The organism is Stenotrophomonas sp. 57 (genome assembly GCF_030291075.1).
In the GTDB taxonomy this organism is placed as follows: Bacteria; Pseudomonadota; Gammaproteobacteria; order Xanthomonadales; family Xanthomonadaceae; genus Stenotrophomonas.
This window is the reverse complement of record NZ_CP127407.1, coordinates 4,013,990-4,071,049: the sequence shown is the minus strand read 5'-3', so window position 1 is coordinate 4,071,049 and position 57,060 is coordinate 4,013,990. Positions and strand designations below refer to the sequence as shown.

Genomic DNA, 57,060 nt, shown 5'->3' with positions numbered 1-57,060 from the left:
CCGACACCGCGCCGATCAGGAACAGCACCGCCGGCGTTTCCTTGCCCGGCATCGGTGCCACCACTTCCTTGCGATCGCTGGCGCCACCACGGCGGCGGCGGATCAGATCGGCAATGAGGAACAGTGCAGCGGCCACGAAGCTGCTGTGCGGCAGGTAGTACAGGCCGGCCGAGAGCACCTGCGGGTTGCCGACCGAGAAGGCGATGAACAGCGTGGCCGCCGAGACGATCACCAGATACGAGATCAGCACGCGCAGGCGGGTCGCAGCCAGGGTACCGAGGCCGCCGAGCACCAGCGTTGCCACGCCGGCCCACAGCAGCCAGTCTCGGCCGTAGCCGGCCATGGCGCCCGCATCATCGCCGAACCACAGCATCTGGATGCGCAGCACCGAGTACAGGCCGACCTTGGTCATGATCGCGAACAGCGCGGCCACGGCGGCCGGTGCGCGCGAATAGGCTTCCGGCAGCCACAGGTACAGCGGCATCAGCGCGGCCTTGGCGCAGAACACCAGCAGCAACAGGCCCATCGTCGCCTTCACCAGGGTCAGTTGCGCCGGCGGCACTTCGGCGATGCGCTGCGACAGTTCGGCCATGTTCAACGAGCCCAGCGAGGCGTACAGCAGCCCCAGTGCAATCAGGAACAGCGTCGAGGCGGTGACGTTGAACACCACGTAGTGCAGGCCGATGCGCATGCGCAGGCCGCGGCCACCGCTGAGCAGCAGGCCGTAGGAGGCGATCAGCATCACCTCGAAGAACACGAACAGGTTGAAGATATCGCCGGTGAGGAACGCGCCATTGAGGCCCACCAGCTGGAACTGGAACAGCGCATGGAAGTGCGGCGCACGACGGTCCCAGCCCGAGCAGGCATGCAGCAGGCAGGGAATGGCCAGAAGCAGGGTGGTCAGCAGCATCCACGCCGACAGCCGGTCGGCCACCAGCGCGATGCCCAGCCGCGACGGCCAGTCACCCAGCAGGTAGACGTTGATGTCACCGCTGGCCGTGCTGGCAAACAGCAGGCCCACCGCCAACGCCAGCGCCGACAGCGCAGTCCAGGCCACCGCGCGCTGCACCCTGGGGCCGTAGCGACGATGTTCGACGAACAGCGACAGCGCAGCACCCAGCAGCGGAATCAGGATCGGCAGGATCACCAGATGGTTCATGCGCGGTCCTCGCCCTGGCGCGGCGGCACGCTCTCATCCTGCAGGTCGTCGTCGGGCTCGTGGGCGTCCACGTGGTCGCTGTGGTTGTCGCTGCGGCTGCGCATGGCCAGCACGATGCTGACCGCGGTCATCGCAAACGCGATCACGATCGCGGTCAGCACCAGCGCCTGCGGCAGCGGATCGGTGTAGTTGCCGAGGTGGCTGTCCACGCCTTCCTGCAGCACTGGCGCCTTGCCCAGCACCACGCGGCCACCGGCGAAGATCAGCAGGTTGGTGGCGTAGGACAGGAAGGTCATGCCGAGGATCACATCGAAGCTGCGCGCACGCAGCAGCAGGTAGATGCCGATGGCGGTCAGCACGCCGATCGCGGTAGCCAGGGCCAGTTCCATCAGTGCATCTCCCCGGTGCGGGCCGAACGGCGTTGCAGGTCGATCTCACCCTTGCGGGCGGTGCGGGTGCGCGAGGGCTTGATCGTGCCCATCATCGACAGCATCAGCATGGCGCCGCCGAACACCACCAGGTAGACGCCGATGTCGAAACCGATCGCACTGGCCAGCGGCACGTCGCCGATCAGCGGCAGGTGCAGGTCGAGGTGGCCGCTGGTCAGGAACGGCACGCCGAACAGCATCGAGGCGCAGCCGCTGAGCAGGGCGATCAGCAGGCCCATGCCGATGCAGCGGATGTAGTCGAAGCCGAAGCGCGACTCCACCGAGGCAGTGCCCTGGATCACGTACTGGATCAGCAACGGTACCGCCAGCACCAGGCCGGCGATGAAGCCGCCGCCCGGTGCGTTGTGGCCGCGCAGGAACAGGAAGATCGACACCGTCAGGGTCAGCGGGAACATGATCTGCGCCAGGTCGGCCGGTACCGGCAGCTTGATCGGCGGGCCGGGCATGATCTGTTCCGGTGCCATCCGCGTGCGGCGCAGCAGGGCGTGCACCACCAGCGCGGCGATGCCGAACACGGTGATCTCGCCAAACGTATCGAAACCGCGGAAGTCGACCAGGATCACGTTGACCACGTTCTGGCCGTACGCCTCGGGCAGGGCACGGGCGAGCAGCTCGCCGGCCATGGTGTTCGGCGGCAGGGTCATCGCCGAATAGGCCAGCGCGCCAAGCCCGGCACCGGCAACGATCGCGATCACCGCGTCGCGCCGCTTGCGCCAGCGCGGCCGCTCCGGCCCGGACTGCGCGGGCAGGTAGTTCATGCCCAGCAGCATCAGCACCAGGGTGACCATCTCCACCAGCAGCTGGGTCAGCGCCAGGTCCGGCGCGGACAGGAACACGAAGGTCAGCGCCACCATCAGGCCGACGCCGCCGACCAGCAGCACCGCCAGCAGGCGCTGCTTGTAGACGCGCAGGGTGGCCACCGCACAGGCCATCATCACCAGCCACAGCGCCCAGCCCAGCAGTGGGATCGGCTGCGGCCGGGTCCAGTTCGGTGAGGCCGGATGGGCGATGTAGGGCGCGGCGGCCACGGTGATGGCCACCAGCACCAGGCCCAGCAGCATGCGCTGCAGGCTGCCATTGGCGATGCCGTTGGTCAGGCGCATGGCCAGCGCAGAGATCGCGTCCAGCTGCGCGTGGAACACGTTGCGGCCAGTGCTGACGTTGGTCACCGCGTGCAGGTTGATCAGCTTGCGCAGGCCGAAGTACAGCGCCACGCCGCCGACCACGCCTATGGCACTCATCGCCAGCGGCAGGTTGAAGCCGTGCCATACGGCCAGGCTGTACTCGGGCATGGCGCTGCCGAGGATCGACGCCGCAGCGGCATGCAGCACCGGCGCCACGGTCAGTGCCGGTGCCACGCCCACCGCAATACAGATCACCACCAGCAGTTCCACCGGCACCTTCATCCAGCGCGGCGGCTCGTGCGGCACGCGGTCCAGATCATGTGGGCCAGGGCCGAAGAAAGTGTCGTGCACGAAGCGCAGGCTGTACGCCACCCCGAATACGCCAGCCAGCAACGCAGCGATCGACACTGCCGTGCGCATGATTCCCGGGCCCCCGGCCGTGATCGCTTCGGCGAACAGCATTTCCTTGGACAGGAAGCCGTTGAGCAGGGGAATGCCGGCCATCGCCAGCGAGGCGATGATCGCCAGCGCGCTGGTGAACGGCATCAGCTTGCGCAGGCCGCCCAGCTTGCGCATGTCGCGGGTGCCGGTCTCGTGGTCGATGATGCCGGCGGCCATGAACAGCGAGGCCTTGAAGGTGGCGTGGTTGAGGATGTGGAACACGCCGGCCACCACCGCCATCGGCGTGGACAGGCCGAACAGCAGGGTGATCAGGCCCAGGTGAGAGATCGTCGAATAGGCCAGCAGGCCTTTCAGGTCGTGCTGGAAGATCGCGTTCCAGGCACCGATCAGCAGGGTCAGCGCGCCGATGCCGCTGACCGTGTAGAAGAACAGGTCGCTGCCGGCCAGCGCCGGGTGCAGGCGCGCCAGCAGGAACACGCCGGCCTTCACCATGGTGGCCGAGTGCAGGTAGGCCGAAACCGGGGTGGGCGCGGCCATCGCGTGCGGCAGCCAGAAGTGGAACGGGAACTGCGCGCTCTTGGTGAAGATGCCGGCCAGCACCAGGAACAGCGCATACGGATAAAGCGCGCTGGCGCGTATCTGCTCGCCGGCGGCAAGCACCACGTCCAGGTCGAAGCTGCCGACGATGCGGCCGATCAGCAGCACGCCACCGAGCAGGGCCAGGCCACCGCCACCGGTGATCACCAGCGCCATGCGCGCGCCTTCGCGGGCGTCCTGGCGGTGCGACCAGAAGCCGATCAGCAGGAACGAGCTGATGCTGGTCATTTCCCAGAAGATCATCAGCAACAGCAGGTTGCCCGACAGCACCATGCCCAGCATGGCGCCCATGAACAGCAGCAGGTAGCAGTAGAAGCGGTGGGCGTTGTCCTGCTGGCTCAGGTAGTAGCGCGCATACAGCACCACCAGGGCGCCGATGCCCAGCACCAGCCCGGCGAACATCCAGGCCAGCCCGTCCAGGCGCAGGGTGAAGTCCAGCCCGATCTGCGGCAGCCACGGCACCAGGGTGCGGACCACCTGGCCATCGAGTACAGCAGGCGTCAGCCAGCCGAGGATGGCAAGCCCGCCCAACGGCGCCAACGCCGCCAGCCAGGCAGCAGTCGAGCGCGAACTACGGGGGAAGGCCGCAACAACCGCTGCCATCAGGAACGGCAGGGCCAGCAGCAGGGGCAGGCTGGGGAGCATGCAGGGAATCCATGATTCACGAGCAGGTCAGGGAGGATAACAGGCTGCGAAATGTCGCCGAAACCCATCGAACAGCGATCAATTGCATGTAACGTTCGCTGATTCATTTTTTCTGCGGCGCAACATCGCGTTCCTGCATCGCCTCGCCGGCTGCCCTCGGGAGACACCCTACGCCCACGCAGGGAGACCTCAGGCCCTGTCGCACATGGGCTGCCGTCGACGGGCGGGCGGTGGGGAGCGGATCACCGGGGCAGGCTGGCAGGGCCGCCGTGGAGTGCGGGTGACGGAATTCGCCCGTTCAGGAAACGACGGCCGCTGCCGGCTGCCGGCACGTCAGTAGCGCCAGTCGAGCTTGCGGTAGAGCTTGGCCATCACCCAGGCCGGGCCGATCAGCAGGTAGGTCAGGTCGGTCAGGAAGCTGGGCTTGCGGCCCTCGAACGTGTGGCCGATGAACTGCGCCACCCAGGCCACCACGAACACGCCTACCGCCAGCCAGCGCAGGGCCTGCAGGCCGATTTCTGCTTCCAGCAGGCGGCACAGGCAGCCGAACACGAAGAACTGGATGAGCATGCCGATGCCCAGCGGGCGCGACAGCTTGTTGTAGAAGCACCAGGCGCTGAACATCGCGAACGCCGACCAGATGCCGTACTGGAACCAGGTGATCAACGGCGGCAGGCACCACAGCAGGGCCACCACCGACCACAGGATGGCCGGTACTGCCACCACGTGGATGCGCTGGTTGATCACGTTCTGGTGGTCGTCGGAATAGCTGGCGAAATAGCGGTCGATCGGCCGCGCAAGCTCGGTGGAGGTCTGCATGCGGCCAGCATACTCCGCCGGGGCAGCGCGGTGATGGGCGGCGAATGGGGAGCGACGGGGTGGGGCGCACCGGGCGGGACCGATGGGGCGGGGGCGACCGGGTAGAGTCGACTGTCAGTCGACTACCGCGCGCAGCGCGGGAATTTTCGCCGTCGGAACGAAGAGCAGTCGACCGTATCCCGGCCGAATTCATCCCAATCAACCGCATCCCGGCCCGATTCCATCCCAGCAGACGCACCGCCGTCGGCGGTCGCGCCTTCAATACGCCCCCAGCCGTTCCGGCCGGGGGCGCAGGGGCATCAGTCGACGCTGATCCCGGCGAGGCGCTGCAGTGCCTCGGCATACTTGGCGCGGGTGCGCTCGATGATCTCCGCCGGGATGTTCGGGCCCGGGGCGGTCTTGCCCCAGTCCAGCGTCTCCAGGTAGTCGCGCACGAACTGCTTGTCGTAGCTCGGCGGGCTGGTGCCCACTTCGTACTCGTCGGCCGGCCAGTAACGCGAGGAATCCGGCGTCAGCATCTCGTCCATGATGTACAGGCGGCCATCGGCATCGGTACCGAACTCGAACTTGGTATCGGCCAGGATGATGCCGCGCTCGCGGGCGTAATGGGCGGCGAACTTGTAGATGCGCAGGGTGGCGTCGCGCACGCGCTCGGCCAGGTCGGCACCGACCTGCTTCACCATCGCATCGAAATCGATGTTCTCGTCATGGTCGCCGACGGCGGCCTTGGTCGAGGGGGTGAAGATCGGCTCGGGCAGCTGCTCGGCCTGGCGCAGGCCGTCTGGCAGGTCGATGCCGCTGACCTTGCCGGTGCGCTGGTAGTCCTTCCAGCCGCTGCCGATCAGGTAGCCGCGGGCGATCGCTTCCACCGGAACCGGCTTCAGCTTGCGGGTGACCACCGCACGCTTGGCGTACAGGGCCGGGTCCACGCCTTCGGGCAGCACGCTGGCCACGTCGATACCGGTCAGGTGGTTGGGCATCAGGTGCGCGGTCTTGGCGAACCAGAAGTTGGACACCTGGCAGAGCATCTCGCCCTTGCCCGGAATCGGGTCGGGCAGCACCACGTCGAACGCCGACAGGCGATCGGTGGCCACCATCAGCAGGTAATCGCCCGGCGGGGTCCCTGCAGGCAGCCGCTCGCGCGGGATATCGAACACATCACGCACCTTGCCGCGATGGCGCAAGGGCAGGCCGGGGAGATCGGATTGCAACAGCGTGGTTGGCACGGGCACTCCTGGGGCGTTGTCGATACGGCTGCCCAACGGACCCGGCGGGCCCGCTGACCAGCGGGCGGCCTAGTGTAAAGCCGTCCGGGCCCGCTGTGACGTAAAATGAGCGTCCATTTCGTCGGTCGCCCCCGGAGCGCCATGCGCTGGTACGGAAAACTGCTCGGATTCATCGCCGGCGCCCTGCTGTTCCGGCCCAATCCCCTGTTCGGCGCGGTGGTCGGCCTGTTGATCGGCCACGCCTTCGACTCGGACTGGTTCCGCCTGAACAAGGAGAACCCTTACCGGGAGCTGGGGCTGACTTCCGAGGCCACCGATGCCGAGGTCGAGCGCGCCTACCGCAAGCTGATCTCCCAGTACCACCCTGACAAGCTGGGCGGTGCGGCCCCCGAGCTGCAGCAGCAGGCCGAGCAGAAGTCGCGGCGGATCAACGCCGCCTACGATCGCATCAAGACCCTGCGCAAGCGCTGACCCGACAGTCCCGCCTGCGGGCGGGAGAATCCTTTCCCCGTTCCGAAGGCCCCGGCCATGTCCAACTGCCTCATCGCCCCGTCCATTCTCTCCGCCAACTTCGCCCGTCTCGGCGAGGAAGTCGACAACGTCCTCGCCGCCGGCGCCGACTGGGTCCACTTCGATGTGATGGACAACCACTACGTGCCGAACCTGACCATCGGCCCGATGGTCTGCCAGGCCCTGCGCAAGCACGGCGTGACCGCGCCGATCGACGTGCACCTGATGGTCGAGCCGGTGGACCGCATCATCCCGGACTTCGCCGAGGCCGGTGCCACCTACATCAGCTTCCACCCGGAGGCCAGCCGCCACGTGCACCGCACCATCCAGCTGATCCGCTCGCTGGGCTGCAAGCCGGGCATCGTGCTGAACCCGGCCACCCCGGTGGACATCCTCGACTGGGTGCTGGATGACCTGGACCTGGTGCTGCTGATGTCGGTCAATCCGGGTTTCGGCGGCCAGGCCTTCATTCCGTCGGCGCTGGACAAGCTGCGCGTGGTCCGCCAGAAGATCGATGCCAGTGGCAAGGACATCCGCCTGGAGATCGACGGCGGCGTGAAGGCCGACAACATCGGCGAGATCGCCGCCGCCGGCGCTGACACCTTCGTGGCCGGCTCCGCCATCTTCAACGCCAAGACCAGCTACCCGGACGTGATCGCGCAGATGCGCGCGAACGTTGCTGCGGCAAGGGGCTGAGCCATGGGCACGGTGGCCGTGTTGAACATCCGCCCGGCCACCGTCGCAGACGCTGGCCTGATCCTGCATTTCATCCGCGAGCTGGCCATCTACGAGAAGGCCGAGCATTCGGTGCAGACCGATGAGATCGGCATCGCCGAGAGCCTGTTCGGCGCCGATGCGACAGCTCGCGCGTTGATCTGCGAAGCCGACGGTGAGGCCATCGGCTATGCGGTGTATTTCTACAACTACTCCACCTGGCTGGGCCGCAAGGGCATCTACCTGGAAGACCTGTACGTCAGCCAGGAAAAGCGCGGCGTCGGCGCAGGCAAGGCGCTGCTGAAATACATCGCCCGGCAGGCCGTGGCCGAAGGCTGCGGCCGCTTCGAATGGTCGGTGCTGGACTGGAATATCCCGGCCATCGAGTTCTACACCGCCGCCGGCGCCAAGCCGCAGGACGAGTGGACCGTGTACCGGCTGCAGGGCCAGGCGCTGCACGATTTCGCCAACGGGTGAGGTCTGCGGTGGGTGCGAACCGCAACCCGGTGGGTGCGAACCTTGGTTCGCACGATCCCTGTGCACAAAAAAAGCCACGCCAAACCCCGGCGTGGCCCTGCTGTATTCGTGGGAGGCTGATCCTGCCTCCATCCATCGTCCCTGCTATGGCCTTCCATTCTCCGGTTGCTGAATGACATCTGCGTGACATTCACCGCAGACAAACAGCGCATTGCTAGCCTGTGCGCCCCCGTCCTGGAAGCACCACATGGCCGCACCGCGCTGGCGCCTGATCCTCAATGGCAAATCCGCTGGCAACGATGAGTTGCGCGACGCCGTCGGCCACTGGCGCGGGCAGGGTGTGCAGCTGGAAGTGCGGGTGACCTGGGAGGACGGTGATGCCGAGCGCTACGTGGCGGAGGCGATTGATCACGGCGTGGATGTGATCGTTGCTGCCGGTGGCGATGGCACGCTCAGTGCGGTGGCCGAGACGCTGGCGCATCGCGAGGAGGCGGCGGACATGCTGCCCTCGCTGGCGCTGATCCCGATGGGCACCGCCAACGATTTCGCCACCGCTGCAGGCATCCCGACCGAACCGAAGGAGGCCTTCGCGTTGATCGGGCAGGCCGCGCCACACGCCATTGATCTGTTGCGCGTGGACGCCGATGGCACGCCGTGGTGGTGCGCCAATCTCGCCAGCGGTGGCTTCGGCACGCAGGTTACCGTGGAGACCGATGCTGGGCTTAAGAAGATGCTGGGCGGCCTTGCCTACGTGATCACCGGCATCGCCAAACTGGGGCGGATCGAGTCGATCAACGCGCGCCTGTCGGGGCCGGATTTCGCGTGGGAAGGCGACTTCATCGCCCTCGGCATCGGCAACGGTCGCCAGGCGGGTGGCGGCCAGCAGTTGTGCCCGCAGGCGCTGATCGACGATGGCCTGCTGGATGTAACGGTGCTGCCGGAGCTGGAAGGCGAGGTCACCGCCACCCTTGGCCAGATGTTCAAGGCCGGTACCCAGGCGGCGCTGGAACAGCTGGCCACGCGCGCGCGGCTGCCGTGGCTGCAGATCGAATCGCAGCGCTCGTTGACCCTCAATCTGGATGGTGAGCCGGTGCAGGCCCAGCGGTTCCGCATAGACTGCGTGGCGGGACGGGTGCGCATGCACCTGCCGGCCGGTTGCCCGTTGCTGGCCGGGCAGGGGGGTAGAGTCGACGGTTAGTCGACTGCTTTTCGTTCCGACGGCGTAAAACCCCGCGCTACACGCGCAAGTCGACTGACAGTCGACTCGACCGGTTATCGCGCCGGTCCCCGCCATCAGCCCTGTGCTTTCCCGTGGTTCAGTTTCCCAGGGTTCCCCTCCCGCCGATCCTGCGATACAGTCAAGGGGTGTCCAGCCTGACGACCCCGCATACCCTTTCTTCCGCACGCCGTTGGTGGCGATGGTGGCCCGTTGCCGTCGTCCGCCCCCATAACGCTGTGTCCCGGAAGGAAAGTCGTCTTGAACTCGCATGCTCAGTTTCAGCTGCAGGCCGCTGAAGGCCACACCCATATTCCCGTCGTCCGCGAAGTGCTGTCCGACCTGGACACGCCGCTTTCGGTCTATCTGAAGCTCGCCGACGGCCCCAATACCTACCTGTTTGAATCCGTCGAAGGCGGCGAGCGCTTTGGTCGCTACTCGATCATCGGCCTGCCGGCGCGCCGCGTGTACGCCTTCCACGGCCATACGCTGACCGTGCGCGAGGACGGCCAGGTGGTGGACACCCGCGAGGTGGCCGACCCGTTCGCCGAGGTCGAGGCGCTGCGCAGCGCCCACTCGGTGCCGAAGCTGGACGGCCTGCCGGGCTTCACCGGTGGCCTGGTTGGTTGGTTCGGTTTCGAGTGCATCGGCTACATCGAACCGCGCCTGGCGCCGCCGGCCGGCCGTGATGAGCTGGGCACCCCGGACATCCTGCTGCTGGACTCCAACGAGCTGGCGGTGTTCGACAACCTCAAGGGCCGCCTGTACCTGATCGTGCATGCCGACCCGCGCGTCGAGGGCGCGTTCGAGCAGGCGCAGGCGCGCCTGGATGCACTGACCGCCAAGCTGCGTGCACCGGGGGCCGGTTATCCCGCCCCGCTCAACAGCGATGTGCTGGACGAGTCCGATTTCGTCTCCGGTTTCACCCGCGAAGGCTTCGTCGATGCGGTCCAGCGCAGCAAGGAATACATCCGGGCCGGCGACATCTTCCAGGTGGTGCTGAGCCAGCGCCTGAGCGTGCCGTTCAAGGCGCGCCCGGTGGATGTGTACCGGGCGCTGCGTGCATTGAATCCGTCGCCGTACATGTATTTCCTCGATGTCGGCGACCTGCAGGTGGTCGGTTCGTCGCCGGAAATCCTGGTGCGCCTGCAGGATGGTGAAGTGACCGTGCGCCCGATTGCCGGCACCCGTCCGCGCGGTGCCACCGTCGAGCAGGACCTGGCCCTGGAAGCCGAACTGCTGGCCGATCCGAAGGAACGCGCCGAGCACCTGATGCTGATCGACCTCGGCCGCAACGATGCCGGCCGCGTGTCCAGGGCTGGCACTGTGGAAGTGGGCGAGCAGTTCGTGATCGAGCGCTACAGCCACGTCATGCACATCGTCAGCGAAGTGACCGGGCAGCTGCAGCCGGGCCTGAGCTACGCCGACGTGCTGCGTGCCACCTTCCCGGCTGGCACGGTCAGCGGCGCGCCGAAGATCCGCGCGCTGGAAGTGATCCGCGAACTGGAACCGATCAAGCGCAATGTGTACGCCGGCAGCATCGGCTACATCGGCTGGCATGGCGATGCCGATACCGCGATCGCGATCCGCACTGCGGTCATCAAGGATGGCCGCCTGTACGTGCAGGCCGGCGCCGGCATCGTCTACGACTCGGACCCTGACAAGGAATGGGACGAGACGATGAACAAGGGCCGCGCGCTGTTCCGCGCCGTCGCCCAGGCTGCCAAGGGCCTGTGAGCCTTTCCGTGCCGTGGCCTGCGCCGCGGCACCTCCTGCTGTTCCCATTCAAGACAAGGAGTACCGCATGAAGCTGCTGAGCGCATTGCTGTGGTCGTTACTGCTGGCCACGATGGCCCCGTCTGCGTGGGCACAGGCCAATACCATTCCTTCGCAGCCGCACCTGCTGGTGAAGGGCAGTGCCACCCGCACCGTCATGCCGGACCGCTTCACCGTGAAGGTGGCGCTGGCGTCGGTCGACATGCAGACCAGCGTTGCCCGCCAGCGCGTGCAGGGAAATACCGAGCGGGTACTGCAGCTCTTCGAGAAGCATGGCGCCCTGAAGGACAGCGTGCGTGCGGACAACCTGAGCATCACGCCGTCGACGCGTTACCGCGATGATGAAGAGGTGTTCAACGGAATCGAGGCGAGCCGCAGCCTGACGGCATCGTTTGCCAGTGCCGAAGCACTGAAGGACTTCCTGGGTGATCTGAAGGCCAGCCGCGAAGTGCAGGTGAGCACGGCCGTGCCCACCTATGCCAACGCGGCCCGTCTGCGCGCCGAACTGAAGGCCGAGGCCGCTGCCGAGACCCGCGCATCGGCGAAGGGGCTGGCCGGCGCTTATGGCGCGAAGATCACCGGCCTCTACAGCATCTCCGATGTGGCCCCCAGTTTCGCCTACGGCGTGCAGGCAGGCAGTTGGCCGACTGCAGGCCAGGCCGCAGGCGCAGACGGCTATGCAGACGGCGAGAGTACCGCACTGGATCGGATACAGGTCACTGGCAGCCGCGCGGCGCCGGCGCCGGCGGCTGGCGAACTGCTGGTGGCCGCGCCCATCACCTACACCGAAAACGTATACGCCATTTTCCTGATAAGCGACGGAACCTGACCATGTTGTGGATGATCGACAACTACGACAGCTTCACCTACAACCTCGTGCAGTACCTGCAGACGCTGGGCGCCGAGGTGAAGGTGGTGCGCAACGATGCGATGAGCGTGGACGAGATCGCTGCGCAGAAGCCCGAGCGCATCGTCATCTCGCCCGGCCCGTGCACGCCCAACGAGGCGGGCGTGTCGCTGGAGCTGATCGAGCGCCTGGGCCCGACCACGCCGATCCTCGGCGTGTGCCTGGGCCACCAGGGCATCGGCCAGGTCTACGGCGGCACGGTCATCCGTGCCGGCAACATCATGCACGGCAAGACCTCGCCCATCCGCCACGAAGGCAAGGGCGTGTTTGCCGGCCTGCCGGACCGCTACCAGGCCACCCGCTACCACTCGCTGGTGGTGGACAAGAACAGCCTGCCCGATGTGCTGGAAGTGACCGCCTGGACCGAGAACGACGACGGCTCGATCGAAGAGATCATGGGCCTGCGCCATCGCCAGTTCCCGGTGGAAGGCGTGCAGTTCCACCCCGAATCCATCCTCACCGAACACGGCCACGCCCTGCTGCGCAATTTCCTGCAGCGCCCGGCGGCCTGATCCAAGGAGCATTCCCATGAGCTTCTCCCCCCAGGAAGCCCTGCACCGCACCATCGAACACCGCGAAATCTTCTTCGACGAAATGGTCGACCTGATGCGGCAGATCATGCGCGGCGATGTCTCGCCGATGATGACCGCCGCAATCCTCACCGGGCTGCGCGTGAAGAAGGAGACCGTGGACGAAATCGCCGCGGCGGCCACCGTGATGCGTGAATTCGCCCGGCCAGTGCCGGTGGCCGATACCTCCAACCTGGTGGATATCGTCGGCACCGGTGGCGATGGCTCGCACACCTTCAACATCTCCACCTGTTCGATGTTCGTGGCCGCTGCTGCAGGCGCGCGCGTGGCCAAGCATGGCAACCGCAGCGTGTCGTCCAAGTCCGGCAGCGCCGATGCACTGGAAGCGCTGGGCGCAGTGATCGAACTGCAGCCGGACCAGGTGGCCGCTGCGATCGACCGGACCGGCATCGGCTTCATGTTCGCGCCGATCCATCATCCGTCGATGAAGGTCGTCGCGCCGGTGCGCCGCGAAATGGGCGTGCGCACCATCTTCAACATCCTCGGCCCGCTGACCAATCCAGCAAGCGCGCCCTCGGTGCTGATGGGCGTGTTCCATCCCGACCTGGTGGGTATCCAGGCACGCGTGCTGCGTGAGCTGGGCACCGAGCGTGCGATGGTGGTCTGGGGCCGCGACAACATGGATGAGATCTCGCTGGGCGCCGGCACCCTGGTCGGCGAACTGCGCGACGGCAAGGTGCGCGAGTACGAGATCCACCCGGAAGACTTCGGCATCGCCATGTCGGCCAGCCGCAACCTGCGCGTGGACGGCCCGGAGCAGTCCATCCAGATGCTGCGCGCCGTGCTGGACAACGAGCCCGGCCCGGCGCTGGACATCGTCGCGCTGAATGCTGGCGCCGCGCTGTACGTGGCCGGCGTGGCCAGCGATATCGGTGACGGCCTGGCCCGAGCCCGTGCCGCCATCGCCAACGGCAGCGCCCGCCAGCGCCTGCAGCAGTATGTCGAGACCACCCGCGCGCTGGCTGCCTGAGCGCGCGGTTCAGCCTGACCTCCTTGATGGCCGATAATGGCCGTCCTCACCGCCCCCGCACCGAACCGAAGACGATGAGCGACATCCTGCAGACGATCCTGGCCCGCAAGGCCGAAGAAGTGGCCAAGCGCCGCGCCCAGCGCCCGCTCGAGGCGCTGCAGGCCGCCCTGGCCAGCGCCCCACCGCTACGTGGCTTCGTGCGCGCGCTGCAGGCGGCGGTGGCCAACGGCGACCCGGCGGTGATTGCCGAAGTGAAGAAGGCCAGCCCCTCCAAGGGCGTGATCCGCCCGGACTTCCGCCCGGCTGACATCGCCGTCAGCTACGAATTCGGCGGCGCCAGCTGCCTGTCGGTGCTGACCGACGTCGATTTCTTCCAGGGCGCCGACGCCTACCTGCAGCAGGCCCGCGAAGCCTGCACGCTGCCGGTGCTGCGCAAGGACTTCGTGATCGATGCCTACCAGGTATACGAAGCGCGCGTGCTGGGTGCCGACTGCATCCTGCTGATTGTCGCTGCACTGGACGACACCCAGCTGGCCACCCTGTCCGAACTGGCCCTGTCGCTGGGCATGGACGTGCTGGTGGAAGTGCATGACATCGACGAACTGGAGCGCGCACTGCAGGTGCCGGCGCCGATGATCGGCATCAACAACCGCAACCTGCGCACCTTCGAGGTCTCGCTGCAGACCACGCTGGACATGCAGAACGCCGTGCCGCGCGACCGCCTGCTCGTGACCGAAAGCGGCATCCTCGGCCCGCAGGACGTGGCCCTGATGCGCGATGCCGGCATCCATGCCTTTCTGGTCGGCGAGGCCTTCATGCGCGTGGAAGAGCCGGGCGAGGGCCTGCGTCAGCTATTCTTCGCAGCATGACAACGCACTATCCAACGCCGCGCGGGGATGCGCCGCTGGTGGTCTTCGACTTCGACCACACCCTCTACGACGGCGATTCGGGCACCCACCTGTTCGCCTCGCTGATCAAGCGCAACCCGCTGCGCATGCTGGCCGCCCTGCTGGTGACGCCGATTGCCGGGCCGCTGGTGGCGATGCTGCCGACCCGGCGTACCGGTATTTCGGTCTATGTGTGGATCGGCAGTTTCGGCCTGCACCGTGCGCGCGATTTCAACAAGGTGATTGACGCCTACGTGCTGCGCAACGAGGCGCAGATGCGCGCCAAGCTGCTGCCGCAGGCGCTGGAGGTCTTTGCGGCCCACCGCGCCAAGGGTGACCGCGTGGTGGTTGCCACCGGCGCGCCGCCGGAACTGGCTCGCGCCATCCTGGCCTTCGTGGCCCACCAGGACGTACCGGTGATCGGCACCGAGGTCGGCCCGCGACTGGGTGGCGTCGGCCCGACCCGCCACTGCCACAACGAAGAGAAGATGCGCATGCTGCGCGAGCGCGGCTACGGCGAGATCGACATCGCGTATTCGGACAGCACCGCCGATCTGCCGCTGCTGCTGGCCGCCAAGGCGCCGGTGGTGGTGAACCCGAAGCGCTCCAAGGTGGATTTCTTCCGCAGCGTGCTGCCGGCCGGCACCCGCATCCTCAACTGGGGCTGCGTCGACCGCGGCGGCGACAAGGCCTGACCCGCGCCTGTTGTAGAGCCGAGCCATGCTCGGCTGCTCTTCGTTGCGGGATCCGTGTGTCCGCAGCCGAGCATGGCTCGGCTCTACAGGAGATGCTTCAGCGGTAGAGGTGCCCGTACACCGCATGGCCGATCTGGAACAGGCTGATGCCCAGCACCAGCACACCAACGGCCACCAGCACCCAGCGCTCCTTCACCCGCTTGACCAGGATCGCCGCTACCGGTGCGGCCATCATGCCGCCGATCAGCAGGCCGGCAACGATCTGCAGGTGCTGCACGCCCATCGACAGCAGGAAGGTGGCCGAGATGGTCAGGGTGACGATGAACTCGGCGGCGTTGACCGTACCGATGGTGGTGCGCGCCTGGCCGCCGCGGGCGAGCAGGGTGGACGTGGCCACCGGCCCCCAGCCACCGCCGCCACTGGCGTCCAGCAGGCCGGCGAAGAAGCCCAGCACCGGTACCCGGCGGATCTCGCCCTTGGGCATCCAGCGCCCGGCGGCGCGGGCCAGGATGATGATCGCCAGCACCAGCAGGTACAGGTAGATCAATGGCCGGATGATGTCGCCGGGGATCTGGGTGAGTACGTAGGCGCCCACCGCGCCGCCCACCGCGCCGGGCAGGGCCAGGCGCAGGAACAGGCGTTTATCGACATTCCCGGCGGCGAGGTGCGACACACCCGAGGCGCCGGTGGTGAACACTTCCGCGGTGTGGATGCTGGCGCTGACCTGCGCCGGCGGCAGGCCCATGCTCAGCATCACCGACGATGAGACCAGGCCGAAAGCCATGCCCAGCGCGCCGTCGACCAGTTGCGCGCCGAGGCCGATGAGGATGAACCACCAGAATTCGCTGCTCAGTTCCATGCACCGAGCCTAGCGCGCGAAGGAGTGCGGACCAAGGTCCGCACCCACCGGGTGCTCAACGGTCAACGGGTGCCGTACAGCACCACGGTCTTGCCGCGTGCATGCAGCAGGCCGTCGGTCTGCAGCTTCTTCAGTACGCGGCCAGCCATTTCGCGCGAGCAGCCGACCAAGCGGGCCAGTTCCTGGCGCGACACGCGCAGCTGGCTGCCCTGCGGATGGCTCATCGCTTCCGGTTCCTGGGCCAGGTCGTGCAAGGTGCGCACGATCCGGTCGGTGACGTCCAGGAATGCCAGGCGGCTGGCCTTGCGGCTGGTATCGAGCAGGCGCTTGGAGATCTGCTGGCCCAGCGCGTACAGCAGGCGGGGGGCATCAGCCGACAGCGGGCCGAGGAACAGCTGGTGCAGGCGCTCGTAGCTGATTTCGGCCAGCTCGCAGGCGGTACGGGTCCGCAGGATCACCTCGCGGCGGTCCGATTCGACGAACAGGCCCATTTCGCCAACGAACTCGCCGGCACCGAAGTAGCCCAGCACAAGCTCGCGATCGTCATCTTCCTCGGCCATGATCGAAACCGAGCCGCTGACAACGTAGTACAGGGTTCCCGCCGGGTCACCGGGTCGGAAGACGTCGGTACGGGTGGGATATCGCCGCCGGTGGCTGTGCGCCAGGAAACGATCGATGGTGGCGATATCCAAGGCCAGTGGACTGCTAGCTAGGCGCACGGTTGACACGATAGGAGCGCTCCCTCTGCGCATGAACGGATTCACGGGGTCGATAGCGGAGCTTAACCAGCGCAATTGTTAAGGGCAAACAGTGTGCCAGAACTCTTGCGTCTTCACGTTCCCCCCGGGGGCAGTTTGCCCCATAATTCCCCCTTTCCCTTCTTACACAGGAATCGACCGCCGTGGTCAAGCCGTTGCCTCGCCTGAGGCTGCAGGGTTTCAACAACCTCACCAAGGCGCTGAGCTTCAACATCTATGACGTGTGTTACGCGCGCACCGAAGAGGAGCGTCAGCGTTACATTGAATACATCGATGAAGAGTACAACGCCGACAGGCTGACTCAAATCTTGACCGATGTCGCCGAGATCATCGGCGCCAACATCCTGAACGTGGCCCGCCAGGACTACGACCCGCAGGGTGCCTCGGTGACCATCCTGATCTCCGAAGAGCCGGTGATCGACAAGAAGCTGGCCGGCAAGGAGCTGATCTCCGATGCCGTGGTCGCGCACATGGACAAGAGCCACATCACTGTCCACACCTACCCGGAAACCCATCCGCAGGAAGGTATCGCCACGTTCCGCGCGGATATCGACGTGGCCACCTGTGGCGTGATTTCCCCGCTGAAGGCCCTGAACTACCTGATCGAAAGCCTTGAGTCGGACATCGTGATCATGGACTACCGCGTCCGTGGCTTCACCCGCGATGTGAAGGGCAAGAAGCACTTCATCGACCACAAGATCAACTCGATCCAGAACTTCCTGGCCAAGAACATCAAGTCGCGTTACGAGATGTTCGACGTCAACGTCTACCAGGAAAACATCTTCCACACGAAGATGCACCTGAAGGACTTCGACCTGGACCAGTACCTGTTCGAGGAAAAGGCCAAGAACCTGTCGTTCAAGGAACGCATGAAGATCGAAGCGCTGCTCAAGCGCGAGATCGAAGAGCTGTTCCACGGCCGGAACCTGTCCGAGTAAGCCCCATGCGCGATGCCCGCAGGCATCGCCGCCCAGGCGGGACGACCCGCCCCGTGGAACTGGTGTCGCGCAGGCGATATGGTTCCACGGTGATGTACCGACCCACGGCCCGGTGTGAAAACACCGGGCCGTTTCGTTTTTTTCAAGAAAGGTAAGGAGCCCCCACCCATGCCCTGGATCTACCTGCTGCTGGCCGGCCTGTTCGAGATCGGTTTCGCCCTCGGAATGAAGTACTCCGAAGGCTTCAGCAAACCCCTGCCCACCGCTGCCACGGTGGTGTCCGCGCTGATCAGCCTGTACCTGATGAGCCAGGCGATGAAGAGCATCCCGGTTGGTACGGCCTATGCGATCTGGACCGGTATCGGCGCCATGGGCGTGGCGGTGCTGGGCATCTACCTGTTCAACGACAGCGCATCGCCGGCCCGCCTGGCATGCGTGGGGCTGATCGTGGCCGGCGTGATCGGCCTGAAGCTGGTTTCGCCCAACTGATTGACGGGCGCGATCCATGATGGGGTCAGAGCGCTTTTCCGATGGAAAAGGGATCCGACCCCGTGTCGCGGCTACAACCGGTAGGCGATGGTCTTCATCATCTTGGAGGCCAGCGCCATCGCCCCGGGAATCGGGAATGGCAGGCGGCGTGCGCCGGCCTGCTCGGCGTGGTCCGCGTGGCGGGCCTCGTCTTCCTTCATTACCGCGATGACCGCGCGGCTGCGCAGGTCCCCGGCCGGCAGGTCGACCAGGTGCTCGTCCAGATGGGCCTCCACCTGGCGCTCGGTCTCGACCACGAAGCCCAGGTTCCAGCCGTCGCCGCGCAACCCGGCCAGGGTGCCGATGGTGTAGCTGCCGGCGTACCACAGCGGATTGAACAGGCTCGGACGGCTGTCCAGCTCACCCAGCCGGGTGGCGCACCAGGCCAGGTGGTCGGTTTCTTCCTGCGCCGCTTCCAGCAGGTGTTCACGCGTGGCCGGGTCGCGGGCCACGGCCGCCTGGCCGAAGTACAGGCCCTGCGCGCAGACTTCGCCCACGTGGTTGATCCGCATCAGGCCCGCGGCATGGCGCCGCTCGGCGCTGTCCATGCCGGGTTCGTCGGTGTCCGCCGCCGGGTAGGGGCGGGCCGCCGGCGGATTGCCGAACACCGTGTCCAGGGCGCGCTGCGCCTCGGTCAGCAGGTGGTCCAGTGGGGTGGTCTGGCGGAGCACGGGCATGGCAGTAAGCGGTGGGGCGGAAGACCCCTCGATTCTCGCCCGGCCCCGCGCCCCTGCCAACCCGGCACTGGGGCAGGGTTGCGTGCGCCCTGCAAGGTGAGTACAATCCCGCCTCTTACGCTTCACCTTTTCACAACGCGTGGCAGAGTTCCGGCGAGCCTTTCGCCGCAATGAGCCCGACCTAACCTAGAGTTCTTCATGAGCACTTTCACTGCCAAGAACGAGACCGTCCAGCGCGACTGGTACCTCGTCGACGCCGAGGGCAAGACCCTGGGCCGTCTCGCCACCGAGCTGGCCCGCCGTCTGCGTGGCAAGCACAAGCCGGTCTACACCCCGCACGTTGATACCGGCGACTACCTGGTCGTCATCAATGCAGAAAAGATTGCCGTCACCGGCAAGAAGCTGCAGGACAAGATGTATCACCGTTTCACCGGCTACATCGGCAACCTGAAGACCGAGTCCCTGGCCCAGGCGCTGGAGCGCCACCCGGAGCGCGTGATCGAGATCGCCGTGAAGGGCATGCTGCCGAAGGGCCCGCTGGGTCGCCAGATGTACCGCAAGCTCAAGGTCTACGCCGGCACTGAGCATCCGCACGCCGCACAGCAGCCGCAGGTTCTGGATATCTAATCATGGCTATCACTCAAAACTACGGCACTGGCCGCCGCAAGTCCTCCACCGCTCGCGTGTTCCTGCGCAAGGGTTCGGGCAACATCACCGTCAATGGCCGTCCGCTGGACGAGTTCTTCGGTCGTGAGACCGCGCGCATGATCGTGCGCCAGCCGCTCGAGCTGACCAAGAACACCGAAAGCTTCGACATCCTGGTCACCGCCGCTGGCGGCGGCACCACCGGCCAGGCCGGTGCGATCCGCCTGGGCATCGCTCGTGCTCTGGTCGAGTACGACGAAACCCTGAAGTCCGAGCTGCGCAAGGCCGGCTTCATGACCCGTGACGCCCGTGAAGTCGAGCGTAAGAAGGTCGGTCTTCACAAGGCCCGCCGCGCCACCCAGTTCTCCAAGCGCTGATTTACCGCGCCTGGTTGGGCTCCTTCGGGAGCCCGCTGGATGGAAACGCAAAAGCCCGGCTTCGGCCGGGCTTTTGTCGTTCTGGGGGTGTGCATTGGAGAGAGTGAGGTCAGGGCCTTTCCCTGCGGAAAAGATCCGACCCTGTGTCTCTGTAGAGCGAGCCGATGCTCGCCTGCTCCTGGTCGGTGGTATGCGTGACCTAAACTAAACGCAAAAGGCCAGATCTTTCGATCTGGCCTTTTGCGTTTAATTTGGCTGCCCCGGATGGATTCGAACCACCGAATGCCTGAGTCAGAGTCAGGTGCCTTACCGCTTGGCGACGGGGCAAAACGTGCAGCTATTTTCTCACTTTTCACACTGAAAAACAACTTGATTTTCTGTGTGGTGGCTATGGGTGGATTTGGCAGATAGCCACCACACACAGCCTAAACCTAGCAATTTTGCTGGCTTACGAAGTGCTTCAGAAGGGAAGCTGTAGCACCTGATGTAGCAAATTATACGGATGTGAGGCCGAAAGGTCTAGCGAAAATTTCCGTGAAGACATCTTAGATAGCGACTGTTTGGCCTCACCCCCCCGGGGGGGGCTTACCTCTCAAGACTGTGTTCTCTGCTGCGGTACTCACGAACCGCGTGTTCGCGTAGCACCTGCATGATGTGGCAGCCGTTCTCTCCGGCATCTCGCTGTAGGTGCAAGTCAATGCCTCTCTCTGCACCCCAACCATCACCCCGCCCCCTATAGGGACCTCGTGCGTGGCTGACGCACAAGGGGCAAGCTACGCGGTCATCATCGCCGGGGAACCTTGGCGGCAGCAGTTCCGCCTCTTGTTTGACCAGCCTACGTAGGTCGTAGAGGAATTGATTCAGTTCATCTTGCGAGTTCAGGTTGTCTAGGCCGAGGTAATGAGAACATGCTTCAAAGGGCAGGACGTCAATGGCCGCCCGTACGGTCTGCTGATAGTGCCGCTTCAGCCAGGCTACCTCTTGGCGAAGCTGAGCTACTTCCCGGCGTAGCTCGGCCCCGTTCGAGTAGGGGCGTCTGGACGTGATTTGCTGTTCCACGGAGTTCTTGTCTGACGATGATGAATGATGGTACAAAATAGCCTAACGTTGGTTAGGGGATTTTGTACCGTGCGCGTCGTAGTCTACATGCGAGTCTCCACCGCCCGTCAAGGGCGCAGCGGGCTCGGCCTGGAAGCTCAGCAGGCCACCATTGCCGACTTTGTCCGGCAGCGGGGAGCCGAGGTCATCCAAGCCTTCACCGAGGTGGAGAGTGGCAAGAGGGCGGATCGCCCGGAGCTAGCCCGTGCGTTGCACTTGGCGAAGGTGACCGGCGCAACGCTGCTGATTGCCAAGCTGGACCGATTGTCCCGGAACGCGGCCTTCCTGCTCACGCTGCGGGACAGCGGAGTTCGATTCATCGCGGCGGACATGCCCGACGCCAACGAGCTGACCGTCGGCATCATGGCCTTGGTCGCCCAGCAGGAACGCGAGGCGATTTCCAAGCGCACCAAGGAAGCCCTGCAGGCCGCAAAGGCGCGCGGCAGGAAGCTGGGGAATCCCAACGGGGCGGTTGCCCTGCAGCGTGCCCAGAGGGGCAATGGCGACGCCGTGGCGGCCCTCCGCGGCAAGGCGGATCACCATGCAAACCAGCTGCGCCCGGTGGTGGACGCGCTGGCAGCAGAGGGGGTTTCCTCGCTGGGAGGCATAGCAAAAGCCCTGAACGAGAGAGGCATGCTCACGCCACGTGGTGGCACGTGGCACAAGTCATCGGTCCGCAACCTGCTGGACCGCCTCTCCGTCCAGTAACTCAGTCAACCATGGGCTGCCAGGATGTCCTGGATCTGGTGGGGCTCGAAGGCCACGTCCCACGCCCAGGTGCCAAAGCCCCCCTTCTGGTTCACGCCCTTTACCCATGCGTCCAGTGCCGAGCGCTTGGCGCGGTTCTGGTCGTCGTCGACGCCCTTGATCTCCAACACCAGTGTCTTGCCGTTAGCGAGGCGGACCAGGAAGTCGGGGATATAGCGGCGCTTGGCCCCGTTCCACATGTAGTAGACCTGGAAGCCCAAGTGGTCGTTCTTTGCGTAGGCCTGCACCAACGGGCTGCTTTCCAGCAGGTTGGCTGCATGGGCTTCCCAAGCGCCGTCAGCCACCACGTGGCTGATTTGCGACTTCTGCGCTGGCTGGCATGTCTTGGTGGTGTACCAGGTGCGCATGTATCGCGTTGAACCGACCGGGAACTCCTCGTCGAACACCGGCTCGATGCGCTCTTGGTTCTGCTGCAACAGGTATCGCAGCAGGTGCTGGACCACCGCGTTGATGTTCAGGGATACCAGGATGCGCTTGCGCAGCGGCTCCTGGTGGAACAGCGAGGGCACCACCAGCTTGTCGGATGCGAGGAACTCATCGATCAGGTGGATCAACTGGAACGCCAGGTACTCCGGCGTGCCGGTGTATTGGTCCTGCATCTGCCCATACGCTTGGCGCGCGGCCTGGAACACCAGCCGTTGCAGGCGGAACTCGTCGGGCAGCAACTCCAGGTCGATGGCCTGTATCTGGTCCCACGCATTGGCGCCACCCAGTGCCGGTGCCATCTCTGCCGCCAGCGGCGTGGCTGCAGGGTCTAGGCGCAAAGGCTCCATCGCCTGCCAGTCGAGAGTCAGGCCCGGCCGCACGATGGCATCCACGCGCACCACGTTTGGCCACCGGATCTCCAGGCTGTTCCGTTCCGGCAGGGATTCGATCTGGGTGCTCTGCTTGGGCGGCGGCGGCGCCTCTCCCTCGCCACTCAGGTCCTGGAATACCGACAGCGGCACGCCGAAGACGTTGACGAACTCCGGGACGAACAACTGCCGCTCGACACCGTCGGGACAGACCACAGGCTCCGTGTCGTAGCCGACGCGACGCAGCCCGCGGCCGATTACCTGCTCACACAGCAGCTGGCTGGTGAAGGCGCGCAGGCCCATGATGTGGGTGATGTTCTTGGCGTCCCAGCCCTCGGAGAGCATCGCAACGGAAATGACGTTCTGCAGGTCCTGGCCGGCTGTCCCACGCTTGCCGACGTTGTCGACGATCTCGCGCAGCAGTTCTTCCTTCCGCAGTTGCAGCAGCTCGCTCTTTCGGTCGGATGGGATGGCAGCGGCCTCGACAATCGCCCGCAGCCGCTCCTCGTAGTCCTTGTCGGCGCCCGCCTTCTCGCCGATCTCGGCTTTCTCCAACACGCGGGAGTCAACCCGGAGCGTGCGGTTGGCGTCGCGCATCTCAGGCCAATGCACGTCACCCTCGGTGAAGAATCGCTCCACGCGCGCAGCGGTGGAGGTCACGTTGCATACCGTCAGCATCACCGGAGGCGAGGTGTGGCCGGCTTCTGCCCATGCCTCGGCAGTCCTGCGCCAATCTGCGCCGAGCAGGGTGTAGGCCTGCTGCACCAGTGGCGGCAGCGGTTCATGGGCCTGTGCCCCGCGGCGGCCAAGGTCTTCCTGGACAGCCGGGTCGCGGTACAGGTGATAGAGTTTGGGTTTGAGTGTCTGCGTATCCGGCACTACGCCGTCGCGCACGACCACCCGCGGGGTCTTGACCAGGCCCGCCTCGATGGCATCGTTCAAGCCGAAGTCGGAGATGATCCACTCGAACAGGCCGCCTTCTGTGTTGCTGCGCCCGGTCGGGGCGAACGGGGTGGCGGACAGGTCGAAGCAACACTGTATGCGCAGTTCCTTGTGTATGCGGTCCAGGCCTTCAATCCAGCGGGTAGCCTCTTCCTGGTCCAGGCCCATTTCCTCAGCCCGGCGCTTCACGTCGCGGCTGCGCTTGTCATCGGGGGACTGCCGATAAGCGTGGTGGGCTTCGTCGTTGATTACAACGATGTCCTTATGCTGCGCCAGCTTCCCGAGCACTCGGCGGACGAATGCCTTGTCACTCTCCGGTCCCTTCCTGACCACCGACCGATCCTGCTGCTTTAGCGGCATCAGCGTGTGCCAGTTTTCTACCAGCACCTCGGCCTGATTCAACTTGCTGCGCATTGCCTCATTCGGGCACAGGCCGAACAGGTCGTAGTAGTTGTCCGGGTGCCCCGGATAGAGCACCTGCAGGCGCTCGCGCACCGTCAGGCCGGGGGCAACCAGGAAGATGGCGCGGGAGAAATCCTTGTTGCGCTTCGGGTAAGCCAGTGCGTTCAACACCTGCCAAGTGATGAGCATAGCCATCACCGTCGTCTTGCCGGTGCCCGTTGCCATCTTGTTGCAGAGCCGCTGCCATGGTCCGCCATCGCCCGGCACGTAGATGCCTTGCTTGAAATCGGCCGGCGCTTCGATCCACCAGATCAGTGTCTCGATGGCTTCCAGCTGGCAAAAGTAGAACGGATGCTGGCGAGCGCTGGCGTTGTGCCAGTGTTCAAGCAGGCTGCGGGTAACGGTGGTTACGCCCGGGTAGGCCGAGGCACGCCATTCGCCGACGCGTTCACGGATGCGCTCCACCAGGTCGAGGCGCTCGGTGCGGCGTGTGTTATGGCGGGTGTCGAAGATCTCGTAGCCAGCTGGACGGCGTCCCTCGGTCAGCTTCAGGCCACCTTGGTGGTCTATCCAGTGCCAGCGAGGCGCCTCAAAAGGCGTGTTGATGATCAGGGATTTGGGAGTCGTCATGCCGTGCTCAACTCAGCGCCATGACTTTCAGCGACTCGATACCGCGGTCGTCGACGATCTTCACCGCAATCTTGCGGTTGTCCCCGGCCTCGAACGGCAAGCTGACGGTGCCATGCAGCTTATCCAGCTTGCTCTCGTCCAGCTCGGCCTTGATGTCCTTCTTGAGCTTGTGCCAGCCGTCCTTCTTGCCGGCCATGGGGAAGAACACCTGGCGCGGGAACAGGCTGCGCTCGTCGTAATCGGTGTCCAGGCTCCAGGCGGCGATGTTCTTCTTGCCGCCGGACTTCAGTTCGCCGCTGGCGGTGTCGAAGTAGTCGAAGCCGTGTACCTCGACCACATACTTGCCGTCCTTGGTGGTGCGGACTTCCACGTCCGGCTGACCCATCAGCCAGAAGCTCTGGTTGTGGCGGGCGTTCTTCTTCAGGTCTTCGGTGAGCAGGTCAGTGTTCATCTGCGCCTTGAGGGCGGTGATGCCCTTGGTGGCGTCAATGTCCTTGGCGGCTTCCGGATCGAAGGCGAAGGCGCAGAACACGATCATCTTCGGCCGCGGGAACAGATCGCCGGCCTCGCGCATGGCCAACTCCACCGTGCGCTGCTCCAGTGCGGCGTGCTCCGGGCCGAAGCACACCACCACGCGCTCTCCGGTGTCCAGATGGCCGGTGCAGTGCAGGTGCGGGGTGTCGGGCAGGCTCTCCAGCTCGGCGAAGCGAAGCATCTGCCCGCCCTTGCCTCGGATGCCGGCCTTCAACAACTCGTCGCGCCAGCGGTGCTGACGGGCGGATTCGCCGCTGCGGGCGATGCTGGCGTCGGCCTCGGCCGTGGGCTGCGCCTCGTCCAGCACCATCACGCTGGGGAACGGCACCGCCTCCACAGTGAACGGGCCGGTGATGCGCAGCTTGTCCTTGGCCACCTGCGGCTGGTCGTACAGCACTTCCTGGTCGGCGTGGGCGGCGATGGAGTCGTCCATCTTCTTCTGCATCGCCTGGCGCGCGGCGTGGAATGCGTCGAACGCGGTGCGGGCAGCGGCGGGGCAGTCTGCCGGGAAGTCGAACGGCACCTCCCATTCCAGCAGGGCGTTGGCAGGCACCTGCTCGCCAGTGGGCAGCGTGTGGATACCCTTGGCGTCGAAGGCGATGTCTTCGCCCTTGCGTCCGCCTTCGGTGACCTTGAACGGGATTCGGGTGCCGGCCAGTGCAGCGTTGAGCTGGCCCAACGCCTGCTCGATGGCCGGGTGCATGCGCTCCCAGAGGTCGTCGATCTCAGGGTTGTTGGCGATGGATTTCAGGGTGACGTGCGGGACGGTCTTGTAGATGAAGCCGGCCTTCAGGCCCTCGTGCGGGTACTTGAGGTCGTAGTAGTCATAACTGGCGGTCATCAGCCGCTGCTTGGCCAGGGTGACCGCCACCCGCGAGGTGTCGCAGGTGATCCATCGGCGGCCCCATTTCTCCGCGACGAAAGCGGTGGTGCCAGAGCCGCACGTGGGATCTAGAACAAGGTCGCTGGGGTCGGTCGTCATCAGCATGCAGCGTTGCACGATGACTTCATTGGTTTGTACTACATACACAGGGTTGGCTGCTCCACCGAATCCAGACCACAAATTCGAGTACGAAGTGTAGGGAAATTCCTGAAATCTAGAAGCAAGGCGAATGGCGCCGTCAGAAACGACCGCGCGAAGCGACTTTAGGACACGCTGTATGCCCTCTGGCGTAGTTCCCCACCAACGATTACCTGAATCGAAGATCTTGCCGTTTGCTTCAACGTCAAACTTGGAACCAGGTCCAGGCTTAGTCAGCAGCACCGACATGCAGTTCGTAGTCCCGGGATCAACCTCACCCCCGGTCAGCTTCCGATTCTCACTAACAGTCCTGTAGTAGCCGCCCGGCAACCCAAGCAACGTGTACCCATCCGCAGCGGGATCGCTCTTTTCCGAGTACAGCGGGTTGTACTTAACGCGCGTCGCGTCCTTTGCATACCAGACGATGTAATCAAGAATCGCGCCGATCCGGTTCGAGGCCTGCAGTCCGCCGGCTGCTTTCGTGAAAGAAATGATGGACAGAAAGTTTTCAGCGCCGAAGACTTCATCCATCAGTTCGCGAACATGATGCAGATTCTCATCCGAGATCTGTACAAACACGCTGCCCGATTCATGCAGCAACTCTTTCGACATCAGCAGGCGGTCGCGTAGGTAGGTTAGGTAGGAGTGGATGTTCAGCTCCCACGTATCCCGGAACGCCTTGATCATTTCCGGTTCCTGGGTCAGGTCGTTGTCGCTCCGGTCCTTCACGTCTCGCTTGTTGACGAACGGCTGGAAGTTGCTGCCGTACTTGATCCCGTAAGGCGGGTCGATGTAGATCATCTGCACCTGCCCAGCCATGCCCTCCTTCTGCAGCAGGCTGTTCATCACTAGCAGGCTGTCGCCAGCCACCAGACGGTTGCTCCAGCCGCGATCGTGCTTATAGAAGTCCACCGCCTCGCGCAGCGGCAGCGGCTCCTCGAACCAAGCGCGGAACATGTCGCCAGTGGCGGTCTTACCCGCATCGGTCTTCATGCGCTTCTGGATGACGGCCAGGATGCTGGCCGGGTCGATGCGCTCGTGGACGTGCAGGCTGACGGTGTCCACCTCGAAGCTGGTGCGCTCGGCCTTGCCGGTCCAGTTGAGGTAGGGCGCGGCCTGGCGCTTGAGCTGTTCCAGCGCGGCGCGCATGGTGGCCTCGTCGCCGCTGGCCAGGGCGTCGTCGATCAGGGTTTCAATCTGTGCGCGGCCAACATCGAACTGCAAGGCAGGGTCAATGTGCGGGTCGTAGGCCCATTGCGTCCTGGGCTGCTCAGGATCGTTGTCCGGGGTGACCACGCCAACGTCGGGATTGTTGCGGCGCTTCTGGTCGTGCCGGTAGGCGATGACCTGGTTGTCTTCGTCGGTACGCTTGGCCTTGACCTCGGCCTTTGCACGCTTGGCCTGGGCCAGCGTCAGTCCTGGCTGCATCGGCTTCGGAGCATCTGCACCAGCGGGCTTCTCCTGCACCTGCAAGGTCAGCGGCGCCGCGTGGTCCACTAGCTTCCGCACCGAGCCGCCACGGCCTTGGCCTTTGGCTAGCAGCCCCTCGGCCACCAAGGCATCCCGTGCGGCCGAGTAGTCGTCTTCAGGCACCTCGGCGCCGAGCATGGCAGCAATCTGGGTACGCAGCTTCAGGTTTCCCAGGGTGGTCCCGTCCTCCGGCAGCAACTCCAAAAGGGCATTACGAATATCGGCAGCAGCTGCCTTGTCCATGGTTGTGGATTCCTATGATAGCCCCGATAGAATACGACGGCAGCCACACGATTGGCCCGGCGCGCCTCCGGGGCGGGGCAGCGTGTGTCCTCTCGTTCCTTTTGTTTTTTGTTCGTGCGTATGAGGGTGGTCGATCTTTGCGTGGATGTGGCTGCTGGGGCGGTCTCGCCCGAAAGCCGCGCCGAGAAGCCCAGGCTTTTTGACCCGGCCAAGAAAGAATGCCGCAACGTCCAAGAGCAAGCAGCTCGTTGCCGAAGTGCTTGAGCGAGTAGAAAAGGCGGAGAGGCGGCAGCGCCGGCGTCGAAAAGCCGATCAGGAGCGCCATGAGTCAGCCGCTGAGGCGCTTGTCTGCGACCTGGCCCACCGGGCATTGGGTGATCCCGATGCCTGGCTCACGGTCGAGATGAGCAAGGGTGCCTTGTCCGGCCAAGCACGCCGTGCCCCCTTCCTCACGGAGGCCTTCCCGAACCTCGTGAAATTGCTATGCCACCCGGAAGTGGCCGCGGCCGAGCTGCAGCCCGGCTACTACGCATCCTGGTTCGGTGGAGAACGCACGATGATCCGGGCCAGTCCTTGGCTGGCCGCCAGGATCGACGACCTCGAAATCCACTACGAGGACATCGGGCGCAACCAGGCGCTCCTGGGTGATCCGCTTGTGCTCCGCGGCGACAAGGTGAGGGGTGTGGCGGAGACCCTGCCGTTGCCTGACACGCAGGAGGTTTGTGCTCTCCGTGCTCAGATGCAGCAGATCAACCTGTGGCTCGCCCAGGCTGACATCTCGTATGTCGGGGCGGAGGAGGTGGACCTGGGCCAGCGGTATCTCAGGCGCATCTTCAACAACGGCTCATTGCAGGAAGGAGGGCGTCTCTACCACGGCTTCTGGCAGAACATGTCCAAGAAAGACCGGGCGGACTACTTGCGCATCGAAGGCGCGCCCGTGGTCAGCCTGGATTTTGCCCAGATGTCTGTTAGGACGGCCTATGCCCTTGTGCGCATTGAGCCTCCCGATGGAGACCTTTACGAGCTACCGGGGGTGAGCGGCGACCGCGAGGGCGTGAAGCTGGTTTTCAACGCCCTACTGGCTAGCACCAAGATGCTGTCGCGCATGCCGCAGGGGGCCAGGCCGCACTTTGCCAAGCACGAGACGGTGCATTCGGTTGTGGCGGGAATCAGTCGGCGGCACCCAGCCTTGGTGCCCTTCTTCCAAAAGGGGCAGGCCCATGCATTGATGAACCTCGAAAGCCAGATCATCGTCGAGGCGCTGCTCCGGCTCAAAGACCGCGGTGTGGTGGCACTACCGGTCCATGACTGCATCCTCGTCGCTGACCACCGGATGGAGGTGGCCAAGCGGGCGCTTGAAGAGGCTTCTAAGGATGTACTGGGTCAACAACTCAGGGTGGAGGTGGAGGGATCTCCACCGTCGGGGCTCCATCGTTCCTCTATAGGGAATCCTCAGTCCTCCCCATTAGTGGGGGGCATAAGCGTATGAGCACCGTTCGCCAGAAACGCCGGGAAGGCATCTACCGGCGCATGAGAGAAGCCAATCCAGCCTTTGCAACCTGCGTAGTGCTGGATTGCGGCCATCCCACCATGGCGCAGCAAGGCAGCGGGTTGAGCAAGGCTTACTGCCGCCGCCATGTCGAGCATTTCCGCCGCCACGGCAGCTATTCAAAACCCAGCTACACCGCTGCGGAGCTGCGGCCGTACCGTGTTGCTGCCCTGCATTGGCTAGAGGAACAACGGGATCTTCCGGCTGTCAGGGAGGCTAGGGAGGCGTTGGTAACTCTTTATATGCGCGGCGGTGCACCAGAGGAGGCCTTCCGGTTGGTCGGGAAGCCGCCGGCGGAGCGGGCGAGCAAGATCTGGGCGCGCCTGCGAGAGCGCCAGGTAGACCCCAGCGCCCTTCTGTCCATCTGGATTGCTGTACAGCTGCGCTACCAGGATGACGCGCAGCCGGACCGCAAGGCCCGCTACCGACTGGTGCAGGCCGCCAAATGGCTACACCGGCTGGCTGGTGGTACGCACAAACAGTGGGAACAGCACGACAATGCCGGCCGGCGGAAGGTGGTCCAGTTGCACAAGTACCCGGCCAGCAGAGGGCGGGTGCTGTGGCACCTGGGGGCGGGTCTGGCGCGGGCAGCGAGGCCGCTGCAGGCGCACTTGGAAGCAGTACGCCTGCACGTTGCAGCTTGTTAGACCGGCAGGTGGACCTTGGCCAAAGCCTCGTGCAGTGTGCTCAGCTTGGTGTGCTTGCCATAGCGGCCAGTGGAAATGTTGCTGTTCTCGTGCCCCAGGATTTCCGCGATCTGGTACTCCGGCGTTCCCAGGTCCTTTAGCTTGGTGGCCATGGTTTCCCGGAAGCTCTGCACCTGCTTCTTCTTGTCCTCCACACCGGCCTTTCGCAGCCAGCGGCTGAGTTGCTTGGACAGGAGGTCCACCGGGCTGCGCTTGGGGTCATCGGTGTACCGGATGCGGCGGGGGAACAGGAAGCCTTCGGCGGAGCTGCTGACAAAATCCAATAGCCCCAGCTCGATGAGCCTTGGATGCACAGGGATCAGGCGCAGGCTGTTCTCGGTTTTGACTCGCTTCTCCGGGTGGTCGGAATTGATGTCGAACACCCATAATCCGTCCACTTGGCGGACGTCACGCTTTTCCAGTCTGGCTGCCTCGCCCATGCGGCAGCCGGTATAGGCCATGATGCGAGATATCCACAGCTCGTAAGACTCCTTGGCGTGCTGCTTGGTGTATCTGATAAACTTCGCCACGTCGTCGTCGTCGAGTGCCTTGCGTGCATCCTGAGCGCGTCCCTCGTTGACATCACGCAAAATCGTGGCTGGATTCTGGGTCAGATGGTCGTGCTCTGTGGCCCAGATGAATAGCGAACGGACGTATTGATAGTTCTTGTTGATGCTGCGAGGTTGCAGGCGCGGCAGCTCGGGCTGCGATGCTGCCGCTTCGAGGATCTGCCGAGGGGTGAGGCCAGGGAAGATCTTGGTCATGTTCTTGGGCAGCTGAAGCATCTGCGTACCCAAGGTGCGAATTTCGGCCTTGGTAACTTGGTGAATGGGGCGGTCCCCAAGCAAATCCACGATCAGCTCGAAAATCTTGCGGCTCTGCTCGGCGGTGCGTTCCGACCACTTCTTCAGGCCAATATGTTCCTCGCAATAGAGTTGAACCACCTGCGAGAGCAGGGGTGAGTTTTGCGTCCGATCCTTGGCCCCGCCAGTGGTGGCAAGGATTTCCTGGGGAAGCTCCAAGGGTTCACCTTCAAGTGCCTTTAGCTCGGCCACGGTGGCCTTAAGGTCCGCTTCCAAGAGGCGCCTTGCGAGTCTGCGCTGTGTATCCCTGGTTGCATTGGGGGCCAGCTGGGCGGCTTCCGGCAAGCGCTCGTCCACCTGCCCAAAGGCCAGTGCCGCCGAGATGCGGTGGGCTTCGTCATTCAGGTAGAAGGATGTGCCGTCTTTCTGGTCTTCATCGAGAGGCTGGGAAAGCCTTGCCTCGATCTCATCAAACTTCGTTGCCAGGTACTGGCGGTAGATGGTGTCAATTTCTTCGCGGGTCATCGACTGAATGTTCCGGTCGATCTGGTGCAGGAAGACGCCCATTTGGGCTTCCCACAACATCAAGCGCCTGCGAGCCTCTCGGAGGTCGCCGGTTCGCAGGCTTCGGTTGAGTTCTGTGCGTCCCCAGACGGCCCGGATACGGGAGGGGACGACGATACGCGAAGTATAAATCTGACCGCGTCGCTGTAGCACTTTGTGGGCACTCGCTGTAGCAGTAGGGCTAAAGAGAGCGAAAGTGCTAGATTCTCCCGAGGCATCAATGACTTGCGATGCATTGGTGGCTATGGGTGGACTCGAACCACCGACCCCAGCATTATGAGTGCTGTGCTCTAACCGGCTGAGCTACATAGCCTTGGTGAGCCCGCTATTCTGCGGATGTGTATCGCCCCTGTCAACACTTTTGTATCGCGCTTGTGGGCCGACAGAGGGCATGGGATAGTCCCGACCAGTAGATTTTCTTAGGAGTCCGCATCGTGATCGATCCGGACGGCTATCGACCGAACGTCGGCATCGTGCTGATGCGGCAGGACGGCCAGGTGTTCTGGGCACGACGCGTGCGCCGGGATGGTTGGCAGTTCCCGCAGGGAGGCATGAACACCGACGAGACGCCTGTCGAGGCCATGTATCGTGAACTGCAGGAAGAGACCGGCCTGCTGCCTGAGCATGTGGAAGTGCTCGGGGCAACGCCCGGCTGGCTGCGCTACAAGCTGCCGGCGCGGGCCATCCGCCGCAACGAGCGGCAGGTCTGCATCGGCCAGAAGCAGGTCTGGTTCCTGCTGCGCCTGACCGGCGACGAATCCCACGTGAAGCTGGACCACACCGACTCTCCCGAGTTCGACCACTGGCGCTGGGTGGACTTCTGGTACCCGGTGGAGCACGTGGTGATGTTCAAGCGCGGCGTCTACGCGCGTGCCTTGCGACATCTGGCGCCGCTGGCGCGCGGGGTGGCCGGGCAGGGGGTGACCGCCATGCCCAAGAGTGCCGCCGAGGCCTGGATGCCGGGCCACACCGCCGGCCATGACCGCCCGCGCAAGCGCCCGCGCACCCGCGGCTACTGGCCGAAGAAGGCGACGGGCGACGGCCCGGCGAGCTGACCGGCTGAACGGTATCGAGAATGGTTCAGGTCTATGATTGACAACCATTCTCGTTTCCATTGGAATACCCAACAGGCCGCTTCTGGCCTGTCATCCCGGTTCCCGCCTGTGTACGTCTGCATCTGCAACGGAGTCACCGACCACCAGATCCGCGAAGCCGCCAGACATGGCGTCAGCACGGTGGCCGAACTGACCATGCGTACCGGCTGTGGCGCCACCTGCGGTTCCTGCCTGGAAATGGCCGGCGATCTGCTGGCCAAGGCACGTGCCACCCACGATCTGCCCCTGCCGGTACTCGGCCTGGCCCAGGTCGCCTGATCTTTTTCGCGGCGCGTTGACGCCGCTTCCTCGTCCTTCACTGCTGGCCGCACTGGCCAATGCGCACGATTCGCGTTCCTTCACGGCTGCACGCAAGGCGCTAAAGTGCCTGCGTTTTCAGCGTGCAGGAGCATCCCCATGAAGGGCGACACCAAGGTCATCGAATTTCTCAACAAGGTCCTCTACAACGAGCTGACCGCGATCAACCAGTACTTCCTGCACGCCAAGATGCTGAAGAACTGGGGCATCAAGGAACTGGCCGAACACGAGTACAAGGAATCGATAGACGAGATGAAGCATGCCGACATGCTCGCCGACCGCATCCTGTTCCTCGAAGGCCTGCCGAATTTCCAGGCGCTGGGCAAGCTGCGCATCGGTGAAAACCCGACCGAGATCCTGCAGTGCGACCTGTCGCTGGAACGGGATGGCGTGGTCACCCTGCGCGAGGCCGTGGCCTATTCCGATTCGGTCGGTGACTACGTCAGCCGCCAGCTGTTCGTGAAGATCCTCGATTCGGAAGAAGAGCACATCGACTGGCTGGAAACCCAGCTGGACCTGATCGAGCGCATCGGCGAACCGAAGTACCTGCTGAGCAAGCTGGAAGAGTAATTCAGTCCACCTGGCCGGCGCGATGCTGTGCCAGGTAGCCCGTCAGCGCCACGCGCGCGCGGGCGAATTCGGCCACCAGCAGCGCCACCGCCACTGCGGGGCGCGGCAGGTGGCCGCTGCGGGCTTCGAGTTCGATGCGCCGCGCCACCGCCGACAACGACAACGCCCCCACGTTCGCGCTGGAAGATTTCAGGCTGTGTGCGACCGACTGCAGGCGCTCAGCGTCGCCAGCCTGTGCTGCCTGCTGCAGCTGCTGCACCAGCGCCGGCGCGTCGTCCAGGAACACCGTGATGATCTGGATGACGGCCTCGCCGATCACCGCATGCAGTTCGTCCAGCACGTCGCGGTCCAGCACCGGTTGCGGTGGTAGCGCCACCTGCTTCTCCGGGGTCTGTAGCGCCGAGCCATGCTCGGCGGATGGAGTGTGACTGTAGTTGGCTGTCAGCCGAGCATGGCTCGGCTCTAGAGTCGGCTCTAGAGACGGTTGCCCGGGTGATGCAGCTTTCCCGTCCCCCCAGCGCTGCAGCAGCGCATGCAGGGTGGCACGTGCGATCGGCTTGGACAGGTAGTCGTCCATGCCGGCCTGCAGGCAGCGCTCGCGGTCACCGGCCATGGCATTGGCGGTCATCGCGATGATCGGCAGGCGTGGCCGCCGGTTCTCCACTTCCTCGGCGCGCCAGCGGCGGGTAGCGGCATAGCCGTCCAGCACCGGCATCTGGCAGTCCATCAGCACGACATCCACGCCCCCTTCGCGAAGGGCGACCAATGCCTGCTCGCCATCGGCGGCGTTGCGGACCTCGCACTGGAACACGCGCAGCAGCTGCTCGGCCACCATGCGGTTGACCGTGTTGTCCTCCACCAGCAGCACCCGCAGGTGCAACGGCGGCGGCAGGGGCGTCGGCTGCCCCGGTTCGGCATTGGCCAGCAGCGCGGCAGGGCGTGCATGCGCGACCGGTGCCGCCAGCAGTGCGTGCAGCGCAGCATCGTCGAAATGCGCGGGTAGCTGCCGCTGGCGCGGGCGCGCTGGAGGCGCATCGTCCTGCAGCCACAGCACCTGCAGCGCGTCATCCTCGCCACGCTCGGCCAACGCCTGTTGCAAGGTCGCTTCACCGACGCGGCGCGCACGTGCATCGACCAGCAGCCAGGCCGGTGCCGGCTGGCCTGGCCGTGGCGTCGCGCGCAGGCGCTCGACCACGGCGTCGAACTGCGCCATGGCGTGCACCAGCAGCCCATGATGGGCCGCGATGCGCTCGATGCGTGCCTGCAGGATCGCATCGCTGCTGAACAGCAGCAGCGAGGCCGGCGTGCGCGTCATGGCCGGCAGGTCGCCGGGCACCTTCAACAAGGGGATCTCGAACCAGAACGTGGCGCCCTGGCCAGGCGTGGACTGCACGCCGATGCGCCCGTGCATCAGGTCGATGATGCGCTTGCAGATCGCCAGCCCCAGGCCGGTGCCACCGTAGATGCGGGTGGTGGAGGCATCGGCCTGGCTGAAGGACTGGAACAGGCGCGCCTGCAGTGCTTCGTCGATGCCGATGCCGGTGTCGATGACCTCGAAGCGCAGCTGGTGCTGTGCCGCACCTTCGCCCAGGCGCTGCACGCGCAGCTGCACCTGGCCGCGCGCGGTGAACTTGATCGCGTTGGCCAGCAGGTTGCTCAGCACCTGGCGCAGTCGTACCGGGTCGCCACGCACCGGCAGGCGTACCGACGGGTCCAGCTGCAGTCCGAGCGACAGGCCCTTGGCGTCGGCGGCACGCTGCATCAGCTGCACCACGCCATCAAGCAGATCGCGCAGGTTGAAGCTGGTGATCTCCAGTTCCAGTGCCTGCGCTTCCAGCCGCGAGTAGTCGAGGATGTCATCGACGATGCGCAGCAGCTGCTGCGAGCTGGCCGAGGCAGTGGCCAGCATCTGCCGCTGGTCCTCGCCCAGCGGGCCGCGCGCGATCAGTTCCAGCATCGGCAGGATGCCGTTGAGCGGCGTGCGGATCTCGTGGCTCATCGTGGCCAGGAACTCGCCCTTGGCCAGCACTGCTGCCTCGGCGGCCTGCTTGGCCTGCAGCAGCTGCTGTTCCAGCTGCCCCTGACGCTCCGTGGTGTGGCGCAGCTGGTCCCGTTCGCTGGCCAACGCGCTGCACTCACGCTGCAGCAGGGCCAGTGCACGGTTGCCTGCGCGCAGGCGCAGGCCCATCAGCAGCAACGCGATGGCGGCTGCGGCAAGGGCCGCCTGCAGCACGACCCACAGCGGCACGTCAGAGCACCGCGTTGTGGAAGTCGAAGTTCAGGTCGCTGCCGGCCGACTGCACCATGTTGCCCTGGATGTAGTCGACACCGCCCACCCACATCGCGGCGGCGGCCTGCGGATCTTCGATCTGCTGGCCGATGATCTGCTGACCAGCCGCATGTGCCCGTTCAATCGCCCGGCGCAGCTCCTCGCGCGTGGCCGGATTGGAATGGCTGCTGGAGAAGCGCGCGGCCATGCGTACGAATGACAACGGCAGCTGGGTGAGCAGGGCATCGGCTTCGCCACCGGGCTCGAACTGGCTCAGGCAGAAGCGCACACCGGCCCCTGCCATGCGCTGGCAGAACTGCTGCAGCGGCACGGCGTGGATCAGTGCGTCGGGCAGGCGCACGTCGATCACCAGCGCGCTGCCGGGCAGGTCGCGCTGCTGCAGTGATTCCAGCAGCCAGTCGGCGAAGGCATCGCGCTGCAGCGTGCGCAGCGACTGCGAGACGAACAGGTTCAGCGGCTGTGTCGCGTGCCGGTACAGGTCCAGCAGGCCCAATGCGTGGTCCATGACCTGCTGGTCGAGATCGGCAATGCGCCCGGCGGCTTCCGCGGCCGGAATCACCTGGCCGGCCGCCAGCAGGGTGCCGTCGGCCTGGCGAAGGCGCAGCAGCAGCTGGTACTGCGCGGTGTTGCCGCCGGCGACGGCGACGATCGGCTGGTAGGCCAGTTCCAGCTGGCCTTCCAGCAGCGCGAGGTGTTCCTGCTCGCTGACCACGTCACGGTGTACGTGGCCGGCCACGCCGGCACTCAGCAGGCGTGCCTGCAGGGTGGTGCGCTCCACCGCTTCCAGGGCGCTGTTGGCATCGTCGAAGCCGGACGACAGCGGCGCGTAGCCGACCACGCCGCGCAGGTGCACCGACTCGTCATCGCGGATCACGAAGGCGCGCGAGGACAGCTGCTCGCGCAGGGCCGCCGCGATGCCTTCCAGGCTGTCCTCGTCGGCATCGCGCGCCAGCAGCAGGAAACTGTTGTCGTTCAGGCGTGCCAGCAGGTGCGGATGGCCGGCTTCGGCCAGGCGCTGCCCGGCCTGCACCATCAGGCGCTCGAAGGCGGCATAGCCGTAGCGCTCGCGCAGGCCCAGTGCGCTGGAGATCTCGACGAACAGCACGCCGCCCTGGTCGCGGTGGGCGAGCGCGGCGTTGAGCTGCTGCAGCACGTGATGCCGTGTCGGTAGCCCGGTTTCCGGATTGCTGGTGGCCGGGGTGCTGGAAACGCCGGGCAGGGTTGCGGCCTGCGCGCGCGCGCGGCGGATGCGGTTGGCCACGGCGGCAATCAGGTGGCGTGGCCGGATCGGCTTGCTCAGGTAATCGTCGGCGCCACTGTCGAGCACCTCGAACTGGCGCTCCGGGTCCGGGTCGCCGCTGAGGAACACGATCGGCAGCAGCTGCAGGCCGGGCTGCTGGCGGATCAGCGCGGTCAGGCGCATGCCATCCAGGCCGGGCAGGTGCAGGTCCATCAGGATCAGGTCGGGTCGGTGTTCCCTGATGGCCTGCAAGGCAGCATCGGCATCGCTGTGCACGATCGCCTGCATGCCGGCGCCGTGCAGCACGCTCTGCGCGAACAGCGCCTGGGCGCGATCATCCTCGACGATCAGCACGCGGTACGGCGAATCGGACGGCGCCGGTGCCGGATCATTGCTGCCGGTCTCGGCCAGCACGGAAGGGCCGGGCACCGGCGGCGGTGCGCTGCCGATTCCTGCGGGGGCATCGATGGCGGCCGGCGGCGCGGCTGCCACCGGTGCTGCCGTGGACGGGTCCGCCACGCTGGGGCTCCAGCGTTGCCAATGATCGGCCGGAGGGGTTTCAGCGCGTCCCGGGCGGGCGCCCGCGGGGGATTCGTTTGCGGCCATCGGTGCTCCTGGTGTTCGCGTCCATTATGCGACAAGCCCGGCGATCAACCGGTGCCGGGCTGGCGTGGACTGTCGGGCGACGCCGTGCGTGCCAGCCAGCGCACGCCTTTCCACAGGGCGCGCCAGACCAGCCACACCAGCAATGCGCCGGCCAGGCTGCAGGCCAGCACCACGATCAGTGCGATCCACGGGTGTGCCAGGGCCAGGGCCAGGCCACCGATCACCACGGTGTCTTCGGCGGCGGAGGCCACCCAGTTGCTGGCCGGTTCCGGCGACGTGTTGAGCAGGGCACGGGTGCCGGCTTTCAAGCCATGGCTGGCCAGCGCAACACCCGCACCGGCGGCGAGTGCACCGGTGCCGAGCTGGCCATCCGGCGACAGTGTGGCCGCGGCGAGGAAAGCACCTGCAGGCACGCGTGCCAGGGTCTGCACCAGATCCCAGGCCGAGTCCACGCCGGGGATCTTGTCGGCGAAGAATTCGGTCACCGCCAGTGCCGCAGACGTGCCCAGCACCCACCACGATTCGGTGGCCTGCAGGGCGGGGGGCAGGTCGACCCAGCCGAGCAGGCCGGCCAGACCGACACCGAACACGGTGAGGTAGACGCGGATGCCGGCCAGCCAGGCCAGCAGGATGCCGATCACGAACAGGTGGGCTTCGGTCATGTCGGTGCTCCGGCGACGGAACTGTGCAGGGGGCCACACTATCGGCGATGGCGTGCCTGAACGCCACAGACCGTGGCCGGCCAGTGCGCAGGAAACCTGCCCGTCCTGTCATACACTAGCCCGTCGTTTGCCACAGGGGCCGTACCGGTGTCGCTCTCGCGATGCCCCGGAATCCACCCATGACCAACCGTCCTCCCATGCGCGTGCAGGTCCGCCTGCCGGGCGCGCCACAACCGCCGGCCGACCGCCGCCGCCTGCTGGTGATCGGCGGCATCTGGCTGCTCAGCCTGGTGCTGGCGGTGCTCGGTGGCTGCTGGATGGCCACCCCGCGCGATGCCCAGGGCCAGCGCCTGCAGGCCGCCGAGAAGCGTGCCGAGACGCTGCAGGCGCAGCTGACCGAACTGCGCCAGAAGCAGGCCACGCTGGAAGCTTCCGATCGCATCAGCCGCGCCGCCAATACCGAGGTGCAGTCCTCGCTGGCCGAGCGCGACGAGGAAATTGCCGGCCTGCGCGCCGACGTGGCCTTCTACGAGCGCCTGGTCGGTTCAACCAGCCAGCGCAAGGGCCTGAACACCCATTCGATCGAGTTCAGCCCGGAAGCGGCCGGCACCTGGCAGTACACCGCAGTGCTGACCCAGAACCTCAACCGCGGTGCCATCAGCCAGGGGCAGATGCGTTTCAGCGTGGAAGGCGTGAAGAACGGCAAGCTGGCGACGATCAGCTGGGATGATCTGCACCAGCGCAGCAAGGTGCCGGGACAGGATTACTCGTTCCGGTACTTCCAGCAGCTCACCGGCAGCGTGATGCTGCCGGCTGACTTCACCCCGCAACGCGTGCGGGTGACATTGGGGAGTGGTACGGGGGGTACCACCCAGGTATTCGACTGGAAACAGGCCGGTGCGCCGGCCGCCAAAGGGGAGTAGGCAGATGTTCGGAAGCAGCAAATCCAACCGTGACGGCCAGCTGGTGGTGGATGCCTTGATCGGCAACCAGGTGGTGATCCGCGGCGATGTGGAATTCAGTGGTGGGCTGTATGTGGAAGGCCGCATCCACGGCAAGGTGATCGCCGCCGAAGGTGCCAGTGGCGCGACCCTGACGGTCGCCGAGCATGGCGTGATCGAGGGCGAGATCCGCGCCCAGGTGGTGGTCATCAGTGGCCGCCTGGACGGCGACGTGCATGCCACCGAGAAGGTCGAGCTGACCCCGAGCGCGCGGGTCAACGGCAACGTCCATTACCAGGTGGTGGAAATGAATGCGGGCGCCCAGCTGAACGGTCGCCTGATCCACGCCAGCGCCCCGATGGCAGCACTGCCAGCCCCGGACGGCGATGAGGCCAATGCCGGCAAGGGCGACACCGCCGCGCGCCGCAAGCTGGCCGAGGCGATGGCTTGAAAGCCATCGTCGGCGCCCCCATGCTGACGGCATGAGCACGCTAGTCTCCCTGCCCGGCGCCACCCCGGCCGCCGCGCCCGATTACCAGTCGCTGGAGCGCCCGCTGAACTTCACCGAGTCGGCGGCCGCCAAGGTCAAATCCCTGATCCAGGAAGAGGGCAACACCGACCTGGCCCTGCGTGTGTACATCGAAGGCGGCGGCTGTTCGGGCTTCCAGTACGGGTTCGAGTTCGACGAGAACCGTGCCGAGGACGACCTGGCGGTACAGACCAGCGGGGTGACCCTGCTGGTCGACCCGCTGAGCCTGCAGTACCTGATGGGCGCCGAGGTGGACTACACCGAGAGTCTGACCGGTGCGCAGTTCGTGATCCGCAACCCGAACGCCAAGACCACCTGCGGCTGCGGCAGCAGCTTCAGCATGTAGGCAGGGCGCAGGGCCTGCGTCCCGCGCTACAAGGTGTGTGGAGCAGGCTCCACACCCACAGACAGTTTCCGCAAAGCCTGCGGCTTGCCACCCGCATCGATTGGCGGCACGCTTGCCGGATGCCCAATACTCCTTCGCCGCTTTCCGGTTTCGCCTTCGTCGGCGAACCGCTGGAGCGCGCCGATGCCCTGCGCGAAGATGCCGATGCACTGGCGCGCCTGTGGCCGGGCGCGCGCATTCTCGTGCTCGATCAGGACGGCAGCGCCTTCACCGGCGATGACGATCAGCCGCTGGCGCTGACCGGCGCCGACATCGGTGGTGGCCCGGGTGCCGCGATCTTCCTTGGCCTGCGCGGGGAGCAGGCGTGGTTCTCGGTCGAAGCCACCAACGTCACCGTCACCGCATCCCGCCGCCTCGACCTGCGCCAAGCCGCGCTGCTCTGGACGATGGCCGACGCGACCGCCTTCAGCTACGCCCGTGGCATGTCCTACTGGCACTCCCGCACCCGCTTCTGCGGCGTGTGTGGGGGCGCGGTGGCCTTCGCCCGGGGTGGCTTCGTGGGCCGTTGTGCGCAGTGCTCCACCGAACACTATCCGCGCGTGGACCCGGCGGTGATCGTGGCGGTGGAGAACCAGGGCCGGCTGCTGCTCGGCCGCCAGTCGAACTGGGCACCGCGCCGCTATTCGGTGCTGGCCGGGTTTGTCGAGCCGGGCGAGACCTTCGAGCAGACCGTGGTGCGGGAAGTCCACGAAGAGAGCAAGGTGCGGGTGACCGCCTGCCAGTACCTCGGTTCGCAGCCATGGCCGTTCCCCGGTGCGCTGATGGTCGGCTTCCGTGCACAGGCGCAGGACGACCTGCCGACCGTGGATGGCGAACTGGAAGATGCACGCTGGTTCAGTGCCGAAGAGGTGGGGGCAGCGCTGGCGCGTGATGTGGAGGACGACGGCCAGGGCATCCGCCTGTCACCGCCGATCTCGATTTCGCGCAGCCTGATCGAACACTGGTACCGGCAGCAGAAGGGCTGAGCCGGGGTGGCCATGGCGCCTGTATTGCCGCCACCTGAACACGGCCCGGGTTACAGTCCGGTTCACCGCTGAGGGGGTCGCTGCGACAGGTAAGGTAGCGACGCCGAGCGATCTGTTTCGTAGGGAGACCCGCCATGTTCACCACTCTGGCCGCCGTGCTGGTTGCACTGGCCCTGGGCCATGTCGCTCCGGCCGCTGCTGCCTCGCTGCGCCGTTTCGACGGCTTCCGGCGCTGGTTGGGCTGGCTGGACGCGCGCGGGGGCAAGGTCTGGCAAGGCCCGGCAGGCGTGGCCCTGGCATTGCTGCCGCCGCTGCTGTTGATGGCGCTGCTGGCGTGGTTGCTGCGCGGCGTGCTGTTTGGCCTGCCGTCGCTGTTGCTGGGCGTGGCGGTGCTGGCCTGGTGCTGGGGCCCGCGTGACCTGGACCGAGATATCGAGGCCATCATCGATGCCGACGATGCAGCGACGCGGCAGGCTGCAGTGCGCAACCTGCAGTCGGCCGGCGGCAGCCTGCGCGCGGACATTCCGTCGCTGGTCGAGGCGACGGTGCTCAACGCACTGCGGCGCTGGTTCGCGGTGTTGTTCTGGTTCCTGTTGCTGGGCCCGGCCGGTGCGCTCGGTTACCGGCTGCTGGCGCTGATGGCGGAAAGCCCGATGCGTGCCCGTGTGCCGGTGGAGCCGTTGGCGCTGGCGCAGCGCCTGCTCGGTTGGGTTGAGTGGCCGGTGGCGCAGCTGATGGCGTTCTCGATGGCGCTGGTCGGCAATTTCGATACGGCGTGGAAGGCCTGGCGCCAGGCGCACGGCGAGCGTCTGGCGGGCAACATCGGGTTCCTGGGCGCGGTGGCGCGGGCCAGCGTCAACGCCGAACTGCGCGAGGACGCGCACGATTACACCGAGGCGGGGCTGTTGCCGGTGTGGCAGCGGCTGCCGGACCTGCGCGATGCGATGAGCCTGGTGTGGCGGATGCTGCTGCTGTGGCTGGCGATTCTCGCCCTGCTGGTGATTGCAGGCTGGGTGACGTAGGTGTCTTGGCAGGGCTTGCAGCCCTGCACCTGCAGAAGCAACAGCAACAGCAACAGCAACAGCAACAGCGGCTCTGGATTGCTTAGGGTTGGGCGGGGCGGTGTGGGGCTGCAGGACACGCCGTAAACCCATCCTTGGGGGCTCGATGGCGCCATCCATGGCGCCAACGGTCCTGCAGCCCCACACCGCCCCACCCCCGACAGTTTCCCGGTGACGGTGGGTCAACTGCGATTGCCGGTAGGTGTCGACCTTGGTCGACACGGTAGATCCACGCCGTGCGTGGATGCGGAGCGAAGCGATCCGCTTTCGCTTTTGATCTTCTTTTTCTGTTCCGTGGTGGACGCACACGGAAACTGTCCGTGGCCGGGCGGGATGGGGTTGCGGGGGTGTCCGCGGCATGGATGCCGCGGCCAAGCCTCCACGGACGGATTCACGGCGTCCCCCGCAACCCCATCCGGCCCGGCCAACCCCAAGGCTTCTGCCTTCAAACGCCGCCCACCACGAGGGGCTGCGCCGTTGGCTGGAATCCTAGATCGGTGCCAGCGCGGTAAACGGTGCCCACGGCAGGTTGCGCAGCAGCGCATACCCGGGCAGCACCCAGAGCCAGAACGTGGGATTGGCCAGTACCCGCATCAGTGGGTCGAGCACGCGTGGACGGATGCCGGCGATGTTCAGCAGCATCAACAACAGGAACGGCAGGCTGATGACCAGCAGCGGGTTCATCGCCATCGCACCTGGCAGGTCGAAGTGGACCAGGGAATACAGGCAGCGCGTGCTGCCACAGCCCGGGCAGTACAGGCCGGTCAGCGCGTACAGCGGGCAGCTCGGCAACGGATTGCCGGCGATATACGGGTTGACGTTGCGCAGCACCACCGTGGCACCCACGGCCAGGCCGGCGGAAACCAGCAGCGGCGCCCAGCGGGCGAGTCGGGAACGGGTGGGAAGCGCGGACATGCAACAACGGATCCGGCGCAGGCGCCGGATCCGTCCAGGCGTATCAGTAGCCGCTGTTGCTCATCGCGCCCATGCCGCCGAGCACAACGAAGAACAGCACGTACAGCACGACCACCACGGCCCAGGCGATGGCCGACCAGATGGCCCACTTCTTGGCCTTGGCGGCGGAGTCCTGGGCGCCGGCGATGTCGCCAGCAGCCAGCTTGCCGTTGACCTGCGCGGCGTAGACGATCGACACGATGCCGGCCGGCAGGCAGCAGAACAGGGTGGTCAGGATGGCCCAGACCAGATTGTTCGGGACCTGCGGAGTAGCGGTATTCATGGGTTCAAGCTCCTTGATGGGTGGTGGTGGTGAATCATTGGTCGGAAAGAGCGCCCAGTACGGCCAAGCCGCCGAACGGCCCGAACCACAACAGCAACAGGACCGGCAGGGCCACGGCCGAAGCCACTGCCCACCAGCCCGCCTTGCGCGACGCGCTGTAGGCTCCCGGCAGGTCGCCGGCCGCGCGGCGGCCATCGACCTGGGAGGCATAGACGATCGACACCACGCCCAGCGGCAGGCAGCAGAACAGCGTCGTCAGGATCGCCCAGACCAGATGGTTGGGGATGTAGACCGGACGGCTGAGCGGTGGTGGTTGATTCAAAGCAAGACTCCATTCCATGGTGGCCGGCCGTGATGCATCGGCCGAACCTCCCCCCTGTGGGTGCGTAATCTACCGCAACCCGCGTTGCATGTATGCGTTTACATGCACGACATGACGTGTTCTCCACTTGACGGTGGCGTATGCGGAGAGGTTGCCGGAACCGCCTCGCGGGCCGGTCCCGTCAGGCGTGATCGCCACGCAGGGCCCGGACCTGGGCTTCCAGCGACGGGGCGTTGGCCGAGTGTCCGTCCACGGCCGGTGCCGCCACCACCTCGACGGTGGCACGGAAACGGCGCGGCACGCGCATCCGGCCCAGGCGGCTGTCGCGCCGGCTCCACATGCTCGACCACATGCCGCGCAGCGCCATCGGCACCACCGGCACCGGGCGCCGTTCCAGGATCTTTTCGACGCCTGACTTGAACGGTGCCATCGCGCCATCCCTGGTCAGCGCGCCTTCCGGGAAGATGCAGACCAGCTCGCCTTCGGCCAGCGCGGCATCGATCTCATCGAACGCGCGCTGCATCAGCGCCGGGTCCTCGCGAGCACCGGCAATCGGGATCGCCTTGGCGGTGCGGAAGATCCAGCGCATCACCGGAATATTGAAGATCCTGTAATACATGACGAAGCGCACCGGGCGCGGGATCGTCGCCGACAGGATCAGTGCGTCCATGTAGCTGACATGGTTGCAGACCAGCAGCGCGGCGCCTTCGTCGGGCACGTTGGCTTCGATGCCGTGCGGGCGCAGCCGGTACAGCGTGCGCACCATCACCCAGCTGAGGAAGCGCATCAGGAATTCGGGGACGATGGTGAAGATGTAGATCGCCACCAGCGCATTGGCGATGGCCAGTGCCAGGAACTGCTGCGGAATGCTCCAGTGCAGCAGCTTGTGCGCGGCCAGCGACAGCAGTGCGGCAGCCACGATGAAGCCGGAATTCTGGATGTTCAGCGCGGCGAACACGCGCGACATCTGCGCTTTGGGCGTACGGCTCTGGATCAGCGCGAACAGCGGCACCACGAAGATGCCGGTGAACAGGCCGATGCCGATCAGGTCGATGACGATGCGGAGGCTGCCGGGCTGTTGCAGGAAGGTGCCGACGGTCAGCCCGTGCGCGGTCGCCTCGCCGCTGCGGGCGAAGTACAGGTCGAGCAGGAAGGCGGTCATGCCGAACGCGCCCAGCGGCACCAGCCCGATCTCCACCGTGCGTGCGGACAGCTTTTCGCACAGCAGCGAACCGACCCCGGTACCGACCGAGAACAGGGCGAGGGCGAAGATGTACAGGATCGGCTCGCCGCCGAGGTTGGTTACGGCGTAGGCCGGCAGCTGCGAGGTCAGCACGGTGCCGACGAACCAGAACCAGGACACGCCCAGGATCGAGTTGCGCACGGCCTTCTGTTGGCGCGCCATGCGCAGCACTGCCAGTGATTCGGGCAGCGGGTTCCAGTTGATCTTCAGCTCCGGGTCGCCGGCATCGACCTTGGGAATCAGCCGCGCGGCGATGTTGCCGCAGATGGCCAGCGCGATGATCGCGCACGCTGCCACCACGGTGCCGTGGCTGCCCGCGACGGTGAACACCAGGCCGCCGACGATCATGCCGGAGAGGATCGACATCGAGGTGCCCATCTCGACCAGGCCGTTGCCACCGGTCAGTTCTTCGGGCTTGAGCACCGACGGCAGCACCGAATACTTCACCGGGCCGAACAGTGTCGATTGCATGCCGGTGCAGAACAGGGCAACCAGCAGCACCGGCAGGCTCTGGGTGAGGAAGCCGGTGGCCGCCAGCGACATGATCACGATCTCCATGGTGGTGGTGATCACGATCAGCCGCGATTTCTCCAGTTTGTCGGCGATCTGCCCAGCCAGGGCCGAGAACAGGAAGTACGGCAGGATGAAGATGGCCGGCGCCAGCGTAGCGTACAGCCCGAGTTCTTCCTCCGGCACGGCCATGAACAGCAGCATGCTGATGATCGCCTGCCGGTACACGTTGTCGTTGAACGCACCCAGCGCCTGGACCACGAAGAACGGCAGGAAACGGCGCTGGCGCAGCAGGGCGAACTGGTTGTGACCGGACATGGAGCCTCCTTGACCGGCGCAGCCTAGCATTCCTGCCTATCCGCTGTGAGCGCGGACCTGTGGGTGCGGACCGTTGGTCCGCACACCTGCCGGCGGACTCAGACGATGTCGTCGACCACGCCGCCATCCACGCGGAGTGCCGCGCCGGAGGTCGCCGAGGCCTGCGGCGACGACAGGTACACCACCATGTTGGCCACTTCCTCGACCGTGGCGGTGCGCTGGATCACCGAAGACGGCCGGTGTGCCATTACGAACTCGCGGCCGATTTGCTCCAGCGGCTTGCCGCTGCGCTGGCGTTCATCTTCGAACATTGCCGCGAAGCCATCGGACAGGGTCGGGCCGGGCAGCACCGCATTGACGGTGACACCACTGCCGGCCACGCGCTTGGCCAGGCCGCGCGACAGCGACAGCTGCGCGGTCTTGCTGACCCCGTAATGGATCATGTCGGCCGGGATGTTGCGTGCCGATTCGGAGGAGATGAACAACACACGGCCCCAACCGGCCGCCACCATCGCCGGCAGCAGCGCACGCGACAGGCGCACGCCGGACATCACGTTGGTCTGCCAGTAGCGCTCCCAGGTGGCGTCTTCGGTCTCGAAGAAGTCCTCGGGACCGAAGATGCCGGCGTTACTGACGAGGATGTCGACCTTGGGCAGGCCGGCCAGCAGGGTATCGACGCCGGCGGCATCGGAGAGGTCGGCGGCGACGCCGGTCACCTCGGCACCCGGAACGGCGGCGAGCAGGCGTTGGCGGGCGCGTTCGACGCTGCCGGTGCTGCGGCCATTGAGAATGACCCGCGCGCCTGCTGCGGCAAGGCCCTCGGCGATGGCCAGCCCGATGCCGGCGGTGGAAGCGGTGACCAGCGCGGTGCGGCCGGCAAGATCGATCTTCATGGGGGAATCCGTGAGCAGCGGATCACCCAGTATCCTCGCGGCTGCGTGATCAAGCTGCAGCGCCAGGCGCAACGCGCTGTTGCACACGATGCACCGGGCCATGCCCGGCGGCACGCTGTCACGTGAGCGTACGCACCGCCTCATTCGCCGCCGCCCGCACCTTCGGCAGCAACCGCAGCACAAGCGCCATCTGCGTGCGGATCAGCTGCAGCTTCGGCGGCATCGCTTCATCGATCTGTTCCAGCTCGGCGGCCACCGCGCGATCGGCGTCGTTGTCATCTTCCGCGACCGGCTGGCGTGCGGCCAGGGCCGTGGCCAGCTGCTGAAGCGCCTTGCGCACGCGATCACCGGCCGCCAATGCCAGCGGATCACCGGCGTAGCTGTCCACCTGGTCGCGGTGCGCACCCAATGCCGAGAGATGGCCCAGCAGGGTGTTGGACAGGGCCAGGAAGTGGAAGCCTGCATCCAGGTTGCGGCGGACATGGCCGGGTTCGCGCAGCATGTTCGACAGTGCGGTGGACAGCGCGGCGTCAGCGTTGTGCATGTCGCGGCGGGCGATGCGATAGGCCAGGTCATCACGCATGCCGCTGCGGTACTGGCCCAGCACCGAATCGAGGTAGCGCGCCGCGGTGTCCAGCACGCGCGCCAGCACGAGGTGCAGCTGGCGGCCCTGCCAGTCGGGCAGGATCAGGAACGCGGCGGCGGCGGCGATCGCACAGCCCAGCAACGTATCGACCATGCGCGGCACGATCAGCACGAAGCCATCGCCGATCAGGTTGAAGCAGGTCAGGGCCATCACGGTGATCGCTGCCGACGCCACGAGGTAGCGGTCGGTGCGGGTGAAGAAGAACAGCAGTGCCGACAGCAGCGCGATCAGCAGCTGCACGTGCAGCTGCGGGAACAGCTGCAGCAGCGCCCAGGTGAGCACGAGGCCGGCCACGGTGCCGACGATGCGCTGTGCCAGGCGCTGGCGGGTGGCACCGAAGTTGGGCCGGCACACGAACACGATGGTCAGCAGCACCCATGAACCGTTCTGCGCATTGAACAGGCGGATTGCCGCGAAACCGGCGATGAGCGCCAAGGCCATGCGCAGGCCGTGGCGGAACAGCACCGAGCCGGGCGTGAGCTGCTGGCGCAGGCGCACGCCCATTTCGCGCAGGGTGTGCGGGTTGCTGTCGCGCAGGCGGGTATCGACGTTGTCCAGGCTGGCCTCGGAACGCTCGGCGTCCAGCAGGCGGCGTTCGATGCTGCGCAGGTTGTGCACCAGCAGGTCCAGCGAGCCGAGCAGGCGTTGCCACTGCGGGCGCTGCTGGTCGCGCAGGTAGGCCAGCGCATCGCCCAGGTCGCGGCCGGCCTGCTGGTTGCTTTCGCCATACACGAACGGACGGCGCAGGCGGATCGCCTCGCCCAGCCGCGCGCAGGCCTGGCCCTGCAGGTCGAGCAGGCGCTGGCAGCGGTACAGCACGTCACTGTGGAAGAAGGCGTCGACCAGGGCGCCATACGGGTAGTGCGAGGAGCTGGCGCGCTCGTGGAAATCCTGCGCCATGTAATACAGGCGCAGGTACAGGCCGGAATTCACGCCGGGCCGGCCGGAACGGCCGAAGCGGGCCAGGATCGCCGTCTTGGCCTCGTTCAACGCGCCGACCACGCGCCGGTTCTGCTCGGCCAGATCGAGCTGGCGGCGTTGCAGGTCGGCCTCGCGCACCGGCTCGAACAGGGCAGCCTTCAGTTGCAGGTAGCGCCCGAGTTCCTGATACAGGCGCGCCACGCGCTCGCGCACTGGCCGGTTGGCGAACAGCGCCGTCCACAGGATCGACAGCAGGCCGTACCAGATCGCGCCGGCCAGCAGGTGGCTGACCGCGTCCAGCGCAGTGCGCAGGTCACTTGCACCATGCTGCTCCAGGCCGATCATGGTGTAGATCGCCAGCGTGACCGTGGCCTGGGCGATGGAGGCATAGCGCTCGCCGAGCGCGCCCAGCAGGGTCAGGCCGAAGGTGGACAGCGCCAGCGCGCCGATGAAGATCCATGGCCACGGGAACAGCCAGATCACCGACGCCGCGGCAATGCAGAAACACAGCAGCGACAGCGCCACGGCCTTGGTCCGGCCCCACCAGTTGTCGTCGGTTTCGGCGATGGCACTGGCGATGATGCCGAGGAACACGCCGGGCAGCGCCGTGAGCGCGTCCAGATGCCAGCACACGGCAAGCGCCGCCGTCAGGGCGATGAACACCCGCAGGCCATAACTGGCCTTCTCGTGGGCCCACAGGCGGCTGAGGCGGGATTGACGGGCGGACATGCAGGCTCGGTGGAAGGGTCGAGCTCCATTATTGCGGGGCGCGCGTGAAATATGGAGTGCGGACCGTCGGTCCGCACCCACCATCCGCATCCGCCGGGCATGGCCCGGCGCTACCGTTTCAGTCGATCCGCGCCATGCGCGGATGGGCCCTTCTACGCCCGCTGCGCGCGCTTGAGCAGCTTTGCTTCGCGCTTGCGTGCGCGACGTGCCCGCCAGCGTTCGGCCAGGCAGGAGAAGATCACGTACAGCGCCGGCGTGCTGAGCAGCGTCAGGCTCTGCGAGAACAGCAGGCCACCGATCATCGCGATGCCCAGCGGGCGCCGCAGCTCGGAGCCTTCGCCGAGGCCGATCGCCAGCGGCACCGCTGCCAGGATCGCCACCATCGTGGTCATCATGATCGGGCGGAAGCGCACGATGCTGGCCTCACGGGCAGCATCGCGCGGCGCCAGCCCGTGCTCGCGCTGCGCCACCAGCGCGAAGTCGATCATCATGATCGCGTTCTTCTTGACGATGCCGATCAACAGCACCAGCGCGATCATCGAGATCACCGACAGCTCGGTGTTGGTGCCGAACAGGGCCAGCAGCGCGCCCACACCCGCCGCCGGCAGCGTGGACAGGATGGTGACCGGGTGGATCAGGCTCTCGTAGAGCATGCCCAGCACCAGGTAGACAGTCAGGATCGCCGCCAGCACCAGGATCAGCATGTCGCTGGGGTCGGAGTTGAAGCCGAAGCCCGCATCGTCGGCCAGGCGGATGTCACCGGGCATGCGCATGCCGGCCACGGTGGCATCGATGATCGCCTTGGCCTCACCCATGCTCACGTTGGGAGCCAGGTTGTAGCTCAGGTCCATCGTCGTGTACTGGTTTTCATGGGTGATCTGCGACGGCGCCAGGCCGGGCACCTGGGTCGCCACCGCGGTGATCGGCACCATGTCGCCGTTGCGCGCACGCACGTACACCTCGTCCAGCGCCGCCGGGGTGGCGGTCTGCGAGGGCAGGGCGTTGACCACCACGCTGTACTGGTTGATATCCGAGTAGATGGTGGAAATCTGGCGCTGGCCGAACGCACCGTACAGCGCGCCGTCGATGGCGCCGACGGTGATGCCCAGCCGCGCGGCCTTGGCGCGATCGATCTGGATGTTCTGCCGCAGGCCGGCGTTGTCCACGTCGGTGCCGACGTCGCGCAGCTTCGGGTTCTTCTTCAGTTCCGCCTGCAGCTTGGGCAGCCATTCCTGCAGTGCGGCCAGATCGTTGCCCTGCAGCGAGATGCGGTACTGCGCGCCCTGGCTGGAACCGCCGCCATCGTTGCTGGGCAGGTCCTGGATCGCACGCAGGCGCAGCTGCAGGTCCGGGTAACGATCGGCCTTGGCGCTCAACCGTGCCAGCGCATGCGCGGTGGTTTCGCGGCGGCCGTCGCTGCGCGACTTCAGCTCGATGTTGAACTGTGCGCTGGAGCCCTGGCGGCCACTGCCCAGGCGCACGCCCACGGTCTTCACCGCCGGATCGGCCATCAGCATGTCGGTGATGCGACGCTGGCGGGCGACCATGTCTTCGAAGGACACGGTGGCGCTGGAGTTGGCGCGGCCCCAGATCAGCCCGGTGTCCTGCGGCGGGAATGCGCCCTTCTTCACCGCGCCGAACAGGAACACGGTCACGCCGATCAGGATCAGCGGGGTCAGTGACATCAGCAGCGCGTGGCGCAGCGAGAAGTCGAGGAACACCGTGTAGACGCGCAGCATGCGTTCGTGGCCGGCATCGAGCCAGCGGCCGAAGCGCGACGGCGGCGCGGTGTGGTCATGGGCGCTGAGGAAGCGGCTGCACAGCGCCGGTGTCAGCGTCAGCGAGACGATCATCGACACCACGATCGCCGCCACCAGGGTGACGGTGAATTCGCGGAAGAACGCGCCCATCATGCCGCTGGCGAACAGCAGCGGGATGAACACCGCCACCAGCGAGGCGGTGATCGAGACGATGGTGAAGCCGATCTCGCGCGCACCGGTCAGCGCCGCCTGCATGCGCGGCATGCCCTCGTCGAGGTGGCGCATGATGTTCTCGATCACCACGATCGCATCGTCGACCACAAAACCAATCGCGATCACCAGCGCCAAAAGGCTCAGGTTGTTCAGCGTGAAGCCCATCACGTACATCACCAGCGCCGCACCGGCCAGCGACAGCGGCACGGTCACCGCGGCGATCAGCGTCGGTGCCAGCCGGCGCAGGAACAGCGCCATGGTCAGCACCACCATCGCCAGGCTGATCAGCAGAGTGATCTGCACCTCATGCAGCGACGAGCGGATGGTCGGCGTACGGTCGAAGTACGGCGTCATCGTGGTGCCGGGCTGCAGGTAGTCGCGCAGGGTCGGGATCTGCGCCTTGACCCGGTCCACGGTCTCCACGATGTTGGCGCCGGCACGGGTGAACACGTACATCACCACCGCCGGCTTGTGGTCGAACCACGCCGCCTGGTAGGCGTCCTGCTGGCCGTCGTAGACGTTGGCGATGTCCTTCAGGCGGATCACCCGGCCGTCACCCTGGGTCTTGACCACCAGGTCGGCGAAGTCGGCGGCGCGCGCCACCGAGTCGTTGGCGATGATCGCGGTGGTGGTATTGCCATCGCTGAGGAAGCCGGTGGGCGAGGTCACGTTGGCCGCGCGCACGGCGTTGCGCAGGTCGTCGGCGGTCAAGCCGAGCGCGTTCATCAGGCGCAGGTTGACGTCCACGCGTACCGCCGGCGTCGACGCACCGGCGATGTCGACCGAGGCGACGCCGCTGATCTGGCGGATGCGCTGCGCCAGCAGTGAGTCGGCCACGTTGTACAGCTCGTCGGCCGACTGCGTCTGCGAGGTCAGCGCGATGGCGATGACCGGGTCGTCGTTCGGATTCGCCTTCTGGTACATCGGCGAGCCCATGCCCGAAGGCAGGTCGGCCTGCGCCGAGTTGATCGCGGTCTGCACGTCCAGCGCGGCCGAATCGATGTTGTGGCCGCTCTGGAAGATCATGAACACCAGCGAGCTGCCTTCCGAGCTCGACGAGCGCATGCGGTCGATGCCCGGCAGCTGGCCGAGGTGGCGTTCCAGCGGCGCGGTGACCGTGGAGGCCATGGTCGCCGCATCGGCGCCGGACTGGCTGGCGTGCACGAAGATCACCGGGATCTCGATGTTCGGCAGCGCCGACACGCCCAGCCGCAGGTAGCAGATCAGTCCGACCATGAACAGGCCGATGGCCAGCAGCGCGGTGCCGATCGGGCGGCGGATGAAGGGGCCGGACAGGTTCATCGTGCGGCCCCCCGCAGCAGCGGGGCGTGGATCATGCCTGCGGCTCCTGCAGCGAACCGTTGCGCAGCGCGCGCTGTTCGCGGCGGCGGGCCAGCCATTCGGAGAAGCGCTCCATGTACAGGTAGATCACCGGCGTGGTGTACAGCGTGACCAGCTGCGACAACAGCAGGCCGCCGACGATGGCGATGCCCAGCGGGCGGCGCAGTTCCGAGCCGATGCCGGTGCCCAGCGCCAGCGGCAGCGCGCCGAGCATGGCCGCAGCAGTGGTCATCATGATCGGGCGGAAGCGCAGCAGGCAGGCACGGCGGATCGCTTCATGCGCGTTGGCACCGGCGCGGCGCGCCTCGATGGCGAAGTCCACCATCATGATGCCGTTCTTCTTGACGATGCCGATCAGCAGCACGATGCCGACGATGCCATCCACCGACAGGCTCAGCCCGCACAGCATCAGCGCCAGCAGCGCACCGACACCGGCCGGCGGCAGGGTCGAGATGATCGTGATCGGGTGGATGTAGCTCTCGTACAGCACGCCCAGCACGATGTAGATCACCACCAGCGAGGCCAGCAGCAGCCACACCACATCGGTCTGGCTGCCGGTGAACTCGGCGGCCTTGCCGATGAACTCGGCATGCAGGTGGGTGGGCATGTCCAGGCTGTCCTTGGTCTCCTGGATCGCCCGTACCGCTTCGGACAGCGAATAGCCCGGTGCCACGTTGAACGAGACGGTCACCGCCGGCAGCTGCTGCTGGTGGCTGACCACCAGCGGCGCACTGCTCACCTTGCCTTCGGCCAGCGCAGACAACGGGATGATGTTGCCGGCGCCGACGGTGATGCCGGTGTTCTGCGCACCGATGCCGGTGGCGGTGGACGAGTTGGACGAGGTGACCTGGCCGAAGCTGGTGGCATTGGTGCCGGTCAGCGCACCGGCGCCGTTGGAGGCGACGGCCAGCTGTTCCATCAGTGCGGTACTGGTGCGGAACTCCGGCGCAACTTCCAGCACCACGCGGTACTGGTTGAGTTCGGTGAAGATGGTCGAGATCTGGCGCTGGCCGAACGCATCGTAGAGCGTGTCGTCGATGGTCTGCATCGGCACGCCCAGCACGCTGGCCTTGTCGCGGTCGATGTTCAGTTCAAGCGCGCGGCCCTGGTTGGACAGGTTGTTGTCGACGTCGGCCAGTTCCGGACGCTTGCGCAGCGCTTCGGTCAGGCGCGTGGCCTGGGTCGCCACCGTCGCCGAATCCACGTCCGACAGCGAGTACTGGTACTCGGTGGCAGCCACGCGGGTATCCAGGGTCACGTCCTGCACCGGCTTCAGGTACAGCGCCACGCCCGGAATGCCGGCCACCGCCTTCTGCAGGCGCGGCAGGATCTCGTCGAGGCCATCGCGCTGGCTGCGTTCCTTCAGCACGATCGACAGCTGGCCCTGGTTGAGCGTGGGGTTCATGCTGCCGGCGCCGATGAAGGCCGAAACGCCGGTCACGTCCGGATCATGGCGCAGTGCTTCGGCCACCTGCCTGGTGCGCTGTTCCATCTGTGGGAAGGCGATGTTCTGGTCGGCCTGCACCACGCCGGTGATCAGGCCGGTGTCCTGTTCGGGCAGCAGACCCTTGGGAATCAGTACGTAAAGCAGCACGGTCAGCACCAGCGCACCGCCCGCTACGGCCAGGGTCAGGCGCTGGTGGCCCAGCACCCAGTCCAGGCTGCGTTCGTACAGGCCCACGGTGCGCGTCCACAGGTTCTGCTTGCCGGCGGCGGCCGCGCGTTCGTGCGCGTCCTCGCCCTCGGGCAGGGCGTCGGGCTTGAGCAGGTAGGCGCACATCATCGGGGTGAGCGTCAGCGAGATCAGCATCGACAGCACCACCGCGATGCTCAGCACCCACGCGAATTCGTGGAACAGGCGACCGGTGACGCCAGGCATCAGCAACAGCGGCAGGAACACCGCCACCAGCGAGACTGTCAGCGACAGCACGGTGAAGCCGATCTGGCGTGCGCCGATCTCGGCCGCTTCCTTGCCACTCTTGCCCTGCTCGATGTAACGCACGATGTTCTCGATCATCACGATCGCGTCGTCCACCACGAAGCCGGTGGCCACCACCAGCGCCATCAACGACAGGTTGTCCAGCGACATGCCGGCGAAGGCCATCACCGCGAACGTGCCGGCCAGCGACAGCGGTACTGCCACCGATGGGATGATCGTCGCCCACAGCCGGCGCAGGAACACGAAGATCACCGCCACCACCAGGCCGATGGTGAGGATCAGGGTGAACTGCACTTCATGCACCGAGGCACGGATGGTCTCGGTGCGGTCGTTGAAGATCTCCAGGTGCACGTCGGCCGGCAGCACGCCCTGCAGCTGCGGCAGGATCGCGCGGATGCGCTCGACGGTCTGCACGATGTTGGCGCCGGGCTGGCGGCGCACTTCCAGCAGCACCGCCGGCTTGCCATCGGCCCAGGCGGCCAGCTGGTCGTTCTCCACGCCATCGACCACCTCGGCCACGTCCGACAACCGCACCGGGCGGCCGTTCTTGTAGCTGATGATGGTGTCGCGGTACTCGGCGGCGCTGGCCAGCTGGTCGTTGGTGCCGATGCTGTAGGACTGGGTCTTGCCGTTCAACGAGCCTTTCGGCGCATTGACGTTGGCCTGGGTCAGCGCGCTGCGCAGCTGCTCCAGGGTCAGGCCCATGTTCGACAGCTGCGCCGGATTGACCTGGATGCGCACGGCCGGGCGCACGTTGCCGGCAATCGAGACCAGGCCCACGCCCTGCACCTGCGACAGTCGCTGGGCCAGGATCGAGTCGGCGTAGTTGTTGACGTCGCGCAGCGGGCGCGTGTCGGAGGTCAGTTTCAGAGTGACGATGGCCGCGTCGGCCGGGTTCACCCGGTTGTAGACCGGCTGGTAGGGCAGCGACGAGGGCAGGGTGGCCTGGCGGATCGCCGCCTGCACGTCCTGCGCCGCGATGTCGATGTCGCGGTCCATCGAGAACTGCAGGATGATCGTCGACAACCCGGCCGACGAGTCCGACGTCATCAGTTCCAGCCCGGAAATCTGCCCGAACTGGCGCTCCAGCGGGGTGGTGACCAGCGAGGCCATGGTGGTGGCGTTGGCGCCGGGGTACTGGGTGGTGACCACCAGGCTGGGCGCATCGATTTCCGGCAGCGCCGACACCGGCAGCTTGCGGTAACCGAGGATGCCCAGCAGCAACAGGCCCGCCATCAACAGCGAGGTGGCGATCGGGCGGCGGATGAAGATCGTCGAAAAGCCCACGGACTGATCCTTGCTGGCACTTCAATGTCGGCGCCGGCAGGGTCGCCGGCGCGAGGGAGATCAGTGGCCTGCGCTCAGCGCGGGCCACCACCGCGACGGCCACCGCCGCCCGCGTTCTTCTGCTCGGCCGCTTTCAGTTCGGCCTCGGTCGGTGCGGCCGGGGTCTCGCCCGGCTTCAGTGCGGTGACCTTGCTGCCTGGCTTCAGGCGGAACTGGCCTTCACTGACCACCCGCTCGCCGCCCTTCAGGCCTTCGGCGATCTGCACCTGGCTGTCGCCCACTTCCACGCCGCTGCGCACGGTCTGCATCTTCACCGTGTTGTCGCCCTGGACGACGTAGACGTACTCGCCATCCGGACCACGCAGCACCGCCTGAGTGGGGATGACCACGCCGCCGGCGATGGTACGCAGCTGCATGCGCACGTTGACGAACTGGCCCGGCCACAGGCCGTTGTCGGTGTTGTCGAACAGGGCACGCGCCTTGAACGTGCCGCTGTCGGCACTGATCAGGTTGTCAACCACGTCCAGCTTTCCATCACCGGACAGCACGTGCGAATCGGCGCGGTCGAGCGCCGCCACCGGTACCGGGCCGGCGGCCTGCGCCTGGCGCACGTCACCCAGCTGGCGCTCGGGCAGGTTGAACAGCACGTGGATCGGATGGATCTGGGTGAGCGTGACCAGCGCGGTACCGGCGTTGACGACGTTGCCAGCATCGACCGCGCGGATGCCGGCGATGCCGGAGATCGGTGCGGTGACCTTGGTGTACTGCAACTGCACCTGTGCCGAGCGCATGCTGGCCTCGTTCGCTGCGACCGCGCTTTCGTACTGTGCCACTTGGTTTCGCTGTGTATCCAGATCGGTCTTGGCGACGTACTGGCGATACTCCGGTGCGTTCGAGCGCTGGTAGTTGGAGCGCGCAGTGGCCAGCAGGGCTTCGTTCTGGCGCTTGGCAGCAGCGGCCTGGTCATAGCTGGCCTGGGCCGTGCGCGGGTCGATCACCGCCAGTACATCGCCCTGCTTCACTTCCTGGCCTTCGCGGAAATTCAGGCTCATCAGCTGGCCGCCGACCTGCGGGCTGACGGTGACGGTGTTCATTGCCGTCACCGTACCCAGCGCGCTGGCATACACCGGCACGTCCTGGCGCGTGGCATCCACCACGGTGACCGGCACCGGGCCGGCATCCGGGTCTTCGCCGCCCTGGCGCGCGCCCGCAGCGGGTTTCCCAGCCTTGTCCTTGCCCCCGCCGATGACGCGCAGGCCGACCACGGCCAGCACCAGTACCGCCACGACCAGCAGCACGATCTTCCAAACACGTGACATTACGAGGACTCCGAGAGGGCTGGACCGGGCGGGACCCCGGGACAATGCGCAAAGCATACCTGTGCCACATCACGTTTCCTGCATGACGGATGGGACGGGCGCTAAGACCGGGTGAGGCGCCGGTGGTTCCCGTAGCGCCGGTGTTGCCCTACATTCAGCTGGAACCCCTTGTTGTGGAGATTGCGATGCGCCGTTCGCTGCTGCTGTCCGCCCTGCTGCTGGCCCTGCCGGCGCTTGCCCATGCCCAGGAC

General features: G+C 66.0%; 49 protein-coding genes and 2 tRNA genes (2 of these 51 only partly in view). 26 read left to right on the top strand and 25 right to left on the bottom strand.

What is annotated here, in order from left to right:
- The 5 genes from QP512_RS18720 to QP512_RS18700 form a co-directional block, all read right to left on the bottom strand.
- Positions 1–1,159, bottom strand: partial view of a monovalent cation/H+ antiporter subunit D gene (locus tag QP512_RS18720; RefSeq protein ID WP_286070197.1) — the 5' portion only. 377 nt of this gene lie to the left of the window's left edge; 1,159 of the gene's 1,536 nt are visible here — the first part of the coding sequence; it begins with the start codon at positions 1,157–1,159; its stop codon lies beyond the left edge, outside the window.
- Positions 1,156–1,548, bottom strand: a complete 393-nt coding sequence (locus QP512_RS18715) for a Na+/H+ antiporter subunit C (protein ID WP_049428077.1) — start codon at positions 1,546–1,548, stop codon at positions 1,156–1,158. The genes QP512_RS18720 and QP512_RS18715 overlap by 4 nt, the downstream gene beginning before the upstream one ends.
- Positions 1,548–4,376, bottom strand: a complete 2,829-nt coding sequence (locus tag QP512_RS18710; RefSeq protein ID WP_286070196.1) for a monovalent cation/H+ antiporter subunit A — start codon at positions 4,374–4,376, stop codon at positions 1,548–1,550. The genes QP512_RS18715 and QP512_RS18710 overlap by 1 nt, the downstream gene beginning before the upstream one ends.
- A gap of 333 nt (positions 4,377–4,709) precedes the next feature.
- Entirely contained in the window at positions 4,710–5,195 is a 486-nt protein-coding gene (locus QP512_RS18705; RefSeq protein WP_286070195.1) for an Mpo1-like protein, read from the bottom strand.
- A 299-nt stretch (positions 5,196–5,494) separates the two neighbouring features.
- The gene (locus QP512_RS18700) at positions 5,495–6,421 is read right to left on the bottom strand and encodes a phosphoribosylaminoimidazolesuccinocarboxamide synthase (protein WP_286070194.1); all 927 of its coding nucleotides are present in this window, start codon (positions 6,419–6,421) and stop codon (positions 5,495–5,497) included.
- A 141-nt stretch (positions 6,422–6,562) separates the two neighbouring features.
- Between QP512_RS18700 and QP512_RS18695 the strand changes: the two genes are divergently transcribed.
- From QP512_RS18695 to QP512_RS18650, 10 genes are all read left to right on the top strand, one after another.
- Positions 6,563–6,892, top strand: coding sequence for a DnaJ domain-containing protein (locus tag QP512_RS18695; protein ID WP_005411327.1), 330 nt, complete (start codon positions 6,563–6,565; stop codon positions 6,890–6,892).
- Positions 6,893–6,949: 57 nt separating this feature from the next.
- The gene (rpe, locus tag QP512_RS18690) at positions 6,950–7,627 is read left to right on the top strand and encodes a ribulose-phosphate 3-epimerase (protein ID WP_286070193.1); all 678 of its coding nucleotides are present in this window, start codon (positions 6,950–6,952) and stop codon (positions 7,625–7,627) included.
- Between the two features lie 12 nt (positions 7,628–7,639).
- The gene (locus tag QP512_RS18685) at positions 7,640–8,122 is read left to right on the top strand and encodes a GNAT family N-acetyltransferase (RefSeq protein WP_286072068.1); all 483 of its coding nucleotides are present in this window, start codon (positions 7,640–7,642) and stop codon (positions 8,120–8,122) included.
- Positions 8,123–8,369: 247 nt separating this feature from the next.
- Complete coding sequence (yegS, locus tag QP512_RS18680; RefSeq protein ID WP_286070192.1) at positions 8,370–9,320, top strand: lipid kinase YegS; 951 nt, start codon at positions 8,370–8,372, stop codon at positions 9,318–9,320.
- Positions 9,321–9,599: 279 nt separating this feature from the next.
- Entirely contained in the window at positions 9,600–11,075 is a 1,476-nt protein-coding gene (trpE, locus tag QP512_RS18675; protein ID WP_286070191.1) for an anthranilate synthase component I, read from the top strand.
- Between the two features lie 67 nt (positions 11,076–11,142).
- Positions 11,143–11,943 carry an SIMPL domain-containing protein gene (locus QP512_RS18670; protein WP_286070190.1) on the top strand — a complete coding sequence of 267 codons (801 nt, stop codon included), beginning with the start codon at positions 11,143–11,145 and terminating at the stop codon, positions 11,941–11,943.
- Between the two features lie 2 nt (positions 11,944–11,945).
- A complete protein-coding gene (locus QP512_RS18665) occupies positions 11,946–12,533 on the top strand; it encodes an aminodeoxychorismate/anthranilate synthase component II (RefSeq protein WP_005414697.1) in 588 nt (195 codons plus the stop codon).
- A 16-nt stretch (positions 12,534–12,549) separates the two neighbouring features.
- Positions 12,550–13,581: an anthranilate phosphoribosyltransferase gene (gene trpD, locus QP512_RS18660; RefSeq protein ID WP_286070189.1), complete on the top strand. Its 1,032-nt coding sequence runs from the start codon at positions 12,550–12,552 to the stop codon at positions 13,579–13,581.
- A 74-nt stretch (positions 13,582–13,655) separates the two neighbouring features.
- Positions 13,656–14,450 carry an indole-3-glycerol phosphate synthase TrpC gene (gene trpC, locus QP512_RS18655; RefSeq protein ID WP_286070188.1) on the top strand — a complete coding sequence of 265 codons (795 nt, stop codon included), beginning with the start codon at positions 13,656–13,658 and terminating at the stop codon, positions 14,448–14,450.
- Complete coding sequence (locus QP512_RS18650) at positions 14,447–15,163, top strand: haloacid dehalogenase-like hydrolase (protein WP_286070187.1); 717 nt, start codon at positions 14,447–14,449, stop codon at positions 15,161–15,163. The genes trpC and QP512_RS18650 overlap by 4 nt, the downstream gene beginning before the upstream one ends.
- A 97-nt stretch (positions 15,164–15,260) precedes the next feature.
- Here QP512_RS18650 and QP512_RS18645 read toward each other — a convergent pair whose 3' ends face one another.
- Positions 15,261–16,022: a sulfite exporter TauE/SafE family protein gene (locus QP512_RS18645; RefSeq protein WP_054172646.1), complete on the bottom strand. Its 762-nt coding sequence runs from the start codon at positions 16,020–16,022 to the stop codon at positions 15,261–15,263.
- A 62-nt stretch (positions 16,023–16,084) separates the two neighbouring features.
- A complete protein-coding gene (crp, locus tag QP512_RS18640; protein ID WP_012481435.1) occupies positions 16,085–16,774 on the bottom strand; it encodes a cAMP-activated global transcriptional regulator CRP in 690 nt (229 codons plus the stop codon).
- 149 nt (positions 16,775–16,923) lie between these two features.
- Between crp and speD the strand changes: the two genes are divergently transcribed.
- Positions 16,924–17,718, top strand: coding sequence for an adenosylmethionine decarboxylase (gene speD / locus QP512_RS18635; protein WP_005411315.1), 795 nt, complete (start codon positions 16,924–16,926; stop codon positions 17,716–17,718).
- 168 nt (positions 17,719–17,886) lie between these two features.
- Complete coding sequence (gene sugE, locus QP512_RS18630) at positions 17,887–18,207, top strand: quaternary ammonium compound efflux SMR transporter SugE (RefSeq protein ID WP_005411314.1); 321 nt, start codon at positions 17,887–17,889, stop codon at positions 18,205–18,207.
- Positions 18,208–18,278: 71 nt separating this feature from the next.
- Here sugE and coq7 read toward each other — a convergent pair whose 3' ends face one another.
- The gene (gene coq7 / locus QP512_RS18625) at positions 18,279–18,923 is read right to left on the bottom strand and encodes a 2-polyprenyl-3-methyl-6-methoxy-1,4-benzoquinone monooxygenase (RefSeq protein WP_286070186.1); all 645 of its coding nucleotides are present in this window, start codon (positions 18,921–18,923) and stop codon (positions 18,279–18,281) included.
- A gap of 198 nt (positions 18,924–19,121) precedes the next feature.
- Between coq7 and rplM the strand changes: the two genes are divergently transcribed.
- Entirely contained in the window at positions 19,122–19,550 is a 429-nt protein-coding gene (rplM, locus tag QP512_RS18620; RefSeq protein WP_005414692.1) for a 50S ribosomal protein L13, read from the top strand.
- Between the two features lie 2 nt (positions 19,551–19,552).
- Positions 19,553–19,945 carry a 30S ribosomal protein S9 gene (rpsI, locus tag QP512_RS18615; protein ID WP_005411311.1) on the top strand — a complete coding sequence of 131 codons (393 nt, stop codon included), beginning with the start codon at positions 19,553–19,555 and terminating at the stop codon, positions 19,943–19,945.
- 252 nt (positions 19,946–20,197) lie between these two features.
- Here the strand turns inward: rpsI and QP512_RS18610 are convergent.
- Positions 20,198–20,272, bottom strand: a tRNA-Gln gene (locus QP512_RS18610).
- An 819-nt stretch (positions 20,273–21,091) separates the two neighbouring features.
- On the opposite strand from QP512_RS18610, the gene QP512_RS18605 reads away from it, so the two are divergent.
- Positions 21,092–21,751: a recombinase family protein gene (locus QP512_RS18605; protein ID WP_286070185.1), complete on the top strand. Its 660-nt coding sequence runs from the start codon at positions 21,092–21,094 to the stop codon at positions 21,749–21,751.
- A gap of 5 nt (positions 21,752–21,756) precedes the next feature.
- Here the strand turns inward: QP512_RS18605 and QP512_RS18600 are convergent, their stop codons facing one another.
- Together QP512_RS18600 and QP512_RS18595 are read right to left on the bottom strand one after the other, a co-directional pair.
- The gene (locus QP512_RS18600) at positions 21,757–24,579 is read right to left on the bottom strand and encodes a DEAD/DEAH box helicase family protein (RefSeq protein ID WP_286070184.1); all 2,823 of its coding nucleotides are present in this window, start codon (positions 24,577–24,579) and stop codon (positions 21,757–21,759) included.
- A gap of 7 nt (positions 24,580–24,586) precedes the next feature.
- Positions 24,587–27,847, bottom strand: a complete 3,261-nt coding sequence (locus QP512_RS18595; protein WP_286070183.1) for a site-specific DNA-methyltransferase — start codon at positions 27,845–27,847, stop codon at positions 24,587–24,589.
- Between the two features lie 145 nt (positions 27,848–27,992).
- Here QP512_RS18595 and QP512_RS18590 point away from each other — a divergent pair, with 145 nt between their 5' ends.
- Positions 27,993–29,336, top strand: a complete 1,344-nt coding sequence (locus QP512_RS18590) for a hypothetical protein (protein WP_286070182.1) — start codon at positions 27,993–27,995, stop codon at positions 29,334–29,336.
- Complete coding sequence (locus QP512_RS18585; protein WP_286070181.1) at positions 29,333–30,043, top strand: hypothetical protein; 711 nt, start codon at positions 29,333–29,335, stop codon at positions 30,041–30,043. The genes QP512_RS18590 and QP512_RS18585 overlap by 4 nt, the downstream gene beginning before the upstream one ends.
- Here QP512_RS18585 and QP512_RS18580 read toward each other — a convergent pair.
- Both QP512_RS18580 and QP512_RS18575 read right to left on the bottom strand, forming a co-directional pair.
- Positions 30,040–31,470 (bottom strand): site-specific integrase, encoded by a 1,431-nt coding sequence (locus QP512_RS18580; protein ID WP_286070179.1) that lies wholly within the window; start codon positions 31,468–31,470, stop codon positions 30,040–30,042. The two genes, QP512_RS18585 and QP512_RS18580, sit on opposite strands and share 4 nt — an antisense overlap.
- A 215-nt stretch (positions 31,471–31,685) precedes the next feature.
- Positions 31,686–31,762, bottom strand: a tRNA-Met gene (locus QP512_RS18575).
- A gap of 121 nt (positions 31,763–31,883) precedes the next feature.
- Here QP512_RS18575 and QP512_RS18570 point away from each other — a divergent pair.
- The 3 genes from QP512_RS18570 (at position 31,884) to bfr (ending at position 33,431) form a co-directional block, all read left to right on the top strand.
- Positions 31,884–32,504 carry an RNA pyrophosphohydrolase gene (locus tag QP512_RS18570; protein WP_005411310.1) on the top strand — a complete coding sequence of 207 codons (621 nt, stop codon included), beginning with the start codon at positions 31,884–31,886 and terminating at the stop codon, positions 32,502–32,504.
- A 108-nt stretch (positions 32,505–32,612) separates the two neighbouring features.
- Entirely contained in the window at positions 32,613–32,822 is a 210-nt protein-coding gene (locus QP512_RS18565) for a bacterioferritin-associated ferredoxin (protein ID WP_286070178.1), read from the top strand.
- Positions 32,823–32,960: 138 nt separating this feature from the next.
- Complete coding sequence (gene bfr, locus QP512_RS18560; RefSeq protein ID WP_005419804.1) at positions 32,961–33,431, top strand: bacterioferritin; 471 nt, start codon at positions 32,961–32,963, stop codon at positions 33,429–33,431.
- A gap of 1 nt (position 33,432) precedes the next feature.
- On the opposite strand, the gene QP512_RS18555 is transcribed toward bfr, so the two are convergent.
- The 3 genes from QP512_RS18555 to QP512_RS18545 are packed head-to-tail and all read right to left on the bottom strand — an operon-like array spanning position 33,433 to position 38,229.
- Entirely contained in the window at positions 33,433–35,679 is a 2,247-nt protein-coding gene (locus QP512_RS18555; RefSeq protein ID WP_286070177.1) for a hybrid sensor histidine kinase/response regulator, read from the bottom strand.
- A gap of 1 nt (position 35,680) precedes the next feature.
- On the bottom strand, positions 35,681–37,567 hold the full coding sequence (locus QP512_RS18550) for an EAL domain-containing protein (protein WP_286070176.1): 1,887 nt from the start codon (positions 37,565–37,567) through the stop codon (positions 35,681–35,683).
- Positions 37,568–37,611: 44 nt separating this feature from the next.
- Complete coding sequence (locus QP512_RS18545) at positions 37,612–38,229, bottom strand: DUF4126 domain-containing protein (RefSeq protein WP_106550932.1); 618 nt, start codon at positions 38,227–38,229, stop codon at positions 37,612–37,614.
- A gap of 179 nt (positions 38,230–38,408) precedes the next feature.
- Here QP512_RS18545 and QP512_RS18540 point away from each other — a divergent pair, with 179 nt between their 5' ends.
- The 5 genes from QP512_RS18540 (at position 38,409) to ampE (ending at position 42,092) form a co-directional block, all read left to right on the top strand.
- Entirely contained in the window at positions 38,409–39,152 is a 744-nt protein-coding gene (locus tag QP512_RS18540) for a DUF6776 family protein (protein ID WP_345783090.1), read from the top strand.
- A gap of 4 nt (positions 39,153–39,156) precedes the next feature.
- On the top strand, positions 39,157–39,621 hold the full coding sequence (locus tag QP512_RS18535; RefSeq protein ID WP_286070175.1) for a polymer-forming cytoskeletal protein: 465 nt from the start codon (positions 39,157–39,159) through the stop codon (positions 39,619–39,621).
- A 31-nt stretch (positions 39,622–39,652) separates the two neighbouring features.
- Positions 39,653–40,045, top strand: coding sequence for an iron-sulfur cluster insertion protein ErpA (erpA, locus tag QP512_RS18530; protein ID WP_286070173.1), 393 nt, complete (start codon positions 39,653–39,655; stop codon positions 40,043–40,045).
- Positions 40,046–40,164: 119 nt separating this feature from the next.
- Positions 40,165–41,070, top strand: a complete 906-nt coding sequence (gene nudC / locus QP512_RS18525) for an NAD(+) diphosphatase (RefSeq protein ID WP_286070172.1) — start codon at positions 40,165–40,167, stop codon at positions 41,068–41,070.
- 134 nt (positions 41,071–41,204) lie between these two features.
- The gene (ampE, locus tag QP512_RS18520) at positions 41,205–42,092 is read left to right on the top strand and encodes a regulatory signaling modulator protein AmpE (protein ID WP_286070170.1); all 888 of its coding nucleotides are present in this window, start codon (positions 41,205–41,207) and stop codon (positions 42,090–42,092) included.
- A gap of 528 nt (positions 42,093–42,620) precedes the next feature.
- On the opposite strand, the gene QP512_RS18515 is transcribed toward ampE, so the two are convergent.
- The 9 genes from QP512_RS18515 to QP512_RS18475 form a co-directional block, all read right to left on the bottom strand.
- Complete coding sequence (locus tag QP512_RS18515; protein WP_286070169.1) at positions 42,621–43,046, bottom strand: DUF2752 domain-containing protein; 426 nt, start codon at positions 43,044–43,046, stop codon at positions 42,621–42,623.
- Positions 43,047–43,089: 43 nt separating this feature from the next.
- On the bottom strand, positions 43,090–43,368 hold the full coding sequence (locus QP512_RS18510; RefSeq protein ID WP_019661492.1) for a CD225/dispanin family protein: 279 nt from the start codon (positions 43,366–43,368) through the stop codon (positions 43,090–43,092).
- Positions 43,369–43,402: 34 nt separating this feature from the next.
- Positions 43,403–43,690 (bottom strand): CD225/dispanin family protein, encoded by a 288-nt coding sequence (locus QP512_RS18505; protein WP_286070166.1) that lies wholly within the window; start codon positions 43,688–43,690, stop codon positions 43,403–43,405.
- A 181-nt stretch (positions 43,691–43,871) separates the two neighbouring features.
- Positions 43,872–45,761 carry an MFS transporter gene (locus QP512_RS18500; protein WP_286070165.1) on the bottom strand — a complete coding sequence of 630 codons (1,890 nt, stop codon included), beginning with the start codon at positions 45,759–45,761 and terminating at the stop codon, positions 43,872–43,874.
- 98 nt (positions 45,762–45,859) lie between these two features.
- Positions 45,860–46,654, bottom strand: a complete 795-nt coding sequence (locus tag QP512_RS18495) for an SDR family oxidoreductase (protein WP_286070164.1) — start codon at positions 46,652–46,654, stop codon at positions 45,860–45,862.
- A 118-nt stretch (positions 46,655–46,772) separates the two neighbouring features.
- Complete coding sequence (gene yccS, locus QP512_RS18490) at positions 46,773–48,950, bottom strand: YccS family putative transporter (RefSeq protein ID WP_286070163.1); 2,178 nt, start codon at positions 48,948–48,950, stop codon at positions 46,773–46,775.
- 152 nt (positions 48,951–49,102) lie between these two features.
- Positions 49,103–52,225, bottom strand: a complete 3,123-nt coding sequence (locus QP512_RS18485) for an efflux RND transporter permease subunit (protein ID WP_286070162.1) — start codon at positions 52,223–52,225, stop codon at positions 49,103–49,105.
- A gap of 31 nt (positions 52,226–52,256) precedes the next feature.
- A complete protein-coding gene (locus tag QP512_RS18480; RefSeq protein WP_286070160.1) occupies positions 52,257–55,490 on the bottom strand; it encodes an efflux RND transporter permease subunit in 3,234 nt (1,077 codons plus the stop codon).
- 74 nt (positions 55,491–55,564) lie between these two features.
- Positions 55,565–56,809, bottom strand: coding sequence for an efflux RND transporter periplasmic adaptor subunit (locus QP512_RS18475; protein WP_286070158.1), 1,245 nt, complete (start codon positions 56,807–56,809; stop codon positions 55,565–55,567).
- Between the two features lie 185 nt (positions 56,810–56,994).
- Here QP512_RS18475 and QP512_RS18470 point away from each other — a divergent pair, with 185 nt between their 5' ends.
- Positions 56,995–57,060, top strand: the start of a protein-coding gene (locus tag QP512_RS18470; protein WP_286070157.1) for a M20 family metallopeptidase. Its footprint extends 1,254 nt past the window's final position; the window shows 66 of its 1,320 coding nt (coding positions 1–66); it begins with the start codon at positions 56,995–56,997; its stop codon lies beyond the right edge, outside the window.

What these genes read in the sequence shown, in the direction of transcription:
- coq7 (WP_286070186.1), bottom strand. Translation starts at nt 18,923, where the DNA reads ATGCCCGTGCTCCGCCAGACCACCCCACTGGACCACCTGCTGACCGAG.
- rpe (WP_286070193.1), top strand. Translation starts at nt 6,950, where the DNA reads ATGTCCAACTGCCTCATCGCCCCGTCCATTCTCTCCGCCAACTTCGCC.
- QP512_RS18515 (WP_286070169.1), bottom strand. Translation starts at nt 43,046, where the DNA reads ATGTCCGCGCTTCCCACCCGTTCCCGACTCGCCCGCTGGGCGCCGCTG.
- trpC (WP_286070188.1), top strand. Translation starts at nt 13,656, where the DNA reads ATGAGCGACATCCTGCAGACGATCCTGGCCCGCAAGGCCGAAGAAGTG.
- QP512_RS18650 (WP_286070187.1), top strand. Translation starts at nt 14,447, where the DNA reads ATGACAACGCACTATCCAACGCCGCGCGGGGATGCGCCGCTGGTGGTC.
- QP512_RS18495 (WP_286070164.1), bottom strand. Translation starts at nt 46,654, where the DNA reads ATGAAGATCGATCTTGCCGGCCGCACCGCGCTGGTCACCGCTTCCACC.
- QP512_RS18550 (WP_286070176.1), bottom strand. Translation starts at nt 37,567, where the DNA reads ATGGCCGCAAACGAATCCCCCGCGGGCGCCCGCCCGGGACGCGCTGAA.
- erpA (WP_286070173.1), top strand. Translation starts at nt 39,653, where the DNA reads ATGAGCACGCTAGTCTCCCTGCCCGGCGCCACCCCGGCCGCCGCGCCC.
- yegS (WP_286070192.1), top strand. Translation starts at nt 8,370, where the DNA reads ATGGCCGCACCGCGCTGGCGCCTGATCCTCAATGGCAAATCCGCTGGC.
- bfr (WP_005419804.1), top strand. Translation starts at nt 32,961, where the DNA reads ATGAAGGGCGACACCAAGGTCATCGAATTTCTCAACAAGGTCCTCTAC.
- QP512_RS18695 (WP_005411327.1), top strand. Translation starts at nt 6,563, where the DNA reads ATGCGCTGGTACGGAAAACTGCTCGGATTCATCGCCGGCGCCCTGCTG.
- sugE (WP_005411314.1), top strand. Translation starts at nt 17,887, where the DNA reads ATGCCCTGGATCTACCTGCTGCTGGCCGGCCTGTTCGAGATCGGTTTC.
- ampE (WP_286070170.1), top strand. Translation starts at nt 41,205, where the DNA reads ATGTTCACCACTCTGGCCGCCGTGCTGGTTGCACTGGCCCTGGGCCAT.
- QP512_RS18595 (WP_286070183.1), bottom strand. Translation starts at nt 27,847, where the DNA reads ATGGACAAGGCAGCTGCTGCCGATATTCGTAATGCCCTTTTGGAGTTG.
- QP512_RS18705 (WP_286070195.1), bottom strand. Translation starts at nt 5,195, where the DNA reads ATGCAGACCTCCACCGAGCTTGCGCGGCCGATCGACCGCTATTTCGCC.
- QP512_RS18485 (WP_286070162.1), bottom strand. Translation starts at nt 52,225, where the DNA reads ATGAACCTGTCCGGCCCCTTCATCCGCCGCCCGATCGGCACCGCGCTG.
- QP512_RS18535 (WP_286070175.1), top strand. Translation starts at nt 39,157, where the DNA reads ATGTTCGGAAGCAGCAAATCCAACCGTGACGGCCAGCTGGTGGTGGAT.
- QP512_RS18475 (WP_286070158.1), bottom strand. Translation starts at nt 56,809, where the DNA reads ATGTCACGTGTTTGGAAGATCGTGCTGCTGGTCGTGGCGGTACTGGTG.
- QP512_RS18545 (WP_106550932.1), bottom strand. Translation starts at nt 38,229, where the DNA reads ATGACCGAAGCCCACCTGTTCGTGATCGGCATCCTGCTGGCCTGGCTG.
- trpD (WP_286070189.1), top strand. Translation starts at nt 12,550, where the DNA reads ATGAGCTTCTCCCCCCAGGAAGCCCTGCACCGCACCATCGAACACCGC.
- QP512_RS18665 (WP_005414697.1), top strand. Translation starts at nt 11,946, where the DNA reads ATGTTGTGGATGATCGACAACTACGACAGCTTCACCTACAACCTCGTG.
- rpsI (WP_005411311.1), top strand. Translation starts at nt 19,553, where the DNA reads ATGGCTATCACTCAAAACTACGGCACTGGCCGCCGCAAGTCCTCCACC.
- QP512_RS18600 (WP_286070184.1), bottom strand. Translation starts at nt 24,579, where the DNA reads ATGACGACTCCCAAATCCCTGATCATCAACACGCCTTTTGAGGCGCCT.
- QP512_RS18500 (WP_286070165.1), bottom strand. Translation starts at nt 45,761, where the DNA reads ATGTCCGGTCACAACCAGTTCGCCCTGCTGCGCCAGCGCCGTTTCCTG.
- QP512_RS18710 (WP_286070196.1), bottom strand. Translation starts at nt 4,376, where the DNA reads ATGCTCCCCAGCCTGCCCCTGCTGCTGGCCCTGCCGTTCCTGATGGCA.
- QP512_RS18510 (WP_019661492.1), bottom strand. Translation starts at nt 43,368, where the DNA reads ATGAATACCGCTACTCCGCAGGTCCCGAACAATCTGGTCTGGGCCATC.
- QP512_RS18605 (WP_286070185.1), top strand. Translation starts at nt 21,092, where the DNA reads ATGCGAGTCTCCACCGCCCGTCAAGGGCGCAGCGGGCTCGGCCTGGAA.
- rplM (WP_005414692.1), top strand. Translation starts at nt 19,122, where the DNA reads ATGAGCACTTTCACTGCCAAGAACGAGACCGTCCAGCGCGACTGGTAC.
- QP512_RS18540 (WP_345783090.1), top strand. Translation starts at nt 38,409, where the DNA reads ATGACCAACCGTCCTCCCATGCGCGTGCAGGTCCGCCTGCCGGGCGCG.
- nudC (WP_286070172.1), top strand. Translation starts at nt 40,165, where the DNA reads ATGCCCAATACTCCTTCGCCGCTTTCCGGTTTCGCCTTCGTCGGCGAA.
- QP512_RS18670 (WP_286070190.1), top strand. Translation starts at nt 11,143, where the DNA reads ATGAAGCTGCTGAGCGCATTGCTGTGGTCGTTACTGCTGGCCACGATG.
- QP512_RS18585 (WP_286070181.1), top strand. Translation starts at nt 29,333, where the DNA reads ATGAGCACCGTTCGCCAGAAACGCCGGGAAGGCATCTACCGGCGCATG.
- crp (WP_012481435.1), bottom strand. Translation starts at nt 16,774, where the DNA reads ATGCGCAGAGGGAGCGCTCCTATCGTGTCAACCGTGCGCCTAGCTAGC.
- yccS (WP_286070163.1), bottom strand. Translation starts at nt 48,950, where the DNA reads ATGTCCGCCCGTCAATCCCGCCTCAGCCGCCTGTGGGCCCACGAGAAG.
- QP512_RS18590 (WP_286070182.1), top strand. Translation starts at nt 27,993, where the DNA reads ATGTGGCTGCTGGGGCGGTCTCGCCCGAAAGCCGCGCCGAGAAGCCCA.
- QP512_RS18645 (WP_054172646.1), bottom strand. Translation starts at nt 16,022, where the DNA reads ATGGAACTGAGCAGCGAATTCTGGTGGTTCATCCTCATCGGCCTCGGC.
- QP512_RS18715 (WP_049428077.1), bottom strand. Translation starts at nt 1,548, where the DNA reads ATGGAACTGGCCCTGGCTACCGCGATCGGCGTGCTGACCGCCATCGGC.
- QP512_RS18580 (WP_286070179.1), bottom strand. Translation starts at nt 31,470, where the DNA reads ATGTTGTGGGAAGCCCAAATGGGCGTCTTCCTGCACCAGATCGACCGG.